52 protein-coding genes, 1 pseudogene and 2 riboswitches (2 of these 55 only partly in view) are annotated in these 56431 nt (G+C 63.4%); of the genes and pseudogenes, 33 read left to right on the forward strand and 20 right to left on the reverse strand.

Features of this window, described 5'->3' with window-relative positions; genetic code table 11:
- Together ACN6NG_RS18910 and ACN6NG_RS18915 are read left to right on the forward strand one after the other, a co-directional pair.
- Positions 1-121, forward strand: the final stretch of a protein-coding gene (locus tag ACN6NG_RS18910) for a WYL domain-containing protein (protein ID WP_063427012.1). The gene continues 422 nt to the left of window position 1, outside the view; only the last 121 of its 543 coding nucleotides appear in the window; its start codon lies off the left edge, out of view; it ends in the stop codon at positions 119-121.
- 96 nt (positions 122-217) lie between these two features.
- Positions 218-1153 (forward strand): cyclase family protein, encoded by a 936-nt coding sequence (locus ACN6NG_RS18915; protein ID WP_063427013.1) that lies wholly within the window; start codon positions 218-220, stop codon positions 1151-1153.
- A gap of 52 nt (positions 1154-1205) precedes the next feature.
- Here ACN6NG_RS18915 and nfsB read toward each other — a convergent pair whose 3' ends face one another.
- Positions 1206-1859: an oxygen-insensitive NAD(P)H nitroreductase gene (nfsB, locus tag ACN6NG_RS18920; RefSeq protein ID WP_063427015.1), complete on the reverse strand. Its 654-nt coding sequence runs from the start codon at positions 1857-1859 to the stop codon at positions 1206-1208.
- 104 nt (positions 1860-1963) lie between these two features.
- Here nfsB and ACN6NG_RS18925 point away from each other — a divergent pair, with 104 nt between their 5' ends.
- Genes ACN6NG_RS18925 through ACN6NG_RS18935 form a run of 3 tightly spaced genes read left to right on the forward strand, consistent with a single transcriptional unit; the run spans position 1964 to position 4401 of the window.
- Positions 1964-2887 carry a LysR family transcriptional regulator gene (locus ACN6NG_RS18925; RefSeq protein WP_063427017.1) on the forward strand — a complete coding sequence of 308 codons (924 nt, stop codon included), beginning with the start codon at positions 1964-1966 and terminating at the stop codon, positions 2885-2887.
- Between the two features lie 48 nt (positions 2888-2935).
- A complete protein-coding gene (locus ACN6NG_RS18930) occupies positions 2936-3766 on the forward strand; it encodes an AraC family transcriptional regulator (RefSeq protein ID WP_063427019.1) in 831 nt (276 codons plus the stop codon).
- A gap of 50 nt (positions 3767-3816) precedes the next feature.
- Complete coding sequence (locus tag ACN6NG_RS18935; RefSeq protein WP_474315508.1) at positions 3817-4401, forward strand: LysE family translocator; 585 nt, start codon at positions 3817-3819, stop codon at positions 4399-4401.
- 62 nt (positions 4402-4463) lie between these two features.
- Here ACN6NG_RS18935 and ACN6NG_RS18940 read toward each other — a convergent pair whose 3' ends face one another.
- Positions 4464-5663, reverse strand: coding sequence for a sugar transporter (locus tag ACN6NG_RS18940; RefSeq protein ID WP_063427023.1), 1200 nt, complete (start codon positions 5661-5663; stop codon positions 4464-4466).
- Positions 5664-5868: 205 nt separating this feature from the next.
- On the opposite strand from ACN6NG_RS18940, the gene ACN6NG_RS18945 reads away from it, so the two are divergent.
- The gene (locus ACN6NG_RS18945) at positions 5869-7185 is read left to right on the forward strand and encodes a hypothetical protein (RefSeq protein ID WP_353455093.1); all 1317 of its coding nucleotides are present in this window, start codon (positions 5869-5871) and stop codon (positions 7183-7185) included.
- Positions 7186-7356: 171 nt separating this feature from the next.
- Here ACN6NG_RS18945 and calA read toward each other — a convergent pair whose 3' ends face one another.
- Complete coding sequence (calA, locus tag ACN6NG_RS18950) at positions 7357-8409, reverse strand: vanillin reductase (protein WP_019470954.1); 1053 nt, start codon at positions 8407-8409, stop codon at positions 7357-7359.
- A gap of 181 nt (positions 8410-8590) precedes the next feature.
- Between calA and ACN6NG_RS18955 the strand changes: the two genes are divergently transcribed.
- Positions 8591-9496: an AraC family transcriptional regulator gene (locus ACN6NG_RS18955; protein ID WP_019470953.1), complete on the forward strand. Its 906-nt coding sequence runs from the start codon at positions 8591-8593 to the stop codon at positions 9494-9496.
- 119 nt (positions 9497-9615) lie between these two features.
- Here the strand turns inward: ACN6NG_RS18955 and ACN6NG_RS18960 are convergent, their stop codons facing one another.
- The gene (locus ACN6NG_RS18960; RefSeq protein ID WP_063427026.1) at positions 9616-10215 is read right to left on the reverse strand and encodes a TetR/AcrR family transcriptional regulator; all 600 of its coding nucleotides are present in this window, start codon (positions 10213-10215) and stop codon (positions 9616-9618) included.
- Positions 10216-10306: 91 nt separating this feature from the next.
- Here ACN6NG_RS18960 and ACN6NG_RS18965 point away from each other — a divergent pair.
- The 4 genes and pseudogenes from ACN6NG_RS18965 (at position 10307) to ACN6NG_RS18980 (ending at position 15027) form a co-directional block, all read left to right on the forward strand.
- Positions 10307-10902, forward strand: a pseudogene (locus tag ACN6NG_RS18965) (NAD(P)H-dependent oxidoreductase).
- 121 nt (positions 10903-11023) lie between these two features.
- A complete protein-coding gene (locus ACN6NG_RS18970) occupies positions 11024-11530 on the forward strand; it encodes a sigma-70 family RNA polymerase sigma factor (protein ID WP_063427028.1) in 507 nt (168 codons plus the stop codon).
- Positions 11527-12501: a FecR family protein gene (locus ACN6NG_RS18975; protein WP_063427030.1), complete on the forward strand. Its 975-nt coding sequence runs from the start codon at positions 11527-11529 to the stop codon at positions 12499-12501. The genes ACN6NG_RS18970 and ACN6NG_RS18975 overlap by 4 nt, the downstream gene beginning before the upstream one ends.
- Before the next feature lie 93 nt (positions 12502-12594).
- Entirely contained in the window at positions 12595-15027 is a 2433-nt protein-coding gene (locus ACN6NG_RS18980; RefSeq protein ID WP_063427032.1) for a TonB-dependent siderophore receptor, read from the forward strand.
- Positions 15028-15034: 7 nt separating this feature from the next.
- On the opposite strand, the gene thpR is transcribed toward ACN6NG_RS18980, so the two are convergent.
- On the reverse strand, positions 15035-15580 hold the full coding sequence (gene thpR / locus ACN6NG_RS18985) for an RNA 2',3'-cyclic phosphodiesterase (RefSeq protein WP_063427034.1): 546 nt from the start codon (positions 15578-15580) through the stop codon (positions 15035-15037).
- Between the two features lie 158 nt (positions 15581-15738).
- Between thpR and lpxO the strand changes: the two genes are divergently transcribed.
- The 3 genes from lpxO (at position 15739) to ACN6NG_RS19000 (ending at position 17885) form a co-directional block, all read left to right on the forward strand.
- Positions 15739-16638 (forward strand): lipid A hydroxylase LpxO, encoded by a 900-nt coding sequence (lpxO, locus tag ACN6NG_RS18990; RefSeq protein WP_353455077.1) that lies wholly within the window; start codon positions 15739-15741, stop codon positions 16636-16638.
- A 254-nt stretch (positions 16639-16892) separates the two neighbouring features.
- A complete protein-coding gene (locus ACN6NG_RS18995; RefSeq protein WP_013973174.1) occupies positions 16893-17237 on the forward strand; it encodes a carboxymuconolactone decarboxylase family protein in 345 nt (114 codons plus the stop codon).
- 78 nt (positions 17238-17315) lie between these two features.
- On the forward strand, positions 17316-17885 hold the full coding sequence (locus ACN6NG_RS19000; protein WP_059395103.1) for a GNAT family N-acetyltransferase: 570 nt from the start codon (positions 17316-17318) through the stop codon (positions 17883-17885).
- 132 nt (positions 17886-18017) lie between these two features.
- Here ACN6NG_RS19000 and ACN6NG_RS19005 read toward each other — a convergent pair whose 3' ends face one another.
- A complete protein-coding gene (locus tag ACN6NG_RS19005) occupies positions 18018-18764 on the reverse strand; it encodes an outer membrane beta-barrel protein (RefSeq protein ID WP_474315515.1) in 747 nt (248 codons plus the stop codon).
- Positions 18765-18924: 160 nt separating this feature from the next.
- Positions 18925-19131: riboswitch (cobalamin riboswitch) on the forward strand.
- A 110-nt stretch (positions 19132-19241) separates the two neighbouring features.
- Here ACN6NG_RS19005 and ACN6NG_RS19010 point away from each other — a divergent pair.
- The 7 genes from ACN6NG_RS19010 (at position 19242) to ACN6NG_RS19040 (ending at position 27612) form a co-directional block, all read left to right on the forward strand.
- Positions 19242-21368 (forward strand): TonB-dependent receptor, encoded by a 2127-nt coding sequence (locus tag ACN6NG_RS19010; RefSeq protein WP_474315518.1) that lies wholly within the window; start codon positions 19242-19244, stop codon positions 21366-21368.
- A 143-nt stretch (positions 21369-21511) separates the two neighbouring features.
- A complete protein-coding gene (locus ACN6NG_RS19015) occupies positions 21512-22678 on the forward strand; it encodes an acetyltransferase domain-containing protein (protein ID WP_403004514.1) in 1167 nt (388 codons plus the stop codon).
- Between the two features lie 28 nt (positions 22679-22706).
- Positions 22707-22904, forward strand: a riboswitch (cobalamin riboswitch).
- A 110-nt stretch (positions 22905-23014) separates the two neighbouring features.
- Positions 23015-24025 (forward strand): ABC transporter substrate-binding protein, encoded by a 1011-nt coding sequence (locus ACN6NG_RS19020; RefSeq protein ID WP_474315521.1) that lies wholly within the window; start codon positions 23015-23017, stop codon positions 24023-24025.
- The gene (locus ACN6NG_RS19025) at positions 24025-25041 is read left to right on the forward strand and encodes a FecCD family ABC transporter permease (RefSeq protein ID WP_016500443.1); all 1017 of its coding nucleotides are present in this window, start codon (positions 24025-24027) and stop codon (positions 25039-25041) included. Before ACN6NG_RS19020 ends, ACN6NG_RS19025 begins: the two co-directional genes overlap by 1 nt.
- On the forward strand, positions 25038-25826 hold the full coding sequence (locus ACN6NG_RS19030; RefSeq protein ID WP_016500444.1) for an ABC transporter ATP-binding protein: 789 nt from the start codon (positions 25038-25040) through the stop codon (positions 25824-25826). The genes ACN6NG_RS19025 and ACN6NG_RS19030 overlap by 4 nt, the downstream gene beginning before the upstream one ends.
- Before the next feature lie 17 nt (positions 25827-25843).
- A complete protein-coding gene (locus ACN6NG_RS19035; RefSeq protein WP_258656381.1) occupies positions 25844-26278 on the forward strand; it encodes a pseudoazurin in 435 nt (144 codons plus the stop codon).
- Positions 26275-27612: an OprD family porin gene (locus tag ACN6NG_RS19040; RefSeq protein WP_474315525.1), complete on the forward strand. Its 1338-nt coding sequence runs from the start codon at positions 26275-26277 to the stop codon at positions 27610-27612. Before ACN6NG_RS19035 ends, ACN6NG_RS19040 begins: the two co-directional genes overlap by 4 nt.
- Positions 27613-27734: 122 nt before the next feature.
- Here ACN6NG_RS19040 and ACN6NG_RS19045 read toward each other — a convergent pair whose 3' ends face one another.
- Positions 27735-28049 carry a hypothetical protein gene (locus tag ACN6NG_RS19045; RefSeq protein ID WP_229609169.1) on the reverse strand — a complete coding sequence of 105 codons (315 nt, stop codon included), beginning with the start codon at positions 28047-28049 and terminating at the stop codon, positions 27735-27737.
- 131 nt (positions 28050-28180) lie between these two features.
- The gene (locus ACN6NG_RS19050; RefSeq protein WP_016500448.1) at positions 28181-28678 is read right to left on the reverse strand and encodes a GNAT family N-acetyltransferase; all 498 of its coding nucleotides are present in this window, start codon (positions 28676-28678) and stop codon (positions 28181-28183) included.
- 130 nt (positions 28679-28808) lie between these two features.
- Between ACN6NG_RS19050 and ACN6NG_RS19055 the strand changes: the two genes are divergently transcribed.
- From ACN6NG_RS19055 to ACN6NG_RS19085, 7 genes are all read left to right on the forward strand, one after another.
- Positions 28809-29288: a hypothetical protein gene (locus ACN6NG_RS19055; RefSeq protein WP_016500449.1), complete on the forward strand. Its 480-nt coding sequence runs from the start codon at positions 28809-28811 to the stop codon at positions 29286-29288.
- Between the two features lie 65 nt (positions 29289-29353).
- Positions 29354-30925 carry a sensor domain-containing diguanylate cyclase gene (locus ACN6NG_RS19060; protein WP_063427046.1) on the forward strand — a complete coding sequence of 524 codons (1572 nt, stop codon included), beginning with the start codon at positions 29354-29356 and terminating at the stop codon, positions 30923-30925.
- A gap of 128 nt (positions 30926-31053) precedes the next feature.
- A complete protein-coding gene (locus tag ACN6NG_RS19065) occupies positions 31054-31830 on the forward strand; it encodes a ParA family protein (RefSeq protein WP_063427048.1) in 777 nt (258 codons plus the stop codon).
- Positions 31831-31968: 138 nt separating this feature from the next.
- Positions 31969-32379 (forward strand): DUF2946 family protein, encoded by a 411-nt coding sequence (locus tag ACN6NG_RS19070; RefSeq protein ID WP_063427050.1) that lies wholly within the window; start codon positions 31969-31971, stop codon positions 32377-32379.
- Between the two features lie 67 nt (positions 32380-32446).
- Positions 32447-34597 (forward strand): TonB-dependent receptor, encoded by a 2151-nt coding sequence (locus tag ACN6NG_RS19075; RefSeq protein ID WP_063427052.1) that lies wholly within the window; start codon positions 32447-32449, stop codon positions 34595-34597.
- 281 nt (positions 34598-34878) lie between these two features.
- A complete protein-coding gene (locus ACN6NG_RS19080) occupies positions 34879-35637 on the forward strand; it encodes a hypothetical protein (protein WP_474315529.1) in 759 nt (252 codons plus the stop codon).
- Between the two features lie 151 nt (positions 35638-35788).
- The gene (locus ACN6NG_RS19085) at positions 35789-37126 is read left to right on the forward strand and encodes an MFS transporter (protein WP_063427055.1); all 1338 of its coding nucleotides are present in this window, start codon (positions 35789-35791) and stop codon (positions 37124-37126) included.
- A gap of 114 nt (positions 37127-37240) precedes the next feature.
- Here ACN6NG_RS19085 and ACN6NG_RS19090 read toward each other — a convergent pair whose 3' ends face one another.
- Genes ACN6NG_RS19090 through ACN6NG_RS19100 form a run of 3 tightly spaced genes read right to left on the reverse strand, consistent with a single transcriptional unit; the run spans position 37241 to position 42864 of the window.
- Positions 37241-40387 (reverse strand): efflux RND transporter permease subunit, encoded by a 3147-nt coding sequence (locus ACN6NG_RS19090; RefSeq protein WP_063427057.1) that lies wholly within the window; start codon positions 40385-40387, stop codon positions 37241-37243.
- Between the two features lie 16 nt (positions 40388-40403).
- On the reverse strand, positions 40404-41618 hold the full coding sequence (locus tag ACN6NG_RS19095) for an efflux RND transporter periplasmic adaptor subunit (protein WP_474315531.1): 1215 nt from the start codon (positions 41616-41618) through the stop codon (positions 40404-40406).
- A complete protein-coding gene (locus ACN6NG_RS19100; RefSeq protein ID WP_063427060.1) occupies positions 41611-42864 on the reverse strand; it encodes a TolC family protein in 1254 nt (417 codons plus the stop codon). Before ACN6NG_RS19100 ends, ACN6NG_RS19095 begins: the two co-directional genes overlap by 8 nt.
- Before the next feature lie 328 nt (positions 42865-43192).
- On the opposite strand from ACN6NG_RS19100, the gene aroQ reads away from it, so the two are divergent.
- Positions 43193-43642, forward strand: a complete 450-nt coding sequence (aroQ, locus tag ACN6NG_RS19105; RefSeq protein ID WP_063427062.1) for a type II 3-dehydroquinate dehydratase — start codon at positions 43193-43195, stop codon at positions 43640-43642.
- On the forward strand, positions 43639-44487 hold the full coding sequence (locus ACN6NG_RS19110; RefSeq protein WP_063427064.1) for a shikimate dehydrogenase: 849 nt from the start codon (positions 43639-43641) through the stop codon (positions 44485-44487). The genes aroQ and ACN6NG_RS19110 overlap by 4 nt, the downstream gene beginning before the upstream one ends.
- Positions 44488-44547: 60 nt before the next feature.
- Here ACN6NG_RS19110 and ACN6NG_RS19115 read toward each other — a convergent pair whose 3' ends face one another.
- The 4 genes from ACN6NG_RS19115 to ACN6NG_RS19130 form a co-directional block, all read right to left on the reverse strand.
- A complete protein-coding gene (locus ACN6NG_RS19115) occupies positions 44548-45063 on the reverse strand; it encodes a thioredoxin family protein (protein ID WP_063427066.1) in 516 nt (171 codons plus the stop codon).
- A gap of 10 nt (positions 45064-45073) precedes the next feature.
- Positions 45074-45349, reverse strand: a complete 276-nt coding sequence (locus ACN6NG_RS19120; RefSeq protein WP_063427068.1) for a DUF2790 domain-containing protein — start codon at positions 45347-45349, stop codon at positions 45074-45076.
- 944 nt (positions 45350-46293) lie between these two features.
- On the reverse strand, positions 46294-46527 hold the full coding sequence (locus ACN6NG_RS19125; protein ID WP_081238160.1) for a hypothetical protein: 234 nt from the start codon (positions 46525-46527) through the stop codon (positions 46294-46296).
- Between the two features lie 71 nt (positions 46528-46598).
- Positions 46599-46772, reverse strand: a complete 174-nt coding sequence (locus tag ACN6NG_RS19130; RefSeq protein WP_353455055.1) for a hypothetical protein — start codon at positions 46770-46772, stop codon at positions 46599-46601.
- A gap of 273 nt (positions 46773-47045) precedes the next feature.
- On the opposite strand from ACN6NG_RS19130, the gene ACN6NG_RS19135 reads away from it, so the two are divergent.
- From ACN6NG_RS19135 to ACN6NG_RS19145, 3 genes are all read left to right on the forward strand, one after another.
- Positions 47046-47786: a response regulator gene (locus ACN6NG_RS19135; RefSeq protein ID WP_016500464.1), complete on the forward strand. Its 741-nt coding sequence runs from the start codon at positions 47046-47048 to the stop codon at positions 47784-47786.
- Positions 47783-49069 (forward strand): sensor histidine kinase, encoded by a 1287-nt coding sequence (locus ACN6NG_RS19140; RefSeq protein WP_063427071.1) that lies wholly within the window; start codon positions 47783-47785, stop codon positions 49067-49069. The genes ACN6NG_RS19135 and ACN6NG_RS19140 overlap by 4 nt, the downstream gene beginning before the upstream one ends.
- Before the next feature lie 169 nt (positions 49070-49238).
- Positions 49239-49760, forward strand: a complete 522-nt coding sequence (locus ACN6NG_RS19145; RefSeq protein ID WP_063427073.1) for an HvfX family Cu-binding RiPP maturation protein — start codon at positions 49239-49241, stop codon at positions 49758-49760.
- Positions 49761-49795: 35 nt separating this feature from the next.
- On the opposite strand, the gene ACN6NG_RS19150 is transcribed toward ACN6NG_RS19145, so the two are convergent.
- From ACN6NG_RS19150 to ACN6NG_RS19170, 5 genes are all read right to left on the reverse strand, one after another.
- Complete coding sequence (locus tag ACN6NG_RS19150; RefSeq protein WP_041168093.1) at positions 49796-50491, reverse strand: HvfC family RiPP maturation protein; 696 nt, start codon at positions 50489-50491, stop codon at positions 49796-49798.
- Positions 50484-51317 (reverse strand): HvfB family MNIO-type RiPP peptide maturase, encoded by an 834-nt coding sequence (locus ACN6NG_RS19155; protein ID WP_063427075.1) that lies wholly within the window; start codon positions 51315-51317, stop codon positions 50484-50486. Before ACN6NG_RS19155 ends, ACN6NG_RS19150 begins: the two co-directional genes overlap by 8 nt.
- A 74-nt stretch (positions 51318-51391) precedes the next feature.
- The gene (locus ACN6NG_RS19160; protein ID WP_041167788.1) at positions 51392-51883 is read right to left on the reverse strand and encodes an HvfA family oxazolone/thioamide-modified RiPP metallophore; all 492 of its coding nucleotides are present in this window, start codon (positions 51881-51883) and stop codon (positions 51392-51394) included.
- 174 nt (positions 51884-52057) lie between these two features.
- Complete coding sequence (locus tag ACN6NG_RS19165; protein ID WP_063427077.1) at positions 52058-52609, reverse strand: DUF4174 domain-containing protein; 552 nt, start codon at positions 52607-52609, stop codon at positions 52058-52060.
- 226 nt (positions 52610-52835) lie between these two features.
- Positions 52836-56431: the 3' portion of an NEL-type E3 ubiquitin ligase domain-containing protein gene (locus ACN6NG_RS19170; protein ID WP_063427079.1), read on the reverse strand. 898 nt of this gene lie beyond the right edge of the window; only the last 3596 of its 4494 coding nucleotides appear in the window; its start codon lies beyond the right edge, outside the window — the gene reads right to left on this strand; its stop codon occupies positions 52836-52838.

Here is a 56431-nt window from a genome sequence, read left to right on the forward strand (position 1 = left end):
GCTGATGGGCTGGTTACTGTCGCAAGCGGGCTCTATCCGCATCCACGCCCCGCAGGCACTGCGCGTGGCCATGCTCGAACAGTTGCGCCAGAGCCTGGCGCTGCACGAGGGTAGTTGTTGACCGGCAGGCAAAAGTCATTGTCCCGCGGGCCGCTTTTTCCCCAAGCCTGGCCTGCGCAGAATTCGCTCCTGACAACGCATCTTTCAGGAGTACTCGATGACACGCTTCAAGCCCTTGCTACTGGCCGTCGCCCTGGCGACCACTGCCCAGGCCACGTTGGCCGCCGACTGGCAGGCCTCGCCCTACGGCAAACAGGATGAAATCGGCGCCGCAAACCTGCTCACCCCGGAGGTGGTCAAGCAGGCTGTCGGCCTGGTCAAGACCGGCAAGACCTACCCCCTGGCCGTGCCCGTGAGCAAGGACTTGCCCGCATTCCGCCACCGCAGCTTCCACCTTTACAACATCCAGCCCGGCGAACAGGCGGGCCAGACCCTGGGCCGCAACAAGTTCAGCTTCAACGATGAACTGGTCAACGGCTGGACCGGCGTCGGCACCCAGCTCAACGGCATCGGCCATATCGGCATCGACAACGTCTACTACAACGGCAACAAGGCGGCCGACTTTGTCACCGTCGAAGGCGTGACCAGGCTGGGCGTGGAAAAAGTACCGCCGATGGTCACCCGTGGTGTGGTGCTGGACATGACGGCCTACTACGGCAAGGCCATCGTCCCGGGCGGCACTGCGTTTACCGTCGCTGACATCAAGGCCGTGCTGAAGAAACAAGGCATTACCCTGCGCAAGGGTGATGTGGTGCTGTTCAATACCGGTTGGCTGGAGCTGATCGGCAACGACAACCAGCAATTCCTTGCCACCGAGCCGGGCATCGACCTGCCGGCGGCCGAATGGCTGGCGGACCAGGGCATCGTCGCCTTTGGTGGCGATACCTGGGCCTCCGAGGTGTACCCGAACCCGAGCGGCGAAGAGTTCCCGGTCAATCAGTTCATGCTGGCCAAACGGGGTATCTACAACCTGGAACTGATCGACACGCGTGCGCTGGTGCAAGACAAGGCGTTCGAGTTCCTGTTCGTGCTGGGCCAGCCGCTGTACAAAGGCTCGACCCAGGTGAACATCAACCCGGTGGCCATTCACTGATCGCCGGACTGGCTGGTTTTCGAAGGTGGGGCCGCTTGCGGCCCCGGCAATCTCAGAGGAACGTGAACACTTGCGAAGCCGGCAACCGTGACTTGTTCAGCCCGGCGTTGAAGTCCGATTCACTGCGATAACCCAGGCTGAGGATCACCACGCTGGTAAAGCCACGCTCACGCAAGCCCAGCTCGGCATCGAGGACCTTGCTGTCAAAGCCCTCGATGGGTGTTGCATCCAGGCCATGTGCCGCAGCCCCCAGCAATGCCGTGCCCAAGGCCAGGTAGGTCTGCTTTTCCATCCAGTGCTGCACATCCTTATGATCGTAGCGATGCAGGTTCACGTAGTGACGGCGGCTCTGGTTTTGCCCGGCGCGGGCTTGCTCGTCACGGAAACGGCCATCGGCAGCCTCCTGATCGAGCACCGCATTCAGGTGCGCTTCGGTCATTTCGGTGCGGGTGCAGAACACGATCACGTGCGAGGCATCGAGCAGCTTCGGCGTGTTGTAGGCGTAACCCTCAGTCGTGCTTTTTGCCAGGCGTGCCTTGCCTTCGGCAGTATCGGCGACAATGAAGTGCCAAGGCTGGGAGTTGACCGAGGACGGGCTGTGGCGCAGTTGTTCAAGCAGGGCATCGACAGTGGCCTGGGGAATGCGGCGCGAGGCATCGTAGGCTTTGGTGGTGTAGCGGCGCTTGGCCAGCGAGACGGTATCCATGCAGCAACTCCGTGAATAAACAGTGGATTTGTCGCGTATCTTATCTTTCCCGCAGAAAAGAAAAACCGGCACAATGCAGCAACACTTTCATCCCTGGAGTGAAAATGCTGCGCATCGCCGACCTCGAACTGTTTGCCCGCAGCAGCGTGCTGGGCAGCTTCACTGCCGCCGCCCATGAAGCCGGCCTGCTGCCGGGCCAGGTGGCCGCAGCAATCAAACGCCTGGAGCGCGACCTGGATGTGCGCCTGTTCGCCCGCACCACCCGCAGCCTGCGCCTGACCGCCGAGGGCGAGCGCTACCTGCCAACCGCGCTGAACGTGCTGGAAAGCCTGCGCCAGGGCCATGAAGACTTGCATGGCAACCCCAATACCTTGCGCGGCACCCTGCAGGTGTCGGCACCCTCCGATATGGGCCGCAACATGTTGCTGCCCTGGCTCAGCGCCTTCCGCCGCGAGCACCCGGCATTGCAACTGCGCTTCTTCCTGTCCGACCAGATTGCCGACCTCAATCGCGACCCGGTGGATGTGGCCATCCGCTATGGCCTGAACCAGGATGCCAACTACATCGCGCTGCCATTGGCCGACTGGAACCGCAGAGTACTGGTCGCCTCGCCCGACTACCTGGCCCGCCACGGCCGCCCGCTCAGCCCCGACGCCCTGCAGCAACACGCCTGCCTGCTGTACATGCAGCACAACCGGGTATACGACAAGTGGCAGCTGGGCAACCGTACCGTGCAGGTGCGCGGGCCGCTGGTCAGTGACGATGCCGACGTCATCCGTCGCCTGGCCATTCAAGGCGAAGGCATCGTCTACAAGTCGTGGCTGGATGTCAGCGCCAACATTGCGGCCGGCGAACTGGAAATCGTCTTGCCCGAACTGCTCGGCGAAGCTACCCCGGTCACTTTGGTGTGCCCGCATCGCAAGCAGCTCACACCGGCGGTTTCGCAATTGCACCTGTGGCTGCGCGAGCGCTTCGAGGCCCTGCGTGATCGGGCACTGACCAACGGCTGCACAATCGTTCCAGACTGAGCCGAGGGGTTGCGCTAAGGTAGCCATTTACGCCAACGGCACACGTTCATGAGCAACTGGATCGACCTCAAGCAAGACGCCGATACCGGCATCGAGTCGGTCCGTGCGCATTTCGTCGGGCATGCCTACGACCCGCACTGGCACGACAGTTTCCTGGTCGGCGTGACCGAACAGGGCGTGCAGCAGTTCAATTGCCGCCGGGTGCGCCACCGCAGCACCCCGGGTCAGGTTTTTTTGCTCGAACCTGGCGACATCCACGATGGCCTGGCGCCGACCGAAGAAGGCTTTACCTATTCCACGCTGTACCTGGAGCCCGCGTGGCTGGACCAACAGCTGCGGGCGCTGTTCGAGCACGTACCGGGCGACAGCCTGCCCAGCTTCGCCGACACCCTGTGCCACGACGAACACCTCGCCCGGGCCACCGCCCTCGCCTTCCGGGCCGTGCACGACCAGGACTTGCGCATCGTCCGGCAAACGGCCATGGACGACCTGCTGGCCTGCCTGACCCGCCACATGCACTGGCGCCGACGCATCAACCCCGACCCACGCCTGCCGCTGACCGCCCAACGCGCGCGTGATTACCTGCACGCCAACCTGGAGCGCGACATCGGCCTGGAAGACCTGGCCCAGGCCTGCGGCATCGACCGCTTTCGCCTCACCCGTGCATTCAAGGCCGCATTCGGCATTGCCCCGCATGCCTACCTGATCCAGCTGCGCCTGGCCCGGGCACGGCGCCTGCTCGGCCAGGGCCAGACGCCTGCCGAAGTGGCCGTGGCCTTGGGCTTCGCCGACCAGAGCCACCTGGGGCGCTGGTTCCGCCGAGCGTACCGGCTGACCCCGGCCGACTACCGCAGGCGCTGCTCAAACCTTCCAGACTGAGCGCCTGCGGGCAGCGAGCATGGTGCTTCGAATTTCCGGAGCCATGAACCATGTCGCAGTCGCTGTTGCCCTTCATTCTGTTCGCCCTGGTGTCCAGCATCAGCCCTGGGCCGACCAACCTGCTGATCCTGGCCCATGGCGCCCGCATGGGCTTGCGCGCAAGCCTGGCGCCAATCGTTGCGGCCTGTGGCGCAGCGGCGGCGATCGTGTTGATGGTCGGTCTGGGGCTGGGTGACCTGCTGCTGCGTCACCCCTTGGCCCAACAGGTGATGAGTTGGGCGGGAGTGTTGTGGCTAAGCTGGCTGGCGTGGAAGATGCTGCGCAGTGCCGCCGCACCGCTGCAAGCGGCCACGGCGCAAGGGTTCAGTGCTTTGAGCGCCGCAACGTTGCAGGTGGTGAACCCCAAGGTATGGTTGATGGCCGTGGCGGTGGTCGGGGTGTTTACCGCGCCTTCGTTGCCGGTGTGGCAGTTGGCACTGGTGTTTTTGCTCATAGCCCTGCCGTGCATGGCAGCGTGGGCAGTGCTGGGGGTGGGCAGCGCCCGCTGGTTGCAGGCACCGCGCCGGTTGCAGCTGTTCAACCAGGTGTTGGCGGCGGTGCTATTGATTTCTGCCTGGGCTGCCGTACTGGCTTGAATCTCCGGCGGTATCCCCTCGGGTCTACGGCCGCCCCTACAGAAAAGCGCGCTGGACTCAGGTCAGTGCGTCAGCGCCTCGCGGAAGCGCCGGGTGCTGGCGACGGCCAGCACCAGCCCGACCACCGCCACGCTACCGCCCACCAGGCCGATATCGGCCACGTCCATCTGGCTGCTGACGATACTGCCCAGCAGCGCACCGCCACCAATCCCGATGTTGTAGATACCCGAGAATAGCGCCATGGCCACATCGGTGGCATCGGATGCCAGCTTCAACGTCTTGGACTGCAGCGACAGGCTGAAGCTGAGGATCGCCACACCCCAGAACATGCTCAGCACCGCAAACGCATAGAAGTTGCCCGACAGCGGCAACATCAGCAACAGGCACGCGGCGAGCAAGCCAATCGAGCCCACCAGGAAGCCATGGGGGAAACGGTCGCTGTAGCGGCTGAACAGCAACGAACCGAATACCCCGGCACCGCCGAACAGCAGCAACAACAGCGTGGTGCGCTCACCGCCAATCTGCGCCACGTGCAGGGCAAACGGTTCGATGTAGCTGTAGGCGGTGAACTGAGCGGTGATCACCAGCGTCACCAGCAGGTAGGTAATCACCAGCGCCGGGCGCTTGAACAGGATTGGCAGGCTGCGCAACGAGCCCGAGTTCTGGCTGGGCAGCAGCGGCAGCGACTTCATCAGGCATAGCATGGTGGCCAGCGCGACCCCGGCAATGCTGAGGAAGGTCACGCGCCAGCCCAGCGCCTCACCCACCACGCGCCCCAGCGGAATGCCCAGAACCATGGCCAGGGTGGTACCGGTAGCCAGCAGGCCCAGCGCCTTGGCCTGCTGGCCAGGTGGCGCCACGCGCACTGCCAGCGAGGCGGTAATGGCCCAGAACACCGCATGCGACAGGGCAATGCCGATACGGCTGACCAGCAACATGGCAAAGCTCTGCGACAGCCACGACAGCAAGTGGCTGACGATGAACACCAGGAACACGAACAGCAACAGGCGCCGCCGTTCGATATTGCGGGTCAGCAGCATCATCGGCAGCGAGGCCAGCGCCACCACCCAGGCATAGATGGTCAGCATCAGCCCGACCTGGGCGGTGCTCATGTCGAAGCTGCGGCCAATGTCACTGAGCAGCGCCACCGGGACGAACTCGGTGGTGTTGAAGATGAAGGCCGCCAGGGCCAGGGCGATGACGCTCAGCCAGCTGCCGCTGCCCGCCGTGGGCGGCAGGTCGGTGGGTATGGGTCCGTTCATGGGTGGGAAACGTTTCTCCGCAGACAAGGCAACAGTTCGCACGCCAGCCACCCGCTTGCAGGGGTGCCGACGTACGCGCTGTTATTGATAGGAATGCACGGCATGGTACGCGTCAAGCCGGGGCCTCACAACCGCAAGGCGGGCAGAAGGAGTACCATGCGCGCTTTGTGTGAAACGCGTGTGCAACAAGGAGCCCGATCCGCTCATGGACAAGCAGCACCCCCAGCAGCAGTGGCAGCAGGCAGTTATTGCCTATGCCCAAGCCGTCAACGACTACGTCGCGCAGGGCCGTGCGCAAGGCTGGGACAATCTTGAAGAGCCGCAGGCGCCAGCCACCGGGCACCTGCTGGACGCCTGGCTGGCAGCCCTGCAGGCAGCCAATCACCCTGGCGCCGACGAACAACAGCGCCGGGCCTTCCGCGAAGCCTGGCCACCTGCGCACCACCCCCTGGTACCGTTGCTCGAAGACCACGGCCAAGGCATCAGCAATGTCCTGCTGCTGGAGGATGGCAGCCTGCTGGCACGCATCGGCATGCCTTACGACAAGGGCCAGGTGGTGCGTATCGGCCACCAAGAGGTAACCCCGGTCATCGGTATCGAACACTTTGGCCGCTGCCCGGCCCGTCGCTACTTCGCCCTGGCCAACGCCGAAGGCGTGCGTGTGACGGATGGCTGGGGCGGCCCACACGTGCAGCGCCTGGCCTGGCCCACGGGGCTGGAGGGGTTGCCGCCAGGTTACCCGTTCGAGCCGTTCGACCTGCCGCCCACCCCGACCGCGCTGATCCCCTTCCCGGATGGCCAGCGCGTGCTGCTGGTGAGTGCCGAAGGTATCTTCGTGCTGTCCACCCAGGGTGCGACTCGCCTGCTGCCGCAGCAGACACGCGTGCTCGATGAGCTGGCCGAAGGCACCGACCCGGACGACATCAGCCTGGGGCTGAGCATGGAGCATGGCGCGGTGTCGGCGGACGGACGGCTGATCGTGGTGGGTGAGCAAGGCAGCCGCCACCTGGTACTGGACGCGCAACTCAGGCCGCTGGCGGACATCGGCCCTGGCAGCGAGTACCCGCACTTTGCGTTGTTCAACCGCACCGGTAACCATCTGGCCCTCAATGCCTGTCATTTCTACAGCGGCGCCACGCTGGGAGTAAACGTCGCCGATTTGCCGGGGCTGGAGACCGACTACTACAGCCAGGACCCACGTACCCCACTGCTACAGGATGGCGCGCGTGTATACGCCGGGGTGGCGCGCGAGGGCGAGTACATTGTGGGTGATGCCTATGGCTACCTGCGGGCGTTTGGCGAGGACGGTACGGAGCACTGGCAGCATTACCTGGGCTCGACCATCAGTGCGATGGATATCAGCGCCGACGGGCAAACGCTGGTGGCGGCGAGCCACGCGGGGGTGGTGTCGGTGATTGCGCTGGATAGTGGGCGGCCTGAATGGCAGATCGGCACCGGGGCACATGGCGAGGTGCGGCGGTGGTTGTTCTGGCGGGGGTGGGACAAGGCGATGGTCTGGTAACAGAACCAGGATTTTTTGCAGCCTGTACCGGCCTCTTCGCGGGCTTGCCCGCTCCCACAGGAGCGTCACAAAGTTCAGGTTCTGTGTTGAACCTGCACTGGCCTCAAACAGGTACTAGTACCTGTGGGAGCGGGCAAGCCCGCGAAGAGGCCAGTACAGGCAGCCGATCAATCAGCCCTGCAAAGTGGCCATGTCGATCACGAACCGGTACTTCACATCACCGGCGATCATCCGCTCATACGCCTGGTTGATATTGCGGATATCCAGCATCTCGATATCGCAACGGATGTCGTGCTCGGCACAGAAGTCCAGCACTTCCTGGGTCTCGGCGATGCCACCGATCAACGACCCCGCCACCACCCGGCGCTTGAGCACCAGGTTGGCCGCATGCACGGGCGGGTCGATCGGTTCGATCAGGCCGACCAGGATGTGCACACCATCGAACTTCAGTGTTTCCAGGTACGGATTGAGGTCGTGCTGCACCGGAATGGTGTCGAGCAGGAAATCGAAACGACCAGCCGCGGCGCGCATCTGCTCGGCATCGGTGGACACGATGACATGGTCGGCACCCTGGCGGCGGGCTTCTTCGGCCTTGGCCTGGGAACGGGTGAACAGGGTCACTTCCGCGCCCAGGGCCTTGGCCAGCTTGATGCCCATGTGGCCCAGGCCGCCCATGCCGAGGATGCCGACCTTGTGGCCCGGGCCGACGCCGTGATGCTTGAGCGGCGAATAGGTGGTAATGCCGGCGCACAGGATAGGGGCGGCGCTGGGCAGGTCCATGCCGGCCGGGATGCGCAGCACAAAGTGCTCGCTGACCACGATGCTGCTGGAGTAACCGCCCATGGTGTTGCTGCCGTCGACCCGATCCGGGGTGGCGTAGGTCATGGTGGGGCCTTCCAGGCAATATTGCTCCAGGTCCTTGGCGCAGGCTTCACAGTGGCGGCAAGAGTCGACCATGCAGCCGACGCCGACCAGGTCACCCACCTTGTGCGCGGTGGCCTTGGCGCCCACTGCCGTGACACGGCCGATGATCTCGTGGCCAGGCATCAGCGGGTACACGGCAATGCCCCATTCGTTGCGAGCCTGGTGGATGTCGGAGTGACATACGCCGCAGTACAGGATCTCGATGGCGACGTCGTCCGGGCGCAGGCTGCGGCGCTCGAAAGTCATGGGCGCCAAAGGGCTGGCAGAAGTTTGGGCGGCGTAACCGATGGCGGTATACATGCAGGACCTCGCAGTAAAGTGAAACGATTCAGTCGGCACATTCTGCGCGCCCAACTGCGTCGCGCCCACGGCTGATTCTCCGGCATCCATGCCTGATTATCCGAAGATGCCATCTGCCAGATGGCGCCCCGCCCTCAATCTGCGATGATCAGGCTGTCTGATTCTCTGCCCTTGGTCCACCATGCAACTGACCCGCCACGTCGACGCCAATGCCCCGCTTTGTACGCTGATTCGCAGCCTCGCCACGCGCCCAGGCTTTGTGCCCACGCACCTGCCCCAAGTGCAGGTGCTGAGCTGGGACCACTATGTGGCCAGCAGCCCGCAGATCTACGAACCCAGCCTGATGATCCTGGCCCAGGGCAGCAAGCTGGCGCGCCTGGGGCCGCGCACCCTGGAGTACGGTGCCGGGCATTACCTGGTGCAGGCGTTGTCGGTGCCGTTCATGTGCGAAACCTTCGCCACCCCTGACGCGCCATTGCTGGGCGTGGCGGTGGACATCGACCGTGGCGTGCTGGGTGAACTGGTGCAGAGCATGGGCCTGGTGCCAGACGCTGCAGTACAGGCGCAAACACCGCAATCGATGACCTCCGCAGCACTGGATGCGCCCATGCGCGACAGTGTGGAACGGCTGCTGCACTGCCTGCAGGACCCGCTTGACGCCAAGGTACTGGGCCCGGCGCGCGTCCGCGAGGTGCTGTATACCGCGCTGCGCGGCCCGCAGGCCGGTGTGTTGCGAGCACTGGTGGAGCAACAGGGGCACTTCGCCCGCATCGGTGCCGCCCTCGCCCACCTGCGCGAGCACTACGCCGAGCCGCTGAGCGTGGAGGCACTGGCCGCGCGGGCCAACATGAGCGTTTCGACCTTTCATGAACACTTCAAGCGCTGCACCGACATGGCACCGATGCAGTATCTCAAGCGCTTGCGGCTACTCAAGGCGCAGCAGATGCTGATCGGCGAAGGCCTGGGTGTGGCGCAGGCCGCGCACCGGGTGGGCTACCAGAGCACCTCGCAGTTCAGCCGCGAGTACAAGCGCCAGTTCGAGCGCAGCCCGGGGGATGAACAGCCCTATCAGAGCTTGCCTGTGTAGCGAAGCCATGCTCGATCACTGTGGGAGCGGGCGCGCCCGCGAAGCAGACAACGCGGTGGATGGCACCGGCTATGCCGGTGTTCGCGGGCGCGCCCGCTACCACAATGGTCGCATGCGCTTCAGTTTTGCCGTTCGACCATGGCGATAATGGCGGCCTTGAGCTCAGCCTTGGCCTGCCCGGCCTCCAGTTCCCCTGCTGCAGCCGCCTGGGACAGCGCATCCGCTGCCCCCACCAGCAGGCGCATGCCGGCAACCCCTACATTGCCGCTGGGCGAAAACCCGGCCAAGGCTTCGCGGCACTTGTCCAGGAACGGCTCCTCGTACGCCCGCTTCAGCGCCTCCATTTCCGGCGACCCGGCCAGCGCTGCCGACACCCCGGGTATCTCCCGGCCCTGGCTCATCACGCAGTCCACGTAGGCCTCGGCAATCACCCGGGCGCGGCTGGCCAGGCTGGCTTCACAGCTGGCCAAGGCTTGCGCCAGCATCTGCGACTGACGCGCATCGTATTCCTGGTACAGCGCCAGCAGCAGCCCGTTGCGGGTCTCGAAATGGTCGTAGACCACCGGCTTGGTCACCCCCGCCTGTTCAGCCAGGCGGCCCAGGCTCAAGGCATCGGTACCCTCCTCCCGCACCAATTGCCAGGCCATATCCAGCAACTGCCTGCGTCGGTTGTCGCGGCTCAGGCGCTTGCGCGAACGGGCTTGATCATAGCTTGACATCAATTACCTACCAAAAGTAACTTACTAAACGTAACTTACCTGGAGTATATAACGCTTCAGGCTACCCTGCATCGTTGAATGGAGAGCCACCATGCACGCTCTGATCGTCGTCGGTCACCATGACCCGCAATCCCTCACCCACGCGCTGGCCCGGCAGGTTGCCGACGGCCTGGCCAGCGTCGGCCACAGCAGCGAAATCGCCGACCTGGCCAGCGAAGGTTTTGACCCCCGCTTCGGTCTTGCGGACCATGCCGTACACCGCCGGCAGGCAGCTGCGCCGGCCGATGTACTCAAGGAGCAGGCTCGAATCGAGCGCGCCGATGCCCTGGTGCTGGTCTACCCGGTCTACTGGTGGTCACTGCCAGCTTTGCTCAAGGGCTGGGTCGAGCGGGTATTCAGCAACGGCTGGGCGTTCGACTATGACGAAGGCACCACGATCAAGAAACTGCGCGCATGAAGGTTCACCTGATCGGCGTCGCGGGTGCCGATAAAGGCACCTTCGAACGGCACGGCTATGGCGAGGCGATGCGCGTGCAGATCGAGCACGGCATCTTCGACTATTGCGGCGCAGAAGTACTCAGTTCCACATTGCTGGATGACAGCGAAGGGCCTGACCAGCTCCCTCACTTGCACCACGCACACGCTTTGGGCAAAAAACTGTTTGCAGATTGCCAGGCCGCAGCCTGAACCGGCGCAGGGCCGCTACTCAAGTAGCGGCAGCCTCGGTTCTGCACGCACCCCATTGCAGGAAATCAGACGACCCGGCTACCATTGAGAACGATTCACACTCACAACCGGAAGCCAGGCGTTGGACAGCACATCGACCCGTAAACTGGGCTTTTTCTTCAGCGATCACCATCGCTGGTTGCTCCAGCACATCCACAAACGCCTGCGCAACCATGCCGACGCAGAGGACACCGCCGCCGAAACGTTCTGCCAGATGCTCGGCGCACGTGTCGACCCAGACAGCATTCAGCAGCCTCGCGCCTACCTCACTGTCATCGCCCGTCGGCTGATCTTCGACCGCCATCGCCGTCGCCAGCTCGAGCAGGCCTACCTGGAACACCTGGCGCGATTGCCTGACGCCGTAGCACCATCGGCCGAGGAGCAACTGCTGCTGATCGAGGCCCTGGTGAGCATCGATGAGGCACTGGACGGTTTGCCGGCAGTCGTCAAAGCCACCTTCCTCTACAGCCAGCTCGACGGCATGCACTACGCCGACATCGCGGCAAAGCTGCAGATCAGCGAACGCTCTGTCAGCCGCTACATGAAACAGGCGCTGCGCCAATGTTACCTGTGCGAGGTGCAGGCATGAGCAGACCTGCCCTGGACCGGGTCAGCGAGCAGGCCATCGACTGGATGGTCGAGCTCAGGGCCGCTACGCCTGACCCGGCGCTGCTGCAAAGGGTCAGGCTTTGGCTGCAGCAAGACCCCGCTCACCAACAGGCCTGGAACCGCCTGGAGCAACGCCTTGGCCATCCGTTCGCCGCGTTGCTCGCCCTGGATCAGCGGGCCCCTGGCCAAGCAGCAGAGGCACGCCGATTGCTGATGCAGCCTACTCGCTCACGGCGTGACGTACTTGGCGCCATGGCCAGTCTGGGGCTGTTCGGCGCGGCGCTGTGGGGTGGATGGCGCAGCGACACCACCCAAGGCTGGCTGGCCGATTTGCACACGGGCCGTGGCGAGCGGCGCAGTTTTACCTTGGCAGACGGCAGCCGCCTGAGCCTGAACAGTGCCAGTGCGGTCGACGTGCAGTTCGATGCCGGGCAGCGCCTTCTGGTGCTGCGTCACGGCGAGTTGCTGATCCAGGTTGCGCGCGATCCGCTGCGGCCCTTGCGCGTGCGCACCGCGCAAGGGCAAGTGCAGGCGTTAGGGACGCGGTTTCTGGTCAGCCAGGAGCAGGACGCCACACGTGTCGTGGTACTGCAGCACAGCGTCAGCGCCAGTCTCGCCGATGGGCAGTCAGCGGAGCTGCAGCAAGGGCAGGCTGCCCTGCTACGCAACAACACCATCGAGCGGCTGACAGGCGAGCAACAGCAACGTGCTGCATGGCTGGAGGGCCGCCTGGAAGTCCTCGACGCGCCGCTGCATGGGGTGATCGACGCGCTGCGCCCCTACCAGCGTGGCTACATCCGGCTCGCCCCCGCGGCACGCGACCTGCGGGTGCAGGGCGTATTTCCTCTGGACCAGCCACAGCAGGCGTTCAAGGCGTTGGCCGAGGCCCTGCCAATCAGCGTGGAGCGCTATGGCCCGTGGCTGATGTTGATCGACCTGAAAACGGTTTGATAAAAATATTTATCAAAATCATTCGCAATCGTGGCAAGTTTTCTTTGCTCATCCCACATACCTCCTGACAGCCACTTCATTCGGGAGTAATCCGTGTACAACCCCTTGCCCCGCGCCCTGCCCCTGGTCGCTGCCCTGGCCAGCTTCAACGTGCTTGCCCAGGCGCAAACCCAAGTGTTCGACCTGCCACCCGCCAGCCTGGCTCACACGCTCAACCGCATCGCCAGCCAGAGCGGCCACATCATCGCGCTGGAGCCAGCACTGGTGCGCGGCAAGCAGGCACCTGCCGTGGTCGGCCAGATGAGTGCCGAGCAGGCCATGCAAGCTGCGCTGGCCGGTAGCGGCTTGCAGTTGCGGGTTTCCGCCGAGGGCCATTTCAGTGTGGCGCCCGGCAACCTGGGCAGCGACGTCATGGAGCTGGGCAGCACCAGCATCACCGACAACTATGTGGACGCAACCAGCGAAGGCACCGGGTCGTATGCCGCCCGCGCGGTGACCCTGGGCAAAGGCACGCACACCCTCAAGGAGATTCCCCAGTCGGTCACCGTCATCACGCGCAAGCAACTGGATGACCAGGGCATCACCGACTTGCAGGACGCGCTTAACCACACCACGGGCATTGTCGGCGCACAGGGCATTGGCCCGGGCGTGGTCGTGACCTCGCGTGGTTTTCAGATTGATGACTGGCAATACGACGGTGTGCCGATCCCGCGAAACAACTATTCGCTGGGCAACTGGGCCACCCAGGACCTGGTGTTCTTCGACCGGGTGGAAGTGCTGCGCGGTGCTTCGGGCCTGTTGCAAGGCACCGGCAGCCCAGGTGGCGCAATCAACCTGGTGCGCAAGCGTGGCCAAACGGCGCCGACCGTTACGCTGACAGGCAAAGCTGGCTCCTGGGACCACTACGGCCTGCAGCTGGATGCCGGCGGCCCGCTGACGACCGACGGCCGTGTGCGCGGGCGGCTTGTCGCTGACGAAGACCAAAGCGACAGCTTCATCGACTATGTCTGGAGCAAAAGCCATTCGTTGTATGGCGCCCTGGACATCGACCTGAACGACGCGACCACGGTGGGCGGCGGTATCAGCTACAACCGTCAGCAGTCCCGGCCGATGCTGCGCGGCCTCCCACGCTACGCCAGTGGCAAACCGGTCGACCTGCCGCGTTCGACTTACACCGGCGCCCGCTGGAGCCGCGCAGAAACCGACGTCACCACGTACTACCTGGACCTTGAACACCGCTTCAACGATGACTGGACCTTCAAGGCCGCAGCCGTGCGCATGGATGAAACCAACACATCCACCCACCAGCGCGTGCAGAGCACCCGCCAGGGCGTTGCGCCTGACGGCAGCGGCATCACCTACGCCGACTGGCTCACCGATTTTCACTCGACCAAGCTGGGCCTGGACATGAACGTGGTGGGCCACTTCGATACCGGCCCACTGGCCCATGAAATCACCGTGGGCGGCAACTACTCGAAGCTGACCTCGGATGACGCCTACTGGCGCAATTTCGATGCCGGCGGCAACATCTTCGACATCGACCATGACCGCCCGGAACCCAGCCGCGACAGCGTCTTCGAGGGCGAACTGGCACGTGCCAACAGGGCCAGCTACGACATCCGCCAGAAAGGCCTGTACGGCGCCTGGCGCATCAAACCCACACAGGACCTGACGTTGGTCCTTGGCTCGCGCGTTAGCTGGTTCGACTACAGCTGGGACTCGATCGACTTCGACAGCCTGACCGACCCCGGTACCCGCTACCCGACCAGCCGCATGACCGAAACGGGCCAAGTCACCCCTTATGCAGGCTTTATCTACGACTTGACCCGCGAATGGGCATGGTACGCCAGCTACACCGACGTGTTCGTACCGCAAACCGAACGCGCCGTGGGCAATACGCCGCTCAAACCGGTGATCGGCAGCAACTACGAAACGGGCTTGAAGGGCGAACTGTTCGACGGCCGGGTCAACGCCTCGATCGCATTGTTCCGCTACGACCAGGAAAACCGCGCCGTCACCGACGTAGCCTCGGGCTTCGCCTGCGATGACTGGTACTGCTCCACCGCAGCGGGCAAGGTGCGCAGCCAAGGCGTCGAAGCCGAAATCAGCGGCGAAGTGCTGAGTGGCCTGCAACTGTTCGCAGGCTACACCTACAACACCACCAAGTTCCTCGATGACCCTGACGACAAAGGCCGCACCTTCAGCCAGTGGACACCCAAGCACATGCTGCGTGCATGGGCCGATTACACCCTGCCACTGGAAGGCCAGCGCTGGAGCACCGGCCTGGGCTTCACCACCCAGAGCCACACCCTCGGCTACGAGCGTACCTACACCGTGCCTGGCTATACCGTGTGGAGCGCACGCCTGGCCTACCAGCTAACCCCCGAAGTGAACCTTGCCGTCAACGCCAACAACTTGTTCGACAAGAAGTACTGGGTTGCAGGCTTCAACCAGCTCAATGGCAGCAACAACTATGGCGAGCCACGCAACTTCATGCTGACGGTCAAGTACACCCCGCAACTCTGACCCAGGGTCAATCTGCCAGCGGCCACTGCGCCAAGGGCCGGTAAGCGCCCTTGCGCGACTCGTAAAGCGTGAAGTGGCGCGCGGAGAGGTAGAACTCCGGCGCGGTGCTGGCCTCGGGTGGTTGCCCGCGGTAATCCCTGGACAGGGTCAAGTGTGGCCGATATTCACGGTTGGCCGCCTCCACCCCCAACGGCAACAGTGCCTGCTGCAAGCCGTACACCAGATGCAACAGGGCAGGCGGTGTCTGCTGTGGCTCCAGCACCAGCGCGCCGGCCCGCTGCCACACCTGCAAGCGGTCAAGCAACAGCCGCGGTGCCATGGCCGGCAGCGCCAGCTGATCGACTGCCGCACAGATCGCAGGCACCTGGGCGGTATCCACATCGCCGAGGAACAACAGCGTGACGTGGAAGTTGGCCGCCGGCACCGGTTTGCCGCTGCGCAGGTCCAGCCCCCGCCGCCACTGGGCCAAGGCACCACGCTGGGCATCGCTGACCGGCAGGGCGAAAAACAGCCGTTTGAACGGGCTACCGCTGGGGCGTATATCCTGAACCATACCAACTCCGTGACGTGAAACGTTTGCGCAAGACTGTAGGGCATTACACCAATGTCGCCCCGGCGTTTCGTAACAATAAGTACAAACTACCCCCATGATTGTTTATGCTGGCGGGCTTATGCCATGGCGCATGGCCATTTTTCGACAAGTAAACGTCCATGAAAATTGCACTCGTACTTATCTTCGCCCTCTCGATTGCCTACGTGCACCTGCGCGGTCGGGTTCGCCACAAGTTGACCCGCCAGCTGGGCGACCACTCCAGCTTCCTGGCCCCGGTCAACAGTTTCCTGTACCTGTTTTCCAAGCTCCCGGCCAAGCCTTACTTGCCGGTCGAAGCCTTCCCCGAACTGAAGCCGCTGCAGGACCACTGGCAGGAAATCCGCGAGGAAGGCCGCCAGTTGCTGCACGTGGGCGAAATCAAGAAGTCCGACAATTACGATGACGTCGGTTTCAACTCGTTCTTCAAGACCGGGTGGAAGCGCTTCTACCTGAAGTGGTATGGCGAGAGCCACCCATCGGCGATGGCCCTGTGCCCCCGCACCACCGAGCTGCTGCAAGGCATCGGCACGGTCAAGGCCGCCATGTTCGCCACCCTGCCGCCAGGCGCCAAGCTGGTGCGCCACCGTGACCCGTATGCCGGTTCGTACCGCTATCACTTGGGCCTGGACACGCCCAACGACGACGGTTGCTACATTGACGTGGACGGCGAGAAGTATTCCTGGCGCGATGGCGAGGGTGTGATCTTCGATGAAACCTTCATCCACTATGCGGCGAACACCACCGAGCACAACCGCATCATCCTGTTCTGTGACGTCGAGCGCCCGCTCAAGTACCGCTGGGCAACTGCGTTCAACCGCTGGTTCAGCCGCAACGTCATGGCCGCTGCCGCCGCGCCTAACGGTGACGGCGACAAGACCGGCGGTATCAACCGCTTGTTCACCCGCATCTACAAGATCCGTGAACGCGGCAAGGCGCTGAAGAAGCGCAACCGCATGCGCTATTACCTGGAAAAGTGGGCAGTGGTTGCGGCGCTGGTGCTGGTGTTCATCTACATCTGAATGCTCAGCGCGCTCCCGTCTGTAGGAGCAGCCTTGCGCTGCGAAGAGGCCATTGCAGCTGAAGAAAATCTTTAGCCTTACTGGCCTCTTCGCAGCGCAAGGCTGCTCCTACAGGTGCTGCGGCAGCATGAGTGATGGTGCAAGACAGTTGCCCTCACAAGTAGTGCTGCACACCCACCAAAGTACAAGCCTCGCTCCTGCCACTCTTCGACTAGCCTGAAAGCTCCACTCGCAACCACCACAAGGTGAAGACGATGAGCATGATGGACTGGGACGCCTACCGTAAGCAGTTGATGGCCGGCATCGGCGATCTCAAGCAACTGTCCCCCGACACCGTGGCAGGTTACATGACCGCCAGCGGTGCGGGAGCCAAGACCAACCACCTCGACGCCAAGACGCGTGAGTTGATCTCACTGGCCGTGGCCGTGACCACCCGTTGCGACGGCTGCATCGCCGTGCATTCGCAGCAGGCGGTCAAGCACGGTGCCAGCCGCGAGGAAATTGCCGAAGCCCTCGGCGTGGCCGTGGCGATGAACGCCGGTGCTGCGCTGGTGTACTCGGCGCGGGCCATGGATGCGGTGGGCAAGGCCAACGGCTAGGCACAAACGGCGTCGTCGCCCTTGCGCGACGGCGCCGCGCCCCACAGACTTGGCGGCCCAGCCCTTGCAGGAACCCGCATGATCCACATTCGCCCCATGACAGCCGAAGACTTCGAGCGCTTCTGGCCCACCTTCCAGGCCATTGTCCAGGCCGCTGAAACTTACGCATACGACCCCGCCCTGAGCATCGATCAGGCCCGTCAGCTGTGGCTGGAGCTGCCATTGCACACGCTGCTGGCCGAAGAGGATGGCGAGCTGCTGGGTTCTTATTACCTGAAGGCCAATGCCGCCGGGCCTGGCGCGCACGTGGGCAACTGCGGCTACATGGTGTGCGAACAGGCACGTGGCCGGGGTGTGGCGCGCCTGATGTGCGAGCACTCGCAGAAGCTGGCACGCCAAGAGGGCTTTCTGGCCCTGCAGTTCAACTCGGTAGTGGCCAGCAATGAAGTCGCGGTGGCACTGTGGCACAAACTGGGCTTCGAAACGGTCGGGCGCTTGCCCAAGGCTTATCGCCATGCCCGCCTGGGGCTGGTGGACTGCCTGGTGATGTACAAGTGGCTGGCGGATGAACCGGTGGTGGAGAAGCCGCCACTGCTGATCGGGCGCAAGAATATCGAGGCACGGGTGTCGCGCCGTCGCGGGCGCTGACCTTCTCTCGCAGGCGAGTCCTCTTCGCGGGTGAACCCGCTACCACAAGTACTGCGCAGCATTCAAAGACTGTGCGGTCCCTGTGGGAGCGGGCAAGCCCGCGAAGAGGCCGGGCCTGCTAAACGCTCAGTTTCAGAACGCCAAGCCCACCTTCACCCCAAACTCGTCACGCTTGAGCTTGGTGTTGTCTGCTGCTGGCGAGTCTTCATCCAGCTTGTATTCGGTGCGGGTGTAATAAACCCCCGCCTGCACCGGCATAGCGCCCTGCTGGTTCATCAGCAACGTCACTTCGGCATATGGGTTGGTGCGGTCTTTCAGGTCGACCGTGTCGCTACCAAAGTCGTCAACCTTCAGCCGCGCGCGGCCGTCCAGGGTGTGGCGTGCCCCAACTTCCACGCGCAAGGTCGAGGCGTCGAACTGGTGGTTGTAGCCCAATGCCGCCTTTGCAAAGGGCGATTTCACGGTGAGCTTGGTATCGAGGTCGTTGATTTCCGGCTCGAAGCGCGACCAGCTGTAGCCGCCGCCCACGGTCACGTCGACAAAGTTGCGAGCGTCCAGCGCCGCACGCCAGCCAAGGTCAAGGTCGGCCTGGGCCTCCTTCAGCTTGTTGTCGTTCTTCTTGCCGAATTTGGCTTCGGCGCCGAGTTGGTAGATGAAACCGGATTCGGCTGTCAGCTTGTTGCCGAAGGTGGCGAACACGCCGCCCTGGCCCATGTGTTCCTTGTCGCTTTCACTGCCACCTTCGAACTTGAACTTGTCGTAGGCGCCCTGCAGACCGAGAGTGAACAGTGGGTCGGTGCTGGGCGCGGCGGTGGCGGCCAGCGGCGCGGCGATCAGGGCGAGCAGGCAGGTGTGGCGCAACAGTTGACGAGCAGGCATGCGGGAAGTCTCCATGACTTGATAACGAAAGGCGAACGTGCGGTTCGAGACAAACGTCGCCAAAAAAGTTCGAAAAAAAATCAGTAAAAAGCCGCAACCTTGTGTTTTATCGCAGGATTCATGGCACGCCAACATTTGACGCCCCAGCGTTTCAGTGGTCAGATGCGCGCCAGTTTCAGGTGCCCTTCGCCGCCGCGCGCAGGGTGAAACGGGAAGCCGGTGCGTCGTGTAACCCACGACAAGTCCGGCGCTGCCCCCGCAACGGTAAGCGAGCGACCCCTTCGAGATACCACTGTGCACATGCATGGGAAGGTGAAGGTGTCATGCCCCTCGCAAGCCCGGAGACCGGCCTGGAGCGTCACTTGGCAACCCGCGGTGGGCGGGCGCAGGCCGGAATCCGTGCGCGCGCCTGCCTGCATGGTTCGCCTTTGCGTGTTTTCCACCGGGATCCATTCATTCCTGCAGCAGTGGAACGACATGTCCCGTATGTTCAAGCTTCACCCCCTGGCGGCCTGCCTGGCCGTCGCCCTGCCGGTGCTGGCCGATGACCGTGACCCGCAACCCCTGGCCTTGCCCTCCACGGCCATCACCGACACCCTCGACAGCCGCGCCATCGACCTGGCCACGCCAACCCAGGCAGGCTCGCGCCTTGGCCTCAGCGCCCTGGAAACACCGGCCAGCACCAGCAGCATCAGCGCCGAGCAGATTCAGCAGCGCAACAACCTCACCGTGCAGGATGCGGTAACGCGGTCGCCGGGCATCACCTTCGTCGGCTCCCCGGGCGACGGCGGCACCGGCCTGTCCGCCCGCGGCTTTGCCGGCCACAGTTCGGTGATGACCCTGTTCGACGGCGCACGCCTCTACACCGGTGCCGGCACCCAGACGTTCCCGGTCGACCCGTGGATGGTCGAACGCATCGATGTGATTCGCGGCCCGGCTTCGGTACTGCATGGCGAAGGCGCCACCGGCGCGGTGATCAACGTGATCCCGAAAAAACCGTTTGCCGGTGAGGTGCGCAACCACCTGCGCCTGGGCTACGGCTCGTGGGACCGCCAGCAACTGGGCCTGGACAGCGGCGGCAGCCTCAGCGAGCGCCTGAGCTATCGCCTCACCCTCAACCAGCAGGCCGGCAACGGCTGGGTCGACCGCACCACTTCGCGCAGCCTGGCCCTGAGTGCCGCGCTGCGTTTCGATGCCAGTGACGACCTCAGCTTCACCCTTGCCCACGACCGTGGCGATGCAGAGCCTGCCAACTACTACGGCACCCCGCTGATCGACGGGCACTACCGCAGCAGCCTGCGCAAGAAAAACTACAACGTGCAGAACGACGTGCAGCACTACGTCGATGAGTGGACCCGGCTGACCACCGACTGGACGTTGAACGACCACGTCAGCGCCAGCAATCAGCTGTACTACATCAAGAGCCGCCGCCACTGGCGCAACGCCGAAGACTACAGCTGGGACGCCGAGCGCCAGCAATTGCAGCGCGGCAGCTACCTGGAAATCAAGCACAACCAGGAACAGTTCGGCGACCGCCAGACCTTCACCTTTGACCACAGCGTGTTCGGCCTGGCCAGCAAGACCGTGGTCGGCGCGGAATACAACAAGGTCCGCTTCAACGTCGACAGCAACGCGCCCTACAACGATGTGGGCGGCGACTACATCGACCCCTGGCAACCAGAACCGGGCTGGTTTCACAGCGCCTCGCCGCTGCGCCCGCAAACCTTGTCCAGCACCCACACCTTTGCCCTGTTCGCCGAAAACCGCCTGCAGCTGAGCGACCGGCTGTCGCTGGTCACCGGCGTGCGCCGCGACCAGAACCACATCGACCGCACCAACCTGACCAACGACAGCCGCAGCGACCGCAGCCTGCAAGGTGGCAACTGGCGCGCCGGGCTGGTGTTCGCCGCCACCGACGACCTGTCGCTGTACGGGCAGTACTCCACCAGCCAGGAGGGGGTCAACAACCTCATCAGCCTCAGCCCCACCCAGATGCACTATGACCTGACCGAGGCGAAGCAGACCGAGGTAGGCCTCAAGCAGCGCTTCTGGGACGGCCGTGGCGAATGGACGCTGGCCGCCTACCACATCGTCAAGAAGAAGCTGCTGGTGGACGACCCGATCACCCACGAGAAGCAACAAGCTGGGCAGCAGACGTCCGATGGCCTTGAGGCAACACTGGAACTGGCATTGGCGCATCAGTGGCAGGTGTCGGCCAACGCGTCGCTGGTGCGCGCCAGGTATGACGATTTCGACGAGATGGTCGGCGGCGTAGCGCAGGACCGCGCCGGCAACCGGCCGGCCAACGTGCCACGGCGTACCGCCAATCTGTGGCTGAGCAAAGGCTTCGGCCAGCAGGTAGAGGCCGGCATTGGTGCGCGCTACGTAGATGAGCGTTATGCCGATACCGCCAATACCCAGAGCGCCCCCGGGTACACCGTGGTCGATGCCAACATCGCCTGGCAGGTGCTGCCGGATGTGAAGTTGGGGCTGCAGTTGAACAACCTGTTTGATCGTGAATATGTGCAGTCGGCGTTCAGTGGGCAGCAGTGGTTGATGGGGATGCCACGATCGTACTTTGCGACGGTGGATTACAGCTTCTGATCTGAGCCTGCCTGTGCCGGCCTCTTCGCGGGCTCGCCCGCGAAGGGGCCGGCACAGGTAACACAAAAAACCCCTACCCACCTCTAACCAATTAGTTATAAGATAACATTTCACATGACATTCATTCCTATCAGCGACCCTCCATGACAAGCGCCAGCGCCACGCCCTCCTTGATCACCCAGCGCCTGCAGAGCATCGATGCCCTGCGCGGCCTGGTGATTCTGTTCATGCTTCTGGACCACGTCCGCGAAACGTTCTACCTGCACCGCCAGGTCAGCGACCCGATGACCATCGACGCCACAGAGCCTTCGCTGTTCTTCAGCCGCACCCTGGCCCACCTGTGTGCGCCAGTGTTCGTCCTGCTGACCGGCCTGTCGGCCTGGCTGTATGGCGAAAAACACCAGGGCCGTGGCGATGTCTCGGCGTTCCTGTTCAAGCGCGGGCTGTTCCTGGTGGTGCTGGAATTCACCCTGGTCAACTTCGCCTGGACCTTCCAGCTGCCCCCTAGCGTCATCTACCTACAAGTCATCTGGGCCATCGGCGTCAGCATGATCGCCCTGTCGCTGCTGGTATGGCTGCCACGTGCCGCCCTGCTCGCCCTGGGCGCAGTCATTGTCGCCGGCCACAACCTGCTCGACGGCCTGCACTTTGGCGTGGAGTCTGCCCTGCACGTGCCATGGGCAATCCTGCACGACCGTGGCTGGCTTGAGTTCTCCGAAAACCTGCGCCTGCGCACGTCTTACCCGGTGCTGCCTTGGATCGGCGTCATCGCCCTGGGTTATGGGCTGGGGCCCTGGTTCGCCCGTGGCAGCCTGGCCGGCCAACGCCAGCAGCGCCTGCTGCTGACTGGGCTGATCGCATTGCTCGGCTTTGTCGTGTTGCGCCTGTTCAACGGCTATGGCGAGGCGCCGTGGAGCGGTTACCCGACCCTCACCCAAACCGTGATGAGCTTCTTCAACATCACCAAATACCCGCCGTCACTGCTGTTCCTGGCCCTGACCCTGGGCTGCGGCCTGCTGTTGCTGCGCGCCTTCGAGCGCGCCGGCCAGGCCCGGTGGATCAGCGCGCTGGCAGTGTTTGGCGCAGCACCGATGTTCTTCTACCTGTTGCACCTGTACGTGCTGAAGCTGCTGTACCTGGCCTGCGTGGCGCTGTTCGGCCTCAACCATGGCGACTATTTCGGTTTCGACGGCATCACGGCGGTGTGGCTGGGTGCAGCGGCGCTGGCGGTTTCGCTGTACTTGCCGGTGCGCGGGTTCGCCCGCCTGAAAGCGCGCCGCCGCGACATCACCTGGCTGAAGTACTTCTGAAAAGCGTTTTCACCCGGCGGCGCGATGGTCTACCATGCGGGCCGCCGGTTTCCACCACGGAATTAATAGGGAATCCCAGGCCCGTCAATACGGGCCAAACGGAACTGCCCCCGCAACTGTAGGTGCCGAGCCTGCTCCATCGATGCCACTGGGCCACGCGCCCGGGAAGGCCGGAGCCGGGCCATGACGCACCAGTCAGGAGACCTGCCGGCCTACATTTACCAACCGGCGGGGTGTCCGGGATTGGCCATCAGTGTTGCCCCTGCCATCGGCGGGGCTCGGCGATGCCTGTCCGTGCGTTCCTCACCCGAACTGTCCGATAGGAGATCGCCCAGCATGCTGCCCCGTTTCGCCACCCTGCTCGCCGGCCTTGGCCTTACTGGCCTGGCCCAGGCCGCTGCCACCCACTACCCGCTCACGGTCGAGAACTGCGGCAAACCGCAAACCTTCGCCCAGGCGCCGCAGCGCGCCGTCACCATCGGCCAGGCCGGCACCGAGATGCTCTACGCACTCGGGCTGGGCGACAGGCTGGCGGGCACTTCGCTGTGGTTCAACAACGTGCTGCCCGAGTACCAGGCGCAGAACGACAAGGTGCCGCGCCTGGCCGACAACGACCCCAGCTTCGAGGCCGTGGTCGGCAAGCGCCCGCAACTGGTAACGGTGCAGTTCGAATGGATGGTCGGCGCCCAGGGTGTGGTCGGCACCCGCGAGCAGTTCGATGAACTGAAGATCCCCACCTACCTGCTGCCGTCGGACTGCGAAGGCAAGGACAACCTGGTCGGCGCCGACGGTACCCGCCTGCAGGCGTTCCAGGTCAGCAGCATCTACAAGAGCGTCAGCCAGCTGGCCGAGATCTTTGATGTGCAGGACCGCGGCACTGCGTTGAATGCCGAGCTGAAAGGCCGCCTGGACAGCGCCAAGGCACAACTGGCCGGCAAGGACCTGTCCACCACTTCGGCACTGTTCTGGTTCTCCAGCGCCGACCTCGACATCGACCCTTACGTGGCGGGCCGTCAAGGGGTCGCTGACTTCATGCTGCGCACGTTGGGCGTGCGCAATGTGGTCGAGTCCACCGAAGAGTGGCCTACCGTAGGCTGGGAAACCCTGACCAAGGCCAACCCCACCTGGCTGATCATCGCCCGCATGGACCGCCGCCGCTTCCCCGCCGACGACTACCAGAAAAAGCTGGAATTCCTGCGCAACGACCCGGTAACCCGCAACATGGACGCGGTGAAGCACAACCGCATCATCGTCCTCGACGCCGACGCCATGCAGGCCGGCATCCGTTTGTTCCGTGGCCTGCAGACTCTGTCCGCCGCCTTCGCCAGCGGTAAAGCGGCCCAGTGATGATTCGCCTGTTACCCTGCATCGCAATCGCCTTGGCGGCACTGTTGGCCGCCTTGCTGGCCGGCACTGCCATCGGTGAGACCAACCTGTCACCCAGCGTGGTCGGCCAGGTGCTGGCCAACCACCTGTGGCAGGCCGGCTACCCGGTTGACCCGATCGACGCCGGCATCGTCTGGAACTACCGCCTGACCCGCACCCTGGTCGCTGCAGCCTGCGGTGCCGGCCTGGCCACCTGCGGTGTGGTGCTCCAGGCGCTGCTGCGCAACCCGCTGGCCGAGCCGTACCTGCTGGGCTTGTCGGCCGGCGCCTCGACCGGTGCAGTGCTGGTCGGCCTGCTGGGCCTGGGTAGCCTGGCGCTGAGCATGTCCGGTGGCGCCTTCATCGGTGCATTGGCTGCGTTCGCCCTGGTGCTGCTACTGGCCCGCGCGGCCGGCCCAGGCAGCAACAACGCGCAGGTGATCCTCGCCGGCATCGCCGGCTCGCAACTGTTCACCGCCCTCACCGCTTTTCTCATCACCAAGTCGGCCACCGCCGAACAGGCACGCGGCATCCTGTTCTGGCTACTGGGCAATCTCAGCGGCGTGCGTTGGCCTTCCGTGTGGCTGGCTGTGCCGGTGGCGCTGTTCGGCCTGGTGGTGTGCCTGTTGCACCGCCGCGCGCTGGACGCCTTCACCTTCGGCGCCGATTCGGCTGCATCGCTGGGCATCCCGGTGCGGCGCACCCAGTTACTGCTGATCAGTTGCACGGCACTGGTCACGGCGGTGATGGTGTCCATCGTCGGCGCCATCGGCTTTGTCGGGCTGGTAATCCCGCATGCCCTGCGCCTGCTGCTCGGCCCCGGGCACAGCCGCCTGTTGCCCGCCAGCGCACTGGGCGGCGCACTGTTCCTGATTGCCGCCGACGTCCTTTCGCGCACCTTGATTACAGGCCAGGTGATTCCCGTGGGCGTGGTAACCGCACTGATCGGTGCACCGGTGTTCGCACTGATTCTGGTCAGCCGCCGAGGGCACTCATGACGGTCATGATCGCTGCACAGCTTGCGCCACTGAGCTGCCAGGGCCTGGGGCTGCAACTGGCCGGCAATACCGTGCTGCGCGATATCGACCTGCACGTTGTAGCAGGTGAAACCCTGGGCATTGTCGGCCCCAACGGCTCCGGCAAATCCTCACTGCTCAAGCTGCTGGCCGGGCTGCGCAAGCCGGCCAGCGGCAGCGTGCAACTGCTGGGCGAACCGCTGGCACAGCTGCCCCGCCGCCGTGTTGCACAGGCCCTGGCGCTGGTTGAGCAACAGGCTGACACCCTCGATGCAATCAGTGTGTTCGATGCCGTTGCCCTGGGCCGTACGCCTTGGTTGTCGGCACTGGCACCGTTCTCTGGGGAGGACCGTGCCATCGTCGAGCAGGCCCTGGCTGACCTCGACGCCCTGCACCTGCGCACACGCCTGTGGGGTTCGCTGTCGGGCGGCGAGCGCCAGCGCGTGCACATCGCCCGCGCCTTGGCGCAACGGCCACAGGTACTGTTGCTGGACGAGCCGACCAACCACCTGGACATTCAGCACCAGCTAAGCCTGCTGCAGCAGGTTCAAGCCTTGCCGGTCACCACGCTGGTGGCCTTGCACGACCTCAACCAGGCACTCACCTGCGACCGCGTCGCGGTGCTCGACAAGGGCCACCTGGTCGCCCTTGGCAAACCGTTCGACGTCCTCACCCCCGAGCGCCTGCTGTGCACCTTCGGCGTACATGCCCGCTACCTCACCGACCCCTTCGATGGCGCGCGCATCCTGCGTTTTCGCGCCCCCTGAACCAGGAAGTTCTACTGATGCTGCTGCGCCCTGTTGCCCTGCTGCTTGCCAGCGCCCTGCTTGCCCCCGCCGCACTGGCCGAGGTGCATGAAGTGAAAATGCTCAACCGCGGCAGCGAAGGCGCCATGGTGTACGAGCCGGACCACCTGCGCATTGCCCCCGGCGACACCGTGCGCTTTCTGCCCACCCAGAGCGGGCACAATGCGGCCAGCGTGCCCGGCCTGCTGCCCACCGGCGCCGAACCCTTCAAGAGCAAACTGAACCAGCCGTTCGAGCAAACCTTCAGCGTGCCGGGCGTATACGGCATCCAGTGCATTCCGCACCTGGCGATGGGCATGGTGATGGTGATCCAGGTGGGTGATGCGCCGGCTGCCGAATTGCCAGCCAGCTTGCCTGCACGGGCGCATGCCCGCTTCGCGGCCCAGTTGCAGAAGCTCGAGGCCGCGCGATGAACCGGCTGTTGTTGGCGTTGCCGTTGCTGGGTTTGTCGCCCTTGGCCCTGGCCGACTCCGCGCAGTCGCAAAGCAACGGTTTTGTCGAAGGCAGCAGCTGGAGCATCCTCAACCGCAGCGTATTCGACCAACGCGACTACAAGCACGGTGGGCGCAACAGTGCCGCGCGCAATGCCTACAAACCGCGCAACGAACGTAATGGCAAGGCCGAGGAATGGGGCTACGGTTTGATGGGGACATTTCAGTCCGGCTTCACCCAGGGCCTGATCGGTGTTGGCGTCGATGCCCATGGCTATCTGGGCGTGCAACTCGACAGTGGCGGCGGGCGCGCAGGCAAAGCGCGCCTGCTGGGGGTAGATAACGATGGGCACCCGAAAAACGAATACAGCCGTGCAGGCGCAGCGCTGAAGTTGCGGGCGTCCAATACCGTGCTCTCCTATGGCGAGCAACGGGTCAAGACCCCGGTATTCAGCTCTTCCGACAGCCGCCTGCTGCCCGAAACCGCTACAGGGTTCTTCCTCACCAGCAACGATTTCGACACGCTCAAGCTGCTGGCCGGGCACTTCAACGAAAGCACCGACCGCAATGCCTCCAGCCACGACAAGGGCTTCGTGGTGAACTACTCCAACGGCAAGCAAGGCAACAGTTTCGACCTGGCCGGTGTGGTGTGGAACCCCGGCGCAGCGTTCACTGGCAGCCTTTATACCTCGCGCTACGAAAACAGCTGGAACCAGCACTACCTGGGCAGTACCCTCAGCCATGCGCTGGATGACCGACGCAGCATCAGCCTGGACCTCAACCTGTACCGCACCACAGACACTGGCAAGGCGCTGTCCGGGCGCATCGACAACACCACCTGGAGCCTGGTCTCGCGCTACAGCCAGGGGCCGCACGGTTTCAGCCTTGGCTGGCAGCAGGTCGACGGCAACACCCCGTTCGACTACGTGACGCGAGGGGCAATCTTCATTGCCAACGCCGTGCAGATGTCGGACTTCAACGCCCCGAACGAGAAGTCCTGGCAGGCACGCTATGACCTGAACATGGGGGCCTATGGGGTGCCGGGGTTGAACCTCACGGCGCTGTACGTGAGGGGGTTCGATATCGACGGCACACATGTCGACCCCAATGGCGGGTATGCGTACCTGGGGTATGGCAAGGGTGGCAAGCATTGGGAGCGCGACCTGGAGGCGCGGTATGTGGTGCAGAGCGGCAAAGCCAAGGGGACGACGTTCTCGGTGAGGCATAACGTGCACCGGGGGAACACGGCGCAGGCTGAGCTGGACGGGGACCAGATACGGTTGGCGGTGGAGTGGCCGTTGTCCGGGGGGTTCTGATAGATCGAGTTGCCTGATGGAGCCGGGGGCTGCTTTGCAGCCCATCGCGAAGCAAGGCCGCTCCTACAGGCATCGCGAAAAACCCGGGCTGCGCGACGCCTCTAGGAGCCGCCCAGGCTCTGTCATGCGAGCGAGCTACCCGCAGGCAACAACCCCCACTCCATCCGCTCCTGTTCATTCATCGCGACCAGCACCTCGGCAAACGCCCGTTCCAGCTCTGAACTGACGTTGCCAAACACCTGGTAATTGGTCAGCAGATACCGCTTCACCACCCTCGGCCAACGGCGTTCCTTGTGCGCCGCATTGATGATGCCCTTGGCGTCATGGTAGGTCGCCCCCCGCCACAGTTCTATCAACCTTTTTTCAAAATCCGCAAAGGTCCACCGGTCAATACGCTCTTCAAATTCGTCCAGCAGCTTGAGTTTGTACAGGGCCATGTATGGCATCGTGAGTCTCCCTCGGGTGCAGTGAGCAAGCCGTGCACAGGGGAAGGTAAGCAAGCCGGGCCGGTTTTGAAATGAACGCGTCGATCACGCCAAAAGCGCCGCTGTAGGCGCTTTCCCACAGGTCAGGGCAATCGCAAGTGCATGTGCGTAGTCTGCCAGACCGGGTCTTGCTCCACATCCACCACCGCGAACCCTTGCCGCTCCCAGAACGCAATGGCACCCGGCAGAAACGGATGCGTATGCAGGTACAGGCAGCCGATGCCTGCCTGCTCCGCCCGCTCGCGCAACGCGCCGAACAACGCGGCAGCCAGGCCATGCCGGCGGTAGGCCGGCAGCACGAACAGGCGTACCACTTCGACTACCCGCTCAGCGTGGTAATCAAGCTGGGCAAAGCGGTGGTCATAGGGCACGTAGCCGATCACCGCGACCAGCCGCCCGTCATCACGGGCCTCAAGAAAGCATCCCGCGCCGTCCAGGTAGGTGTCGGCAAAATGCGCAAGGTCGTGCGGCAATGGCGCCTTCGCAAGCATCGGGAAGAGCTCGCGGCGAGCGTTATCGACAAACGCCACGACTTCGGCAATGGCGACGCGCGCCACAGGTTGCAGGGTCCAGTTCGGCATGGGGCTGCTGGCAGTGGTTGGAGGGCACGGTTCTACCGCAGCGCGCCGTTCAAGGCAAATCACAAAGCTCGTCGTGGCCAGGCGGACATCGGTATAATCGGCAGTCTTCACTGCCCGACCAGGCCACGCCATGCCTCGCTTCCAGAAGTTGCTGTTGCCCCTGCTGCTGACTGCCGCCCTCACCGCCTGCGACCAGAAGCCCTCCCGCGAAGATCAGATCCTCGCCCAGCTGCCGCTGCAGGATGCCTACACCCACAACATCGAGCGCATGGCCACGCTGCTGGGCCGCACTCATCCGCAGCTGTCGCAGGCCACCATCCAGGATGTACTGCGCAAGTACCTGACCGTCGAGGACCAGCGCCAGGACTTGTTCCGGCTGTACAGCGAAAAGAACTTCAGCGACGCCGAATTTGCCACCATCGTTGCCGCCACCCAGGACCCCGCCAAGGCCAGGGCGCTGGAAGACACCGAAGCCGGCAAGCGCCTGAGCGAAAAACTCACCGCGCTGATGCGCGAAACCGCCCGCGACGTCAAGGTGCAAGCGCTGGTGGAGCGGCGCATGCAGCAGGTGGAAGACGAGCTGAACGCACTGGACAGGCCTGGTTCCTGAACGCGGCGCCCCATCCCCCCCTAGCGCGAAAGGTCGTCGCTACTTTCAATCACCCGAGGTCAGGATTGCCACACGCCAAGCACGGATTGCGCCTGGATCTACGCACACTCATTCTGGTGCTTTGCGCCCTCACCGCCCTGGTCATGCTGTGCGCCAGCTATTTCGCCAGCTACCGGGTGCAGCGCCAGCTGCTGATCGACCACGCCCTGGAAGCCAACCGGGTGTATGCGATGAAGCTGGCCAGCATCACCGAAACCTTCATCGGCAACGCCCAGCAGCAGTTGGCCTTCAGCGCCGGCGTACAAGGCCGGCAGCTGGGCGATGCCGCTGCGCTGCTGGTGGAGACCGACCGTGTATTGAGCCAGAGCATGGCCTTCAACTCCACCTTCGTGATCGATGCCAACGGCGTGCTGCTGGCAGTATCCCCTGCCCCGCTACGGCACCTGCTCGGCAGCCACGTACAGTCGCCCGGCGCTCAGGAAGCATTGCAAGAACGCCGCCCGCTGGTTTCCACACCCTACCTTTCGGCGGCCGACAACCTGGTGGTGGCGCTGTCGCAACCCGTTTTCGACAGCAACGGTCGCTACATGGGGTATGTCGGTGGCAGCCTGTACCTGCGTGAACGCAACATCCTCAACAGCTTGCTGGGCGAACATTTCTACAAGGACGGTTCGTACCTGTATGTGGTCGACCGCAACCGCCGCCTGCTGTATCACCCCGATAGCGAACGGGTCGGCACAGTGGTGGAGGGCAATGCGCTGATCGACCAGCTGGCGACCCTAAACAACGGTACCCGGCAACTGACCAACAGCCAGGGTGTGGAAATGCTCGCCGGGTTTGCCACTGTACCCAGCGCCGGCTGGGGGGTAGTGGCGCAGCAACCGCTGGCGCAGACGGTGACGCCACTGAACCACCTGATCCTCAACGTGGTGGGCACTTCTGCGCCCCTGGCGCTGGTGGGCTGCCTGCTGCTGTGGTGGCTGGCCATGACCATCGCCCGGCCGCTGTGGCAACTGGCTGCCGGTGCCCGAGCGATGGACCGTGCTGGCACCGCCGAGCGCTTGCATCGCGTGCGGGCCTGGTACTTCGAGGCAGCCGAACTCAAGCGCGCCCTGTTGATCGGGCTGAACCTGCTGCAGGAGCGCATCGGCCGGCTCAACCGTGACGCCCAGACCGACCCGCTGACCGGCCTGGGCAACCGCCGCAGCCTGGAATTCAGCCTGTCATTGCTGGAAGCCGAAGGCCGCGCCTTTGCGGCCATCGTGCTGGACATCGACCATTTCAAACAGGTCAATGACAACCATGGGCACGAGGTCGGCGACCAGGTGCTGCGCCGCCTGGCAGAGCTGATGCGCCGCTGCTGCCGCGAGGGCGACCTGCTGTGCCGCACCGGCGGCGAGGAATTCTTGATGCTGCTGCCGGGGGCCAGCCTGGACGTGGCCGCCGTGGTGGCCGAGCGGCTGCGGGTCACGGTGCAGGATACGCCCGTGCAGCCGGTGGGCGCGGTGACGGTTTCGCTGGGGGTGGCACGCTGGGATGGCGAGGCTGGCAGCGGGCCCATGGACGCATTGAGCGAGGCAGACCGGGCGCTTTACCAGGCCAAGCAGGAGGGGCGTAACCGGGTAGCTATTGCCTGAACCGGCCTCTGCGCAGGTACAGCCAACGATGAAAGTGATTGTTGTAACAATCTTTGTCATAAAACTGTCTTGTTCCGGTCATAGGATTGACCACAACCTGACATTTTCATTTCATGGATGAGCGTCTCATGCGTCGTGTGGTTTTCAATCAGAAAGGTGGCGTCGGCAAGTCCAGCATCGCCTGCAACCTCGCCGCTGCCAGTGCCGCCGAGGGGTATCGGACCTTGCTGGTCGACCTCGACCCGCAGGCCAATGCCACTTACTACCTGACCGGCCTGGTCAACGACGCCATTCCTGCAGGCATCGCCGATTTCTTCCGCCAGACCCTGTCACCGGTCACGGCGGCCGGCAAGAAGCACCGGGTGGCGATCACCGAAACCCGCTACAGCAACCTGCACCTGGTCACCGCCAGCCCCGACCTCAGCGACCTGCAAAGCAAGCTTGAGAGCAAGTTCAAGATCAACAAGCTGCGCAAGTTGCTGGTGGAACTGGGCGAGGATTACGAGCGGATTTACATCGACACCCCGCCGGCGCTCAATTTCTACACCTTCAGCGCGCTTGTTGCGGCAGAGCGCCTGCTGATCCCGTTCGACTGCGACAGCTTCTCGCGTCAGGCCCTGCACAGTGTCATGGCCGAGGTCGAAGAACTGCGCCAGGACCACAACCCGGCGTTGCAGGTAGAAGGTGTGGTGGTCAACCAGTTCGCCGGGCGCACCGCCCTGCACCAGACCCTGGTCGACCAGTTGCGCAGCGAAGGCCTGCCGGTGCTGCCGGTGTACCTGAGCAATTCGATCAAGATGCGTGAATCGCACCAGGCGTCAGTGCCGTTGGTGCACCTGGCGCCACGGCACAAACTGGCGATGGAGTTTGTCGATTTGCTGGATGTGCTGGAGCGGGCGGCCTGATAGACCCTGGGGGGCGCTCTGCGCCCCTATCGCGACACAAGGCCGCTCCCACAGGAGATCGCGGTTGCCTGGACTGCCCCCAAAAACTTGCAGTAAAAGCACTACCCGACCGTTCATCCGGATGGTAGATTCGCCGCCATGAAAACCACCCGGCACACTCGCACGCTGACTGCATGGACGCTCTACGCCAGCGTCCTGTTCAGCCTGTTGCTGTGCGGCCTGCACCATGGCCAGATGGGTGGCCTGCGCCTGGCCGGCCTTGAAGGCGGCTTCTGCTCGGTCAACAGCGAACACGGCGTGGCCATCGACCTGGACGGTGCCGGCGGTGACCAGCACATGGCCCAGCTCGACTGCCCGGTGTGCTCCTCGTTTGGCCTGGCCGTACCGCTCAGCAGCGGCGGCTGGTCATTCACCCCGGCGCAGGCCGTGGCCACCTCGCCCATCGTCGTGCGCAGCTGGGCACAACCGCCACCGCGCTACCAACGCCCCGCCCTCAACCCCCGCGCCTCCCCCGCCGCCTTCCCCGCAGCCGTATTTCATTTCGCCTGACCCAGCCGGGCGCACCTGCGTGCGCGCTCGCCGTCAGCCATGACCTTTGCGTGGAAGACACACAAACATGCTTCGCAAGACCTCCCTGGTGCTCCTCATGGGCACCTGCAGCTTTGCCTGCGCTGAAACCGCCCCTGTCGAACTCGGCGCCACCACCATCGACGGCGAACGCGACGCCGCCAGCGGCGTGCAGCTGGACGAGCCGATCCGGACCGGTTCGCGCCTTGGCCTGACCGCGCGGGAAACGCCCGCCTCGGTCAGCGTCTCGGACCGCCGCCTGATCGAAGAACGCGGCGCCAAAGACAGCCAGGACGTGGTCAACGCCATGACCGGCGTCAACGCCTCCGCCAACCCAGGCTTTGGCGGCTTTGTCGCCTATCGCGGCTTTACCCAGAACCAGGTCACCCAGTTGTACAACGGCATCAACCTGGGCTACAGCAGCGCCACCCGGCCAGTGGACGCCTGGGTACTCGACCGCGTCGAGCTGATTGGAGGGCCGTCTTCGTTCCTGCATGGCGCGGGCGCAGTGGGCGGCTCGATCAACTACATCACCAAGCTCGCCAGCCGCGACCAGCAGATCATTGACGGGCGAATCCGCTATGGTAGTTTCGACGACAGCGAGGTGGCGTTCGGTATCAACCAGGCGCTGGCCAGCAACCCCGCCGATGCCCACCATTTCGCACGTCTGGACTTCAGCCGCGGGCATGGCAACGGCTTCGTCGACCGCAACGAACGGCACACCGACAGCCTGGCCTTTTCGCTGCTCAGCGACCTGGCACCCAACCTCACCCACACCCTGGCGCTGGAGTATCAGGAAGACCGCGAAGACAGCCCCTACTGGGGCTCACCGATCCTGCCCGGGCGCAGCACGATGAAGATCGACAACAGCCGCCGCTTCGAAAACTACAACGTAGCCGACGGCCGCTATGAGCAACGGGTGCGCTGGCTACGCTCGATCCTCGACTACCAGATCAGCGACAGCACCAGCGTGCAGAACACGCTGTACCACTACAACGCCCAGCGGGATTACCGCAACCTTGAGCGCTACGCCTACACCAGCGATGGCAAGGTGCAGCGCAGCAGCCCTTACCTGCAGCGCCACGACCAGAACCTGCTGGGCGACCGCATCGAGCTGCGCCACGATAACCAGCTGCTCGGCCTGGCCAGCCAATGGTCGCTGGGGCTGGAGTACTCGCGCATGCGCCAGACGCTCTACCCCACCTCCGCCAGCTGGAGTGACGTGGTCGATGCCGAGCACTTCGACCCCGGCAGCTTCGATGACATCCCCGGGGTGAATGCCGGCCTGACCAAGCAACGCCACCACGAGGTCATCAACCGCGCAGTGTTCGCCGAAAACCGCTTGCAGCTGACCGAGCGCCTGGCCCTGCTGACCGCCCTGCGCTACGACTACCTGGACATGGAGGTCACCAACTACGGCGCAGTCTCCCCCACCTCGCCGGCCTATTTCGAACGGCGCTGGGAACCGCTGTCCGGGCGCATCGGCCTGACCTATGCGTTGACACCTTCGGCTAGCGTGTACGTGCAGTACAGCTCTTCGGCCGATTTACCGGCCGGTTCGCTGGCAGCGGCGACCTACTCCAACGTCGGGCTGTTCGACCTGTCCAAGGGCGAACAGTGGGAAGTGGGCAGCAAGTTCGACTTCCTCGACGGGCGCGGTGCCGCCACGCTGGCGCTGTACCAGATCGTGCGCAAGGACTTTGCTGTGCGCGACTCGAACGACGCCAACCTCACAGTCCAGGCCGGGCAGCAGACCTCACGCGGCGTCGAACTGTCCGGGCGCTTGCAGGTAACGCCGAAACTGCTGGCCGAGGCCAACTATGCCTATGTCGATGCGCAGTACGATGAGTTCAACGAGGCGGTCAACGGCATATCGGTTTCACGCAAGGGCAATGCACCGACCAACGTACCGGCCAATGTCGCCAACCTGTGGCTGACCTACAGCGTGTCGTCGGCATGGTCGGTGGGCGCGGACGGGCGCTACGTGGGCTCGGTGTATGCCGACAACGCCAACAGCCTCAAGGCCCCGGCCTACACCCTGTTCGGCGCGTTTGCCCGCTACCGGCTGGATGAGCACACCACGCTGACCGGGCGGGTGCGCAACCTGACCGATGAGGTATATGCCAAGCAGGCCTACAACAGCCAGTACTACATGGGGCCGCCGCGCACCTTCGAATTGGCACTGGACATGCGCTTCTAACCTTAAGCTCGGTTACCCACTCTCGGCAGCGGGCACGACACCTGTAGGAGCAGCCTTGTGCTGCGAAGAGGCCATTGCAGCACAAGGTGATATTCAGCCCTTCCGGCCTCTTCGCAGCACAAGGCTGCTCCTACCGGGTGAGTGGTAACTTGAGTGATGGTGGAAAATAGTCGGTCCCACATTTATCCATACAAACCACACGCAGTCCTCACGCATTTCGCGTGATAATTTCTTGTCACCGCCGGCATGAGGGCCGGTTCCATCACATCAAGGAAGTTTCTGTGATCAGATCGTTGTCTCCGGCTATCGTGGCCGCCGCACTCATTGCCTTGGCGGGTTGCCAGAACCGGCCTGCCCCCGAGGCGGACAAGCAGGCGCGCCAGACCTTCGTCAGCGACATCCAACAAGCCCTGAAGCTGGGCATCGCCACAGCAGACACGGACAAGCAGGTCGGCGTGGTCATGCTGGATGTCAAACTCGACCAGCACTCCGCGCCCGTCAGTTGCAAAGCCAGCAACGCACCGATGAAGTACGAAAAGGTGCTGCCTGCCGACCTGGTCCGCTCGGACTTCAAGGCGTTGGCCAGCATGGTCGAGGCGCAATGCTGGAAGACCATCTATCCCGTGGTGCCCAAGTCGATGCGCGACGAGGACGGCACGGTGGAAATACGTGCGCCGTTGTTCGTGGATCTGCCCGCTGCCGCCCAGGCGCCAGATACCCCACGGCGCCAGGCCAATGCCCAACGTGAGTTTTTCTGGCAGCACCTGTTCCGCGACCAGCCGGTAAACAGCATCGGCAGGGCCTCGCTCTATTATGAGGCGAATGCGCAAGGCAAGGTCCAAGGTTGCCTGGTACAAATCTATCCCCACCCTACCCGGCCGGATGACTTTCGTCTCGATGGCAAGCTGCAAGCCGCACTCAACAGCCGCTGCATGGTGCTGGACCTGAGCAGCCTGCCGGGCTTCAAGGCTGACATGCACGGCAAAGCCGAAGGCTACAGCGAGCTGGAATACGCGCCATGGAAGGTCGGCCGGCTGTAAACCGTTACAGCGGTTGAATCAGGTATCCCGAGGTCGCCCTCGACAAAGCACCTTCCTGCACCCGGTTATCTACTGGCAAGCACAACAATGATGGCGCGGCCGGACCGCGCCACTTTCATCATGGCTGCCAATGGAACCGGAGAGCACCCGCATGTCCGCACCTCATGAGGTATCCCCCGCCACCCTGCGCAGGGTGATCGCCGCCTCGGCCATCGGCAATTTCGTCGAATGGTTCGACTTCGCCGTGTATGGCTTTCTCGCCACCCTGATCGCCAGCCAGTTCTTTGCCAGCGAAGACCCCAGCGTGGCGTTGCTCAAGACGTTCGCGGTGTTTGCCGTGGCATTTGCCCTACGCCCGCTGGGCGGGATCGTGTTCGGCGCGCTGGGCGACCGCCTTGGGCGCAAGCGTATCCTGTCGCTGACCATCCTCTTGATGGCCGGCTCCACCACGCTGATTGGCCTGCTGCCGACCTACGCCAGCATCGGCCTGGCAGCCCCCGTGCTGCTGACCCTGGCGCGCTGCCTTCAGGGTTTTTCTGCCGGTGGCGAGTACGCGGGGGCCTGCGCCTACCTGATGGAGCACGCGCCCAACGACAGGCGTGCCTTCTACGGCAGCTTCGTGCCGGTCTCGACCTTTTCCGCCTTCGCCTGCGCCGCCGTGATCGCCTATGGGCTGGAAGCCAGCCTGTCGGCCGAGGCGATGAATGCCTGGGGCTGGCGCGTTCCGTTCCTGATTGCCGCCCCGCTGGGGCTGGTCGGCCTGTACCTGCGCTGGCGCATGGAAGAAACCCCGGCATTTCGCGAAGCCGTCGCCCAGGGCAAGGAACATGAGCATTCACCGCTCAAGGACACCCTGCGTCACCATGGCCGGGTCATTCGCAACCTGGGGGCTTTCATCTCGCTGACCGCGCTGTCGTTCTACATGTTCACCACCTACTTCGCCACGTACCTGCAACTGGTGGGCAACCTGACCCGCGCGCAGTCGCTGCTGGTAACCACCGTGGCGCTGCTGTTCGCCGCCGTCGGCTGCCCGCTGGCCGGGGCATTCTCGGACCGGGTGGGGCGGCGCAAGACCATTGGCTTTACCTGCCTGTGGGTGATGCTGTGCGTGTTCCCGGCGTACTGGCTGGCCAGCTCGGGCTCGATGTCCGGCGCACTGCTGGGGGTGATCCTGCTGGCGGTGGGGGCTTTGTGCAGTGGCGTGGTGACCGCGGCGTTGCTGTCGGAGAGCTTCCCCACCCGCACCCGCTATACCGCTTCGGCGATTACCTACAACGTGGCCTATACGCTGTTTGGCGGTACGGCGCCGCTGGTGGCAACCTGGCTGATCGGGCAGACCGGCAGCAGCCTGGCACCAGCGTTTTACCTGGTGGTGATTGCGTTGGTGGCATTGGTGGGTGGGTTGGCGTTGCCGGAGACTTCGCGGATTTCGTTGCATGATGAGGTGGGAGTGGACCGCGTGCAGCCTGGAGCTCGTAGTACCGTTTGATATCTTGGGGCTGCTTTGCAGCCCATCGCGACACAAGGCCGCTCCCACAGGTAAATGTGCAATCCTGTGGGAGCGGCCTTGTGTCGCGATGGGCCGCACGGCGGCCCCAAACTCTCAGCCCTCCTGCTGCTCCTCGCGCCGATACGCCCACTGATACAACGCCGGCAACACCAGCAACGTCAACGCGGTAGAAGACAAGATCCCGCCAATCACCACCGTCGCCAACGGCCGCTGCACCTCAGCCCCGGTCCCGGTCGCCAACGCCATGGGAATGAACCCCAGCGAAGCCACCAGCGCCGTCATCAGCACCGGCCGCAAGCGCGTCAGCGCGCCCTCCTCCACCGCCACCCGCAACGGGCGCCCTTCTTCGCGCAGGCTACGGATAAAGGCGATCATCACCAGCCCGTTCAGCACCGCCACCCCCGACAAGGCAATGAACCCCACGCCCGCTGAAATGGACAACGGAATATCCCGCAGCCACAGCGCCAGCACCCCGCCAGTCAGGGCAAACGGAATCCCGGTGAACACCAGCAGGCCGTCCCTGAGGTTGTTGAACATCATCAGCAGCAGTGCCATGACCAGCAGCAAGGCCACCGGCACCACCACCTGCAGGCGCTCGGTTGCCGATTGCAGCTGTTCGAACTGGCCACCCCAGCGCGTCCAGTAACCCGGCGGAATCTGCACCTGCTGGATCAGCGTCTGCTCGGCATCCTCCACGAACGAGCCCAGGTCACGCCCCCGTACGTTGGCACTGACCACCACCACCCGCTTGCCATCCTCGCGACTGACCTGGTTAGGCCCCAGTTGCAGGTTCAACGTGGCCACCTGCGACAGCGGGATAAAGCCGATTTGCGCAGCGCCCACTGCAGCACTGGCCGGTACCGGAATCAGCAGGCTGGAAAGCCCGTCCACATCCGTGCGCAAGGTTTCCGGCAAGCGCACCACCATGTCGAAGCGCCGGTCACCTTCATACAGCGTGCCCGCGGTGCGGCCACCCACGGCAATGGCGATGGCGTCCTGCACGTCGCCCACGTTCAGGCCATGGCGAGCCGCCTTGTCGCGGTCGATGTCGATGGTCAGCACCGGCAGGCCGCTGGTCTGCTCGACCTTCACCTCGGACGCACCCGCTACCCCCTGCAGGCTGCTGGCGATCTGCGCGGCGGTGCGGTTGAGCACATCCATGTCATCACCGAACAACTTCACCGCCACATCGCTGCGCACGCCGGAAATCAGCTCGTTGAAGCGCAACTGGATCGGCTGCGACAGCTCGTAGTTGCTGCCCGGCACGCTGGCGGCAGCACGTTGTACCTCGGCGATCAGTTCGTCACGCGGCTTGCCGGGGTCTACCCACTGCTCGCGCGGGCGCAACATCACATAGGCGTCGGAGATGTTCGGTGGCATCGGGTCGGAGGCGATCTCGGCAGTACCGGTACGGGCGAACACCCGTTCCACTTCCGGCACCTGGGCGATGATCGCCTGCTCCAGGCGCTGCTGCATGTCCACCGACTGCGACAGGCTAGTACCCGGTACGCGCAGGGCCTGCAAGGCAAAGTCGCCCTCGCTGAGGCTGGGGATGAACTCGCTGCCCATGCGGCTGGCCATGACCCCGGACAGCACCACCAAGCTAGCCGCGGCGGCAAACGCCAGCTTGCGCCGGCCCAGCACCCAGGCCAGCACCGGGGCATAGCGCTGACGCGCCGTGCGCATCACCAGGCCGTCCTCCTCCTTGACCTTGCCGGTGACGAACAGGGCGATGGCCGCCGGCACGAACGTGACCGAAAGGATCATGGCGCCGAGCAGGGCCATGACCACGGTAAAGGCCATGGGGTGGAACATCTTGCCCTCGACCCCGGTCAGGGCAAAGATCGGCAGGTACACCACCATGATGATCAACTGCCCGTAAATCAGCGGCCGACGCGCCTCGCGGGCGGCGGCGAACACTTCATGGAAGCGCTCGCTGCGGGTCAGCATCCGGCCGTGGCGTTGCTGTGCATGGGCCAGGCGGCGGATGGCGTTTTCCACGATCACCACGGCGCCGTCGACGATGATGCCAAAGTCCAGTGCCCCCAGGCTCATCAGGTTGGCGCTGACCTTGTTGCTGAACATGCCGGTGAAGGTGAACAGCATCGACAGCGGGATGACCATGGCGGTGATCAGTGCGGCGCGGATGTTGCCCAGGAACAGGAACAGCACGGCGATGACCAGAATCGCGCCTTCGATCAGGTTCTTCTTCACCGTGGCGATGGCTTTTTCCACCAGGTTGGTGCGGTCATACACGGTCACCGCTACCACACCCTTGGGCAGATTGCGGTTGATCTCGACCAGTTTGGCGGCAACGGCCTGGGACACTGTGCGGCTGTTCTCGCCAACCAGCATGAATACCGTGCCCAGCACCACTTCCCGACCGTTTTCGGTGGCCGCGCCTGAGCGCAGTTCTTCGCCCAGGCCAACCTCGGCCACATGGCTGACGCGAATCGGCGTGCCATCAACACTGGAAATGACGATATTGGCGATGTCTTCGGCCGAGGTCACCTGGCCCGGTGCCCGGATCAGCAACTGCTCGCCATTGCGTTCGATGTAACCGGCGCCAACGTTACCGTTGTTACGCTCCAGGGCCGCGATCAGGTCGTTGAGGGTAAGCTTGTAGGCCGCCAGCCGCTTGGGCTCCGGTGCAATCAGGTACTGCTTGGCATGGCCACCGATGCTGTTCACTTCGGCCACCCCAGGCACATTGCGCAACTGCGGCTTGATGATCCAGTCCTGGATCACCCGCAGGTCGGTCAGGGTGTACGGGGTGCCATCCTCCTTGAGTGCGCCCTGTTCGGCCTCCACGGTCCACAGGAAGATTTCGCCCAGCCCGGTGGAGATCGGCCCCATGCCCGCTTCTATGCCTTCGGGCAATTGCTCACGGGCCACTTGCAGGCGCTCGTTGACCAACTGGCGGGCGAAGAACAGGTCGGTGCCATCATCGAAAATCACCGTGACCTGCGACAGGCCCGAACGCGACAGCGAGCGGGTCTGCTTCAGCCCTGGCAGGCCGGCCATGGCGGTCTCGATGGCGAAGGTGATGCGCTGCTCGGTCTCCAGCGGCGAGTAGCCAGGCGCGGCGGTGTTGATCTGCACCTGGACGTTGGTGATGTCCGGTACAGCGTCGATCGGCAGTTTCTGGTAGCTGTGGATACCCACCGCGGCCATCAGGACCACGGCCAGCATCACCACCAGGCGCTGCTCGATGGCAAATTGGATCAGGCGTTCGAACATGCAGGTGTCCCCGTGATCAATGGCTATGCTCGGCCGAGCCCTTGCCCAGTTCCGACTTGAGGACAAAGCTGCCGGCGGCGGCCACCTGGGTACCAGCCGCCAGGCCGCTGGTAATTTCCACATGGCCGGCGTCGCGGCGGCCGGCCTTCACCGGGCGGGCTTCGAAGCCTTCCTCGGTGCGGGCAAACACAACAGTCTGGTCTTCCCAGGTTTGCAGGGCGCTCTCCGGCACCACAACGGCGGCATTGAAGCGCTCGACGCTGACCGCGATATTGACGAACAGCCCGGGGCGCCAGGCGCCGTTGGGGTTGGCCAAGGTTGCGCGGACCGTGGCGGCGCGGTTCTGCTCACCGAGCAGGCTGCCGACGTAGTTGACCTTGCCTTCGACCTGAGCGCCCAGGTCCGGCGCGCTGACCGTGACATTGCGGCCGGTCACCACCTTGTCCAGGTCACGCGGGGCCACGGCGAAGGTGGCCCAGACCCGGCTCAGGTCAGACAAGATAAAAGCGTTGCTGGTCTCGTCGACCACCTCGCCCACAGTCAGGTGCTTTTCCACCACGACTGCATCGAACGGTGCGCGCAGCTCATAGCGGTTGCCAGCGCCGGCCGGGCCTACGGCGGCGACCTTCTGCCGGGCGTTGGCCAAGGCAATCTCGGCATCCTGCAGTACCTGGCGCGCCTGCAGGTAATCCTGCTCGGCGCTGATGCGTTCCTGCCACAGCTGCTGTTCGCGCTGGAAGGTCAGGCGCGCCAGCTCAAGGCGGCGCTGGGCGGCCTGTTGCTCGCTGCGCAGGTCGGAAATCTGCTGGCTGGCGATCACCGCCAGTACCTGGCCGCGTTTCACCGCCTGGCCCAGTTCGGCTTGCACCGCCTCGACCACGCCGGGTACACGCGGCACCACGTGAGCAGTGCGGTCTTCGTCGAAGCGGATTTCCCCCGGGAAGCTGAAGGCGGTGCCCAACTCACGAGGGCCGGCGGCAGCCAGCTGCACGCCGGCAGCCTCGATCTGGGCGACGGACAGGTGCAACTGGCCCTCTTCTTCGTCGTGCCCTTCCTCGGCATGGCCTTCGGCCGCCTTCTCGGAACCATGGCCGTGGCTGTCTTCGCCATGGTCGTCGTGCCGGGCCTGCGCATTCGACGCCTGGCCGAGGTTGCCGGTCCAGGCCAGCCCGCCCAGGCCGAGCGCGGCGATGGCGGCGACCAGAAGGGCTACTTTGCGTGGGTTAGTCATTGTTGCTCCTGCTGTTCAAGGGGGTGCTCAGGTCATCGAGGTCGCCATAGATCCGCTCGACCTGCGCCCGCGCGTCGGTCGCCGCAGCCAAAGCTTCCAGGTACAGCCCGCGGGCCTCGATCAGCGTGCGCTGGGCGTCGAGTACATCGAGGAACGCGAACTTGCCCATTTCAAAACCACGGGTGGCGGTGTCCACGGCCTGTTGCGCAGAGGGCAGGATGGTGCGGTCGTAGGCATCCACCTCCTGCATCGCCGTGTGCCACTGGCTGACGGCGCTGCGGGTTTCGCTACGCAGGCGCAGCTCCACGGCGTTACGCAAGTCACGCGCCTGGTCGGCACGGCGTGCAGCCGCCAGCACGTTGCCCTGGTTGCGGTCGAACAGTGGCAATGGCATGGACAGGCCAACTACATTCACGCGCTCGCGGTCCTCGCGGCTGTACTGGCTACCGAGGCTGACGGTGAGGTTGGGAATACGCTGAGCTTTTTCCGACCCCAGCGACGCGTCGCCGCGCTCGACCTGGGCAGCAGCCAGACGCCATTCGACCGTTTGCTCGACACGGTCGAGCAAGGCGTCGGCACTGGGCGCCACGCCAGGCGAAAGGTTGGCGGCCTGCAACGGGTCGAAGCTTGCCAGCGGGCTACCGGTCAGGCGTGCCAGAGCCTGGTAGGCCACACTGCGCTGGGTCTGCGCGCGGCGCACTTCAGCCTGGGCCTGGGCCAGTTGCACCTGGGCACGAGTGGCCTCCACAGGCGAGGACTGGCCAGCGGTCACCCGCCCCTGCACCACGCGCAGCCCGCGCTCGGTCAATGCCTGTGATTGCTGCGCCAGCTCCAGCGCAGTCTGCGCGCGCAAGGCGGCGTGAAACGCCTGCACCACATCGGCACGCAGGCCATTGCGCTGGCGCTCCAGGCCAAGCTGGGCAATGGCCTGGCCGGTACCGGCCACGGCAATCCGTGCGCCACGCTTGCCACCCAGTTCCAGCGGCTGGCTGAGGGTGACGGTGGTGGTGCTGGTGTCGCGGCGGGTGTCCTCGACCTCCCAGGAGAGCTCTGGGTTGGGGAGCAACCCGGCCTGACGCCGCTCGCCGTCGGCAATGCCGATTTCCCGGCCGGCTGCGGCCAGCTCCGGGTTTTGCGCAAAGGCGGCGGCGAGCGCCTGGGGCAGGCTCAGGCTCTGACTGGCCTGGGCGCTGCTGGCACTGGCCAGCACCAGGCAGAGCAAGGCGATCTTGCGGGGGATGGGCACGAACAGATTCCTCGTCGACGCGTGTAGGCGAAGCACTGTAGGAAGCCGTGGTTATCGAGGTGGTGGCGGGAAAATTACAATTCTGTAATCCAGCTGCATTTCTCTTTGCAGGAACAGCCTTGTGCTGCGAAGAGGCTGGCAATGCCATGACATCTACTACGGCAGTACCGGCCTCTTCGCAGCACAAGGCTGCTCCTACAGGGGGTATGTACATGCTGAGGGTTCGATAATCGCCCACTTTCCCGATGCAGCGGTTTAGTCCAATTGACTAAACTAACCAGTCGGTACAAAACTAGATGCATCCAACAACAACAAAGCGATGCTCGTCATGAAGCCCCTTATTCTCGTGCTTAACGGCCCCAACCTGAACATGCTGGGTACCCGCGAGCCTGCCCAATACGGCCACGAAACCCTTGCTGACCTGGCCCAGAGCTGTGCCGATACTGCCCATGCCAACGGCCTGGAAATCGAATTCCGCCAAACCAACCACGAAGGCGAACTGATCGACTGGATCCACGCCGCCCGCGGCCGTTGCGCCGGTATCGTGATCAACCCCGGCGCCTGGACCCACACCTCGGTGGCCATCCGCGACGCCTTGGTGGCCAGCGAAGTGCCAGTCATCGAAGTGCACTTGTCCAACGTGCACAAGCGCGAGCCGTTCCGCCACCTGTCATTCGTATCGTCCATCGCCGTCGGCGTGATCTGCGGTCTGGGCAGCCATGGCTACCGCATGGCCCTCAGCCACTTTGCCGAACTGTTCCAGGAGCGCACGGCATGAGCCAGCACGCCATCCTCGCCGGCCTGATCGGCCGCGGCATCCAGCTGTCGCGCACCCCTGCCCTGCACGAACACGAAGGTGACGCTCAGGCCCTGCGCTACCTGTACCGGCTGATTGATGCCGACCAGCTGCAACTGGAGGACAGCGCCCTGCCCGGCCTGCTCGACGCCGCGCAACACACAGGCTTCACCGGGCTGAACATCACCTACCCATTCAAACAGTCGATCCTGCCACTGCTCGACGAACTGTCGGACGAAGCCCGTGGCATCGGCGCAGTGAATACCGTGGTACTGAAGGACGGCAAGCGCGTCGGCCATAACACCGACTGCCTGGGCTTTGCCGAAGGCTTGCGCCGCGGCCTGCCCGACGTGGCTCGACGCCAGGTGGTACAGATGGGTGCCGGTGGCGCCGGTTCCGCCGTGGCTCACGCCCTGCTGGGTGAAGGGGTCGAGCAATTGGTGCTGTTTGAAGTGGATGCGGCCCGCGCGCAGGCCTTGGTAGACAACCTGAATGGCCATTTCGGCGCTGGCCGTGCCGTGCTCGGCACCGACCTGGCCGCAGCCGTGGCCAAGGCGGACGGGCTGGTCAACACCACGCCGGTCGGCATGGCCAAGCTGCCAGGCACACCGCTGCCGGTGGAGCTGCTGCATGCGGGATTATGGGTTGCGGAAATCATCTACTTCCCGCTGGAGACCGAACTGCTGCGTGCGGCTCGGGCTTTGGGTTGCCGCACGCTGGATGGCAGCAACATGGCGGTGTTCCAGGCGGTAAAGGCGTTCGAGCTGTTCAGCGGGCGCCAGGCGGATGCGGCGCGGATGCAGGCGCACTTTGCCAGTTTCACCTGATAGAAAAGTGTTGGCTTCTTCGCGGCGGTTCGACGCCTCGAAGAGGCCGGTACAGGCGAATCACCCTCGCTCATCCAGCAACGCCTGTATCACTTGTTCCTGCCCGCCATAATCCCCCTCGCCAAAGTGCACATGGCGCACCTGCCCCTTGCGGTCGACAAAGTAATGCGCCGGCCAGAACTGGTTGCCCCAGGCATTCCACACCTTATGGTCGTTGTCCACCGCCACCGGGTAACCGATACCCAGCCCTGCCACCTTGTTTCGCAGGGTGCCCACATCGTGCTCGTAGTCGTACTCCGGCGTATGCACGCCCACCACCACCAGCCCCTGATCGGCATAACGCCGCGCCCAGTCATTCACATGCGGCAGGCTGCGCTGGCAGTTGATGCAGTCCCAGGTCCAGAAGTCCACCAGCACCACCTTCCCCTTCAGCGCTGGCCCATCCAGCGGGGTCGAGTTGATCCACTGGCTGGCCCCCGACAGCGACGGCATGGCGCCATAGCTGTCACGGGCCATCAGGTGCCCGGCCAACCCCAGCCCCGTCAGCGCCAGGGCAATACCACCCACCTTCAGCATCAGGCGGCGATCAATTCTCATGGCAACCACCGGTGGCATAGGTGCGGTACTGCACGCTCTGCTGATGGCCGTTGGAGTCGAGGTAGTCCATACGGGTGTTCACCAGGCCGCAGGCGTTGCTCTGGTCGTCCTGCACCGACAGCACTTTCTTCACATCCAGGTGTTCACCGTAGCGGTACTGCATGGCACCGGCCTCGCCCATGGGTGCGGTGGCGGCCTGGGCGGCAATGGTGCCAAAGCTGAGCACGGCGAACAGGCTGGCGCTGGCGAAAGTCTTGAAGTTCATGGCATCTCTCCTGTGAAACGCTTGGCAGTGGGGCGTATTGTTCCCCGGTCGAGAGCCATTTGACGCCTGCCAAGTATCCCGTCTGTGTCACTCAACCCCGGGATGTGCGTCCGCCTGTAGCTGCATCCTTTTCGGAAAATATCGCAAAATCATGGAAAACCCCTCGCAAGCAGGTAGTTATAAAAAAGAAGGCGCCCATGAAGGGCGCCCCGGCTGTACAAACGGATACAATAGATTAAATGAGTTACAACCTAACGCTTGTTATCACTCACAGGTTCAACTTTATCGTGACGGCTGTATAACTCAGCCCTCGATGCACGTTCTGTCAACGGTCCTCTGTTTTCACCTTTACTGGAACGCTGAGTGGATTTATTGTCGCCATCACCCGAGCAACTACCGCTTTGAACGGTTTGCTTATCTTTCATAAAAACCTCGATAGAGCCACCTATTTCAATGGCTCATATTGTTCTTCAAGATGTGGAACGCTGGAAAAAAGCATGCTTTGTCATGCGATCTATCAGCACAGGGCTAGTGCAGCCAGGCGCGTCTCCACGGGGTATCCGGGCCGTCCGAATGGCGGCTGAATCTCGGTGCATTCGAGGCCAATAGCTTTGCTGCAGGCACTGGCTCGGCCTCAGTAACAGGGTCAGGATCGATGTAATTTTCCCGATCATCAGTTGGAGACTGAACAAGCCAATCATTGCGCAACAGTTGGCGATCCTGATCAATTTCCGGATCACTCTCCGGCGAGCCCTGCCCTGTCTGGTTTTTACCGTACATAAGCACCTCTCATAGGCCCAGATATTCTGAGCTTATTGAGTATGCGCCCTGCCTGAAAACAAGAAGCAGGTATCAGACCACCGGACACAATCTATAAGCCGCGCTTCATGAACAGGAAAATAACAACGATATTCTTTGCGCACTGTTGCAGTATTTAAAGCGCTTCATGATCCAAGCTCGTCGGCCTGGCGGGTATCGCCACGCGCTCGTGAGGCCTTCAACAGGAGTGTAAAACTGCCGGTGAGTTGATGACGAAGCTCTTTGGGCATGACAAAAGCGAAATGCACCAGCCATGACCCGTCACCCAGCAAAAAGCTCTCCCGTCGGTATTGGGTCACTTGTTGTTCAGAAATACCTATGCAAACGGCAATTACGCAGTCGCTCGGCTCTTCGCTCACGGGCGTGCCCCTTCAAAAATCGGTATTGAAGCGCTCGAATGGTGGTCGGTTCAGGCAGCAAAGGCAGGCCATCAAGGCTTGGCTGTACGTTCCTTGCCCCACTGAGCTTTGGCTACGCCATACGGGGTACCGGTGACACCGCTGGCTACGTGCTGGATATGGCCGCCATGCTGGAGGAACGTTTCGATTTGCTCGCAAAGGCGTTCGTGGGCTCTTTGGGCTGTGCCGGGGTATGTCTGATGCATGGAGGCTACTCGGTAATGAGCCACTGAAAGACAGTTACCCGAACGATCATTGTACGCTCTGTAGTGCTATCAGGCTCGGAACCCGCCGCGTACCCGGCTTTTATCGGCCAGGCGGTCAATGGCCAGCACAGGGCTGGCTGGCCGCGGGCCGCTTCAACCAGCCCCAGGCACGGTTCGGCTTCCCTGCCAGATACACTGCAATACAAACCCCGCAGGCAATCGCAAACGTGCCGGGTACACTGCGCCAACCCCACTCGAACAGGAACGCTGCGCATGGAACACGTCGATCACATCCTGATCGTCGACGACGACCGCGAAATCCGCGAACTGGTCGGCAACTACCTCAAGAAGAACGGCCTGCGCACCAGCATCGTCGCCGACGGCCGGCAGATGCGCGCCTTTCTCGAAGCCAACAGCGTCGACCTGATCGTGCTCGACATCATGATGCCTGGCGACGACGGCCTGCTGCTGTGCCGCGAATTGCGCGCCGGCAAGCACCGCAACACCCCCGTGTTGATGCTGACGGCCCGCAACGATGAAACCGACCGCATCATCGGCCTGGAAATGGGCGCCGACGATTACCTGACCAAGCCGTTCTCTGCCCGCGAACTGCTGGCCCGTATCAATGCCGTGCTGCGCCGCACGCGCATGCTGCCACCCAACCTCACCATCAGCGAAAGCAGCCGCCTGCTGCGCTTCGGCCAATGGCGGCTGGACACCACCGCGCGCCACCTGCTCGACAACGACGGCACCCTGGTGGCCCTGAGCGGCGCCGAGTACCGCTTGTTGCGGGTGTTTCTCGACCACCCGCAGCGGGTGCTCAGCCGCGAACAGCTGCTCAACCTGACACAAGGCCGCGAGGCCGACCTCTTTGACCGCTCCATCGACCTGCTGGTCAGCCGCCTGCGCCAGCGCCTGGGCGACGACGCCCGCGAGCCCAGCTGCATCAAGACCGTGCGCAGCGAGGGCTACGTGTTTTCGCTGCCGGTGCAATTGCTCGAGTCCCCCTCATGAAATGGCCGCGCACCCTGGCCTCGCGTCTGGCGATGATCTTTTTCACCGGCCTGGTGTTGGCTTATGGTCTGTCGTTCGGCCTGCAGGCCTACGAGCGCTATATCAGCAGCCGCTCGATGATGCTCAGCAACCTCGAACAGGACGTGGCGACTTCGGTTGCCATCCTTGATCGCCTGCCTGCAGCCGAGCGTGCCGCCTGGCTGCCACGCCTGGAACGGCGCACCTACCGCTATCGCCTTGACCAGGGCCTGGCAGGCGAAGCGATGGCCAGCAGTGACCCACCGATGGCCGCCGCGTCGATCGTCAAGGCCATTGGCAGCGACTACCGCCTGACCTTCCAGGAAATTCCGGGGCCCAATGCGCACTTCCAGGCGCACCTGAACCTGGCCGACGGCGCCCCCCTGACCATCGACGTGACACCCGCACCGGTGCCGGTAGCCCGTTGGTTGCCCGTGGTGCTGCTGATTCAGCTGGCTGTGCTGATGCTGTGTACCTGGCTGGCGGTACACCTGGCCATCGGCCCGCTCACCCGACTGGCCCAGGCAGTGGACAACCTCGACCCGGACCAACCCGGCGTGCAACTGGATGAAAGCGGGCCACGCGAGGTGCGTTACGCTGCCGTGGCCTTCAACGCCCTGCAGGCGCGCATTGCTGCCCACCTCAAGGAACGCATGCAGTTGCTGGCAGCCATTTCCCACGACCTGCAAACACCGATCACTCGCATGAAGTTGCGGGTCGAAGTGATGGATGAGGGGGTCGAAAAGGACAAGTTCGGAAGCGACCTGGATGAAATGGAACACCTGGTGCGCGAAGGCGTGGCTTACGCCCGCAGCATGGACAGCAGCACCGAAGCGACCTGCCGGGTCAACCTTGATGCCTTTCTCGACAGCCTGGTATTCGACTACCAGGACAGCGGCGCCCAGGTTGAACGCCACGGCAGCAGCGGTGCCCTGCTGGAGACCCGCCCGCATGCGCTGCGCCGGGTACTGGTGAACCTGGTCGACAACGCCCTGAAGTTTGCAGGTGCTGCCGAGCTGCAAGTATCACGCGAGGGCAGTACCACCATAATCCGCGTGCTCGACAACGGGCCGGGGATACCCGGTGACGAGCTCGATGACGTGCTCAAGCCGTTCTACCGGGTGGAAGGTTCACGCAATCGCAGCACGGGTGGCACCGGCCTGGGACTGGCCATTGCCCACCAGCTGATCCAGGCCATGGGGGGGCGGCTGACCCTGAGCAACCGCGAACAGGGCGGATTGTGCGCGCAGATCGAACTCTCCTGAAGTGCATCTGCGATCGTTGGCAGGAACGGCCTTGGATCTGGATCGGGCCGTTCCTGTAAAACGCGAGGTCGCCTCTACAAACAGATACACAACTGCATCCCTCTGACACACTGCAGATACCCCGCCTCGGCACACTCCCGGTCACACAACCACACCCCGGGAGTCCCTGATGAAAGCCTTCACCTTGCCCTCCGGCTGGAAGCTGTCCGCCGCCCTCGCCGGCCTGACCACCGTTGATCGCCTCGGTAGCTGGAGTGCCGACGTGCCATTACGGGTATTTCTGGCCTGGGAGTTTTTCGAATCCGGCCTGGAAAAATTCAACGGCAGCAACTGGTTCGCCGACCTGCAGTCCAGCTTCCCGTTCCCCTTCAACCTGCTGCCCCCGGAGCTGAACTGGCAGCTGTCGATGTGGGCCGAGTTGGTGCTGCCGTTGCTGCTGCTGTTGGGCCTGGGTACCCGGCTGGCATCGTTGGGTTTGATGGTGGTAACCGTTGTAGCGATAGCGGCAGTGCACTGGCCGGCGCACTGGTCGGGCCTGGCGGAGCTGGCCCAAGGCTATGCCATTACCGACCAGGGCTTCGGCAATTACAAGTTGCCATTGATCTACCTGGTGGCGTTGCTACCCCTGCTGCTCAAGGGCGCCGGGCGCCTTAGCCTCGATCATTGGCTTGGCATGCGGTTCGGCAGATGAGGGTCGGGGGGGGTGCTGCGCAGCCCCCAAAGCCTTCAAACTGTTCCGACAATGACGCCCTGCTCGCGCAATGCCTCCAACAATACCAACCCTTGCTGCACATCCCCGCCCAATGCCTGCAGCCGCTCTCTTCCAGTCCCCTGCTCCATCAGCAACCGATACGCCATAGGTGCCAACCGGGCAAAACGCACCTGCAACCGGGCATCGCGATAAACCAGCAGCAAGCTCGGCGATGCTGGGGCAGCCGTTGGCTGGTAGTCCACGCCAATGCTTTCCACCGGCCAACGATAGGCCAGCACCCGCGCCACACAAGACAACAACGGCTCTCCCGCCAGCAGGTCACCACCCGGGTCATGCGCCGGGTCCTCGGCATCGCTCAGGTACAGTTGCGCCTCGACCCACTCATAGTGCGCCAGCTCCAGCTGCCAAGGGGCGTCCAGCGCTACACGTTGCAAGTAGTCTACGAACGTCTCGGCAATTTCGGTAAACAACGGCGTCTGGCAACGGTAACTGGCGTAGAAATCACGTACTCGGGCGTGCCAGCGCTGCTCGCCCAACACCTGGCGCATGACCGGGAAGCTGCCAGCCAGCAACCCTTCGATGGCACCATAGAACAATTCACGGTAAACCTTCAGGCGCCGGGCCTCGACGCCGGGTGGCGGGGCATGGCGCTGTGGGTCGCGCAGGTGACGGGCCAAGGCATACTGCTGCGCACGCAGGGTCTCATTCATCTGCTTGCCCTCCGGCAGCGCATTGCACAGCACGCATACGCGCCGTCTCGGCCAACAGTTCGGCCAAGGGCGGGTAGTTGAAATCACGTTCAAGCACCGTCGGCTTTACGCCAAAGCGCACGCAAGCGCTGGCGAACAGGGCCCAGACATCCTCCTTCACGGCTGCCCCGTGGGTATCCACTTTGAGGTCCGGCGCTTCATCGTAATGCCCGGCAACGTGCATCCCGGTCACTCGCGCCGGGGGCAAGCCTGCAAGGAATTGCTGGGCGTCGTAGCCATGGTTGCAGGCGTTGACATAAACATTGTTGACGTCCAGCAGCAGGTCACAATCCGCTTCTTCGAGCACCGCCCGGATGAAGTCGAGTTCGCTCATCGCCTGATACGGCGCGGCGTAGTAGCTGATGTTCTCCACGGCAATGCGCCGCTCCAGCTGCTCCTGAGCCTGACGTATGCGCGCGGCCACATGGTGTACGGCTTCATCGGTGAACGGGATGGGCATCAGGTCGTACAGGTGACCGTCATCACTGCAGTAGCTCAGGTGCTCGCTGTACAGCCGCACCTGGTACCGATCGAGAAACTGCCGGGTCTGCTCAAGGAAATGGCGGTCCAGCGGCGCACTGCCACCCAGCGATAAAGACAACCCATGACAGGTGACAGCGAAGCGCTCCGCCAACTGGGCCAAGCCCTTGCCATAGGCACCGCCCACGGCAATCCAGTTTTCCGGCGCACACTCGAGAAAGTCCACCGCACCCGCCTCCATGGCCAGCAGTTCCGGCAACAGGCCACGACGCAAGCCTAACCCGATGTTCAACATCGCAGGAAACATAAAAGTTCTCCAACCAGCACAACGCCCCACCTGGCCAGCAGGAGGAGCGTTGTGGCGTTTCATGGGGTAGAAAGTCAGGGCTTGCCGGTCAGGTGGCTGAACAACCCATCAGGCATGGCTTTGCCATTGGCCTGATAAATCGCCTTGAGGTGATCCGCCGCTTCCTGCTCGGAGATGAAGCCGTCATGGTTGCGGTCGATCGTGTCGAACTCACGGGCACGGTCCTTGGCCACCGCCAGAAACTCATCGCGCGAGACCTTGCCATCGTGATTGCTGTCGGTTTTGGCGAACGAGGCGTCACCGCACTTGCCTTCACCACACTTGCCCTCAGCCCCGGCCTTGGCGCCGGCGCCGCATTTACCCTCACCGCACTTGCCTTCGCTTTGGGAAGCCTTGCCGCTCCCCCCGCACTTGCCTTCACCACACTTGCCCTCGCCGGCCACTTTGGCCGAGGCCAGTTGGTAACCTTGAGCCAGCGGCTCGACGGCGAACGCACTGTTGCTCAATGCCATGCTGCCGATCAGGGCGGCGCCGAGCAGACCGAGGGTGTTTTTTGCTTGAGTCATGATGCAGCTCCACGGGGGTTGGAAAGTGGAGCCATTAGGCCGTTGCTGTTTGTCGTGGATGTATCGTGGCAGGCGCACTTTTGTATGGCAGTAGGTCTGCAGCACAGGCAGATACAGTGCGATACACACCACCCGGCAACGGGCCCCAAGCTGCCTTGGGGCCCTGAGGCGTGATCAGTCTTCCAGCGGTTTGGGCGGGGCCGCTGGCTTGGCGGGCTTGGCAGGCTTGCTGTCCTTGTCCTTGGCTTGCGGGGCCGCGGCTACGGGCTCGGGCGCCGCCACCGCCTTTTCGCTGGCAGGCAGTTCATCGACCGCTTTGAGGATCACCTGTGGGTCGATGGCCTCGCCGGTCTCGTCGTCCTTGAGCATGTGCCGCTCACCGTCCTTGCCCACCAGAATCACCTTGGTCCCCTTGCTCGCACCCAGCTTCAGTTCCCGAATCAGGGCCATTGTGGTCTGCTGCTCGAGGTTCTTGTCCTCTCGCTTGCCCATCATGTTGGCGACGCTGTACAGGACAAGATTGCGCTCCTTGAACGCAGCCTGGGTGGCCGGGTCCTCGAGCGCCTTGTTCAGCCCTCGCAACGTAGGGTCGGCACTGCTGGGAGCGATAACCACCAATGGTCTGGCCTTGCCCAGTTCCTTGGCTAGAGGCGCATCACTGTCTGCGGCAAACAGGGGGCCGGCAACAGCAAGCAAAGTTGCGAGGGTCAGTGACCGGACAAGCATGCGTATCTCCTTATTGTCTCGATATACCAATGACTACAGATCACGGAGAAAAATCCGACAGGAGCCTAAACCACTTCATTCCAGAACGGGGTGTGCAAAAGTAACTGTCGATTTCCGAGCCACCTGAAGCCAAGACTACGGCGCTGCTACAAACCACTGTCAGCACGATTGAGCATAGCCCAAAGCCGCTTTGGCAGGGCCAGGCAGCCCTTGATCTGAGCGCAGGTCAACGCACATCGATCGCTGGCCCCTTGGGGCCGACTTCCATCGCGTGAATCGTCATATCCAGCATCAGCCCTCTGCGTGCAGCGCGCTGAGCATCACGAATGGCATCCGCCTGGTCGATCATGGCCCCTTCGGTCAGCGCTTCGTCGTCAAGCACGGTTTCAAGCTGCCTTCTGAACGGCAGGTCGACCGCAGCGAATTGCTCAGGATGGGAACGTTCCAGGTGCGCCTGCCAGAATTCACGGTCAACCATGGAGCGGGCAATCTCTTCCGGCGTTTCTGCATCCCGCACCGCAGCCTCTGCTTCTGCAAGGTCCGCATCCAGGACGCCCGAGATCGCAAGAAAGCTCATTTCGCCCACCTGCAATGGCAGGTCGAGACGCTCCCTCAGCCCGATCCTGAAAGCCAACCCCACCTCGCTTCCTTCCAGCGTCCTGCCATGCTGTAACGCCCATCGGGTAGCGAACATGTCGACTGCATCCTGGCGCCATAAACGTCTGCCCAGGTCTAGCAAAGCGCGTTCGCTTCCTCCCTTGGCCGCGTGCTCAACCTGCCAAACCAGCAAATTCAGTTCAAGGTTGCTCAAGCACCAGGTTGCACCATCCTGGCACCCCCACTCATCATTGGCCACGGACAGCAAGTTCTGCCGCAGCTCCGGCGTAATGGCCATCGCTTGTAATACCCCCATTACCCGATTGCCCAGTGCACGCGGATTGACACGAAAGTCTTCGGACAGCAACAACTGGCGAAGCACACGGAAAAAACGCTCGGCGTCCTGTCCTACATCCAGCGAGTCCCAGGCAGAAAGCATCAAGCCGCGATGCTCCGGGGCCACGGCATCCCCCCAGACTTCACGCGCGTGCTGCAGCCGCAGAAGCACTTGCTCCTCGTCGTGGGCAGGATCGTCGCTACTCAACGAAGCCTGCAAGCGTAACGTCTGGGCCTCGCCCAAAGGGTTCGCATTCAAGCGAAACCGCCGCCGATGCCACAGGGGCAACTGGTAGAAACCCTCTGGAATGTGCCTGATCCGGTTATCCCGCAAGTCGACGGATACCAACTGATCGTTGTCGAACACGCCCAGTGGAAACTGCGAGATCTGTGTGGCGCGCAAGCTGAGCCAACGCAATTCAGCCAAACCCGCCAACGTGAACCGGCTCCCCAGAGGGTTATGGGAAAGGTCGAGAGACTGCAGGCTCGTGCAACTGGCCAATGTGGCGGTTTGTGCAGTGTTCAGGACGATGCGGTTGTTGGTCAGGCTCAGATGCCGCAGCTGCGCTATCTGTAGCAACGGCTGCGGAAGGCGCGTCAACAGGTTCCCTCCCAGATCGAGGGTTTGCAGGTTAGGGAAAGCCAGCAATAAGCTGCTTGGCACCTCCAGTAGGTCAAGGTGCAACAGAGACAGGCTGGTAACGCCCCTGAAGCTGACCTGCACGGGAATGTTGGGCAAGCCGCCCGGTCTGAAATTACAGAACATGACGTGGAGGTTTTCCTGGGCATTGATTTGCAGTTCCCCCACACCCACCGACCGCCTCCAGCAATTGAACAACGTCTGGCGTAAAGCCTCTCGATCTTCCCTGACATCGCCCTGCGCTCGTGCCACCCAGGTATTCAGTGTGATGCGGAGCACCGCAAACTCATTGCGAAGGTCAGCCAGTACTTGTTCAATCTGATGCCCGGAACGCCTGGCGTCATCGACGAAGGTCTCGACCTGCTCATCACTCAACCACGGAAAGAGATCGCGCAGCGTGGCCCTCAGGGCACGCCCCCTTGATGCAAAACCACCTACTCCGCCGCCCCCCAGTGGGTAGCCAATACGTCCATCGGCCAAGCGCATCGGCCCTCGAACAGCACCCGGGCGTACCGCGCCAAGCAAACGACTGATCTCATCACGATGGCGTACCGCTTCGCGCCCCAGTATCACCCTGAGGTTGTGCGAGAATGGATCACCGATCCCCATCGCCTCCCGTTGTACATCGGTATAGGCTGGCGCCATGACGTCGAACAACTCACCTGCCTCACCACACGCCCTGCCGTGGCTGTCATGCAGCTGAAAGGAACCCTCCAGGTGCACCAGGTCGAACGCCCCCTGCCCTTGCTCGGTCTGCGCCAGCATCGGCCCGCCCAGCCAACCTTCGTACACCCGCCAGCACACCCCTCGCTCGCCCCCAGGCAGATACCGCAACAAGCCCACGACTACCCGTGCCAGGTCTGCATGCTGCGGCGTATCAAGGTACAACGCCTCAAATACCCGAGCCTGGCGGGTAGCCAGCACACTGCCCCTTGCCGCCTCGGCCAACCCCAGTGCAACCCTGCCGCTGGATAGCAACCGTGTGCGGTCAACGCTGGTGGCAGCCTGTACCAATGCTTGCGCACCGCGCACGCTCAGCCCAGGGAAGACCCGGCGCAACGCTGCGCTGCCAAGGGTGTCGTCGGGCTGCAAGGCTTCGAAAAGGTGCTGCAGCAATGTTCGCCGCTGCGCCCATGCCAACGTAGCCAGCGCCTGATCTGTCAGGCCACTCGCGCCTGGCAAGTGCCGAGCGTGATCGAGCACTGTTGCATCTTCTACCGGCTCGCCGCTGCGCAGACGGCCAATCATGCTGCGGATGCGTTGATCAAGCCTGACCCGCTCCACACTGTCGATCATCCCGGGGCTCGGTGCCTGGGCGTGTACATGCAGGCCACGCACGTCATCGCCATCAAGACCATGGAACAGCAGAACCTGATCGATCTGTTCGTCATTCAGCCCATTGAAGGGTTCACCCAAACGCCGAAACATGCGGTATTTGTCGGTCCACCGGGCCGGTTGCTCGCTCCACAACCGCCAGGCACCTGCGCCATTGTGGCGCAGCAACGGCCCGTGGCCGTCGACCGGATACAACTGCCATTGATCATCACCCGCCTCTGCCACGCGATAGTGATGCCCGTCCATTTCGATCCAGGCCAGCCCATCCTGACGCCGAATACCCAAGGCGTCCAGGCTCGAGGCTGCAACGGGTGCCTGGCTTTGAAACGGGGTCACGTCTTGTTGCCAGAGTTTCTCAGTGCCATCCTCCAGCCGAGCCGGCACCAGGTCATCGACCTGCGCAGAGCGCGCCCAAACCCGTCGAGCGACACCAACCCCGGCTACCGTGGTCGCCAGCACGGCAAGGTCTGTCGCCACGTGGGTCAAATGGTCGAGCGCCTCCTGACGATCGCCTTCCTGCCAGGCCTCGGCGCCATGGTAGACCTCAGCCAGTAGTTCGCAGGCCGTCACGGCCAGCAGCGCCAGGCCAAGCCCAGGCAGGAAGAAACTGGCCAGGTTGAGCAGCGCCCATCCTTCGGCTTCAAGGCGCAGGTCATGCTGGCGCTGAACCTCACGATCCAGTCTGGCCACAGGGACCGCTATCATCGCCGCATCTTCCTTGATCTGGTGGATACGTGCCTGTGCCAGGCTGATGAACAATGGCTGCGGGTAAGCCTGCAAGTGCGGTTCGAGATCGCGAAAAGCCCAGCCCGGCAGGCCATCGAAGCGCTCCGCGACCTGGGCGAAAAAAGCCTGGCTGTCGCGCCGCAGCACGAAGCGGCTGAAAAAACGCCGGTAAGCCTTGTCTCGCAAGC

The organism is Pseudomonas sp. TSO6, from assembly GCF_056098905.1.

Excerpts from the sequence above, each read along its gene's own strand:
- ACN6NG_RS19015 (WP_403004514.1), top strand. The coding sequence starts at position 21,512 with ATGACAAGCGCCAGCGCCACGCCCTCCTTGATCACCCAGCGCCTGCAG.
- ACN6NG_RS18975 (WP_063427030.1), top strand. The coding sequence starts at position 11,527 with ATGAGCAGACCTGCCCTGGACCGGGTCAGCGAGCAGGCCATCGACTGG.
- ACN6NG_RS18935 (WP_474315508.1), top strand. The coding sequence starts at position 3,817 with ATGTCGCAGTCGCTGTTGCCCTTCATTCTGTTCGCCCTGGTGTCCAGC.
- ACN6NG_RS18955 (WP_019470953.1), top strand. The coding sequence starts at position 8,591 with ATGCAACTGACCCGCCACGTCGACGCCAATGCCCCGCTTTGTACGCTG.
- calA (WP_019470954.1), bottom strand. The coding sequence starts at position 8,409 with ATGTATACCGCCATCGGTTACGCCGCCCAAACTTCTGCCAGCCCTTTG.
- ACN6NG_RS19140 (WP_063427071.1), top strand. The coding sequence starts at position 47,783 with ATGAAATGGCCGCGCACCCTGGCCTCGCGTCTGGCGATGATCTTTTTC.
- ACN6NG_RS19095 (WP_474315531.1), bottom strand. The coding sequence starts at position 41,618 with ATGACTAACCCACGCAAAGTAGCCCTTCTGGTCGCCGCCATCGCCGCG.
- ACN6NG_RS19090 (WP_063427057.1), bottom strand. The coding sequence starts at position 40,387 with ATGTTCGAACGCCTGATCCAATTTGCCATCGAGCAGCGCCTGGTGGTG.
- ACN6NG_RS19165 (WP_063427077.1), bottom strand. The coding sequence starts at position 52,609 with ATGCTTGTCCGGTCACTGACCCTCGCAACTTTGCTTGCTGTTGCCGGC.
- ACN6NG_RS19000 (WP_059395103.1), top strand. The coding sequence starts at position 17,316 with ATGATCCACATTCGCCCCATGACAGCCGAAGACTTCGAGCGCTTCTGG.
- ACN6NG_RS19160 (WP_041167788.1), bottom strand. The coding sequence starts at position 51,883 with ATGACTCAAGCAAAAAACACCCTCGGTCTGCTCGGCGCCGCCCTGATC.
- ACN6NG_RS19070 (WP_063427050.1), top strand. The coding sequence starts at position 31,969 with ATGAAAACCACCCGGCACACTCGCACGCTGACTGCATGGACGCTCTAC.
- ACN6NG_RS18940 (WP_063427023.1), bottom strand. The coding sequence starts at position 5,663 with ATGAACGGACCCATACCCACCGACCTGCCGCCCACGGCGGGCAGCGGC.
- ACN6NG_RS19005 (WP_474315515.1), bottom strand. The coding sequence starts at position 18,764 with ATGCCTGCTCGTCAACTGTTGCGCCACACCTGCCTGCTCGCCCTGATC.
- ACN6NG_RS19115 (WP_063427066.1), bottom strand. The coding sequence starts at position 45,063 with ATGCTGAAGGTGGGTGGTATTGCCCTGGCGCTGACGGGGCTGGGGTTG.
- ACN6NG_RS19020 (WP_474315521.1), top strand. The coding sequence starts at position 23,015 with ATGCTGCCCCGTTTCGCCACCCTGCTCGCCGGCCTTGGCCTTACTGGC.
- nfsB (WP_063427015.1), bottom strand. The coding sequence starts at position 1,859 with ATGGATACCGTCTCGCTGGCCAAGCGCCGCTACACCACCAAAGCCTAC.
- ACN6NG_RS19155 (WP_063427075.1), bottom strand. The coding sequence starts at position 51,317 with ATGTTTCCTGCGATGTTGAACATCGGGTTAGGCTTGCGTCGTGGCCTG.
- ACN6NG_RS18930 (WP_063427019.1), top strand. The coding sequence starts at position 2,936 with ATGAGCAACTGGATCGACCTCAAGCAAGACGCCGATACCGGCATCGAG.
- thpR (WP_063427034.1), bottom strand. The coding sequence starts at position 15,580 with ATGGTTCAGGATATACGCCCCAGCGGTAGCCCGTTCAAACGGCTGTTT.
- ACN6NG_RS18960 (WP_063427026.1), bottom strand. The coding sequence starts at position 10,215 with ATGTCAAGCTATGATCAAGCCCGTTCGCGCAAGCGCCTGAGCCGCGAC.
- ACN6NG_RS19040 (WP_474315525.1), top strand. The coding sequence starts at position 26,275 with ATGAACCGGCTGTTGTTGGCGTTGCCGTTGCTGGGTTTGTCGCCCTTG.
- aroQ (WP_063427062.1), top strand. The coding sequence starts at position 43,193 with ATGAAGCCCCTTATTCTCGTGCTTAACGGCCCCAACCTGAACATGCTG.
- ACN6NG_RS19065 (WP_063427048.1), top strand. The coding sequence starts at position 31,054 with ATGCGTCGTGTGGTTTTCAATCAGAAAGGTGGCGTCGGCAAGTCCAGC.
- ACN6NG_RS19135 (WP_016500464.1), top strand. The coding sequence starts at position 47,046 with ATGGAACACGTCGATCACATCCTGATCGTCGACGACGACCGCGAAATC.
- ACN6NG_RS19010 (WP_474315518.1), top strand. The coding sequence starts at position 19,242 with ATGTCCCGTATGTTCAAGCTTCACCCCCTGGCGGCCTGCCTGGCCGTC.
- ACN6NG_RS18945 (WP_353455093.1), top strand. The coding sequence starts at position 5,869 with ATGGACAAGCAGCACCCCCAGCAGCAGTGGCAGCAGGCAGTTATTGCC.
- ACN6NG_RS19130 (WP_353455055.1), bottom strand. The coding sequence starts at position 46,772 with ATGCATCAGACATACCCCGGCACAGCCCAAAGAGCCCACGAACGCCTT.
- ACN6NG_RS19145 (WP_063427073.1), top strand. The coding sequence starts at position 49,239 with ATGAAAGCCTTCACCTTGCCCTCCGGCTGGAAGCTGTCCGCCGCCCTC.
- ACN6NG_RS19150 (WP_041168093.1), bottom strand. The coding sequence starts at position 50,491 with ATGAATGAGACCCTGCGTGCGCAGCAGTATGCCTTGGCCCGTCACCTG.
- ACN6NG_RS18915 (WP_063427013.1), top strand. The coding sequence starts at position 218 with ATGACACGCTTCAAGCCCTTGCTACTGGCCGTCGCCCTGGCGACCACT.
- ACN6NG_RS19110 (WP_063427064.1), top strand. The coding sequence starts at position 43,639 with ATGAGCCAGCACGCCATCCTCGCCGGCCTGATCGGCCGCGGCATCCAG.
- ACN6NG_RS19075 (WP_063427052.1), top strand. The coding sequence starts at position 32,447 with ATGCTTCGCAAGACCTCCCTGGTGCTCCTCATGGGCACCTGCAGCTTT.
- ACN6NG_RS19050 (WP_016500448.1), bottom strand. The coding sequence starts at position 28,678 with ATGCCGAACTGGACCCTGCAACCTGTGGCGCGCGTCGCCATTGCCGAA.
- ACN6NG_RS19045 (WP_229609169.1), bottom strand. The coding sequence starts at position 28,049 with ATGGCCCTGTACAAACTCAAGCTGCTGGACGAATTTGAAGAGCGTATT.
- ACN6NG_RS19085 (WP_063427055.1), top strand. The coding sequence starts at position 35,789 with ATGTCCGCACCTCATGAGGTATCCCCCGCCACCCTGCGCAGGGTGATC.
- lpxO (WP_353455077.1), top strand. The coding sequence starts at position 15,739 with ATGAAAATTGCACTCGTACTTATCTTCGCCCTCTCGATTGCCTACGTG.
- ACN6NG_RS19120 (WP_063427068.1), bottom strand. The coding sequence starts at position 45,349 with ATGAACTTCAAGACTTTCGCCAGCGCCAGCCTGTTCGCCGTGCTCAGC.
- ACN6NG_RS19055 (WP_016500449.1), top strand. The coding sequence starts at position 28,809 with ATGCCTCGCTTCCAGAAGTTGCTGTTGCCCCTGCTGCTGACTGCCGCC.
- ACN6NG_RS18995 (WP_013973174.1), top strand. The coding sequence starts at position 16,893 with ATGAGCATGATGGACTGGGACGCCTACCGTAAGCAGTTGATGGCCGGC.
- ACN6NG_RS19030 (WP_016500444.1), top strand. The coding sequence starts at position 25,038 with ATGACGGTCATGATCGCTGCACAGCTTGCGCCACTGAGCTGCCAGGGC.
- ACN6NG_RS19035 (WP_258656381.1), top strand. The coding sequence starts at position 25,844 with ATGCTGCTGCGCCCTGTTGCCCTGCTGCTTGCCAGCGCCCTGCTTGCC.
- ACN6NG_RS19025 (WP_016500443.1), top strand. The coding sequence starts at position 24,025 with ATGATTCGCCTGTTACCCTGCATCGCAATCGCCTTGGCGGCACTGTTG.
- ACN6NG_RS18925 (WP_063427017.1), top strand. The coding sequence starts at position 1,964 with ATGCTGCGCATCGCCGACCTCGAACTGTTTGCCCGCAGCAGCGTGCTG.